Origin of the sequence: Pseudomonas sp. SWRI50 (assembly GCF_014269095.1) — a bacterium.
GTDB classification, from domain to species: domain Bacteria; phylum Pseudomonadota; class Gammaproteobacteria; order Pseudomonadales; family Pseudomonadaceae; genus Aquipseudomonas; species Aquipseudomonas kermanshahensis.
The window spans coordinates 228223-281704 of sequence record NZ_JABWRW010000006.1 but is presented as its reverse complement, the minus strand read 5'-3'; the positions used below and the strand labels follow the sequence as shown (position 1 = coordinate 281704).

Annotated in this window: 50 protein-coding genes and 4 tRNA genes (1 of these 54 cut by a window edge); 38 read left to right on the top strand and 16 right to left on the bottom strand. The window is 62.0% G+C overall.

Annotated elements, in window-relative coordinates:
- Positions 1–81, top strand: an 81-nt coding sequence (locus HU750_RS09710) for an IS3 family transposase (RefSeq protein WP_186679064.1), incomplete at its 5' end; no start/stop codon positions are given.
- A gap of 139 nt (positions 82–220) precedes the next feature.
- On the opposite strand, the gene folD is transcribed toward HU750_RS09710, so the two are convergent.
- Positions 221–1075, bottom strand: coding sequence for a bifunctional methylenetetrahydrofolate dehydrogenase/methenyltetrahydrofolate cyclohydrolase FolD (gene folD, locus HU750_RS09705; RefSeq protein ID WP_027593957.1), 855 nt, complete (start codon positions 1073–1075; stop codon positions 221–223).
- Between the two features lie 270 nt (positions 1076–1345).
- Here folD and HU750_RS09700 point away from each other — a divergent pair.
- From HU750_RS09700 to HU750_RS09650, 11 genes are all read left to right on the top strand, one after another.
- Positions 1346–1422 (top strand) — tRNA-Arg (locus HU750_RS09700).
- Between the two features lie 40 nt (positions 1423–1462).
- Positions 1463–1538: transfer RNA gene (locus HU750_RS09695), tRNA-His, on the top strand.
- Positions 1539–1590: 52 nt separating this feature from the next.
- Positions 1591–1675: transfer RNA gene (locus tag HU750_RS09690), tRNA-Leu, on the top strand.
- A 36-nt stretch (positions 1676–1711) separates the two neighbouring features.
- A tRNA-His gene (locus HU750_RS09685) sits at positions 1712–1787 on the top strand.
- A gap of 206 nt (positions 1788–1993) precedes the next feature.
- The gene (locus HU750_RS09680; RefSeq protein WP_099453469.1) at positions 1994–2293 is read left to right on the top strand and encodes a DUF6388 family protein; all 300 of its coding nucleotides are present in this window, start codon (positions 1994–1996) and stop codon (positions 2291–2293) included.
- Between the two features lie 247 nt (positions 2294–2540).
- Positions 2541–3854: a trigger factor gene (gene tig / locus HU750_RS09675; RefSeq protein WP_085273229.1), complete on the top strand. Its 1314-nt coding sequence runs from the start codon at positions 2541–2543 to the stop codon at positions 3852–3854.
- Positions 3855–3945: 91 nt separating this feature from the next.
- The gene (clpP, locus tag HU750_RS09670; protein WP_027593952.1) at positions 3946–4587 is read left to right on the top strand and encodes an ATP-dependent Clp endopeptidase proteolytic subunit ClpP; all 642 of its coding nucleotides are present in this window, start codon (positions 3946–3948) and stop codon (positions 4585–4587) included.
- A 108-nt stretch (positions 4588–4695) separates the two neighbouring features.
- Complete coding sequence (gene clpX / locus HU750_RS09665) at positions 4696–5979, top strand: ATP-dependent Clp protease ATP-binding subunit ClpX (protein WP_033699106.1); 1284 nt, start codon at positions 4696–4698, stop codon at positions 5977–5979.
- A 166-nt stretch (positions 5980–6145) separates the two neighbouring features.
- A complete protein-coding gene (gene lon, locus HU750_RS09660; RefSeq protein ID WP_186679027.1) occupies positions 6146–8542 on the top strand; it encodes an endopeptidase La in 2397 nt (798 codons plus the stop codon).
- Between the two features lie 152 nt (positions 8543–8694).
- On the top strand, positions 8695–8967 hold the full coding sequence (gene hbs, locus HU750_RS09655; protein ID WP_027593949.1) for a non-specific DNA-binding protein Hbs: 273 nt from the start codon (positions 8695–8697) through the stop codon (positions 8965–8967).
- Positions 8968–9149: 182 nt separating this feature from the next.
- Positions 9150–11021, top strand: coding sequence for a SurA N-terminal domain-containing protein (locus HU750_RS09650; RefSeq protein WP_186679025.1), 1872 nt, complete (start codon positions 9150–9152; stop codon positions 11019–11021).
- Positions 11022–11094: 73 nt separating this feature from the next.
- Here the strand turns inward: HU750_RS09650 and HU750_RS09645 are convergent, their stop codons facing one another.
- Positions 11095–12135 (bottom strand): patatin-like phospholipase family protein, encoded by a 1041-nt coding sequence (locus HU750_RS09645; protein WP_099453473.1) that lies wholly within the window; start codon positions 12133–12135, stop codon positions 11095–11097.
- Between the two features lie 162 nt (positions 12136–12297).
- On the opposite strand from HU750_RS09645, the gene HU750_RS09640 reads away from it, so the two are divergent.
- From HU750_RS09640 to HU750_RS09630, 3 genes are all read left to right on the top strand, one after another.
- The gene (locus HU750_RS09640) at positions 12298–12576 is read left to right on the top strand and encodes a hypothetical protein (protein ID WP_027593946.1); all 279 of its coding nucleotides are present in this window, start codon (positions 12298–12300) and stop codon (positions 12574–12576) included.
- A 14-nt stretch (positions 12577–12590) separates the two neighbouring features.
- On the top strand, positions 12591–13358 hold the full coding sequence (locus tag HU750_RS09635; RefSeq protein ID WP_186679023.1) for a CHAD domain-containing protein: 768 nt from the start codon (positions 12591–12593) through the stop codon (positions 13356–13358).
- Positions 13359–13475: 117 nt separating this feature from the next.
- Positions 13476–14273 (top strand): acyl-CoA thioesterase, encoded by a 798-nt coding sequence (locus HU750_RS09630; protein ID WP_186679021.1) that lies wholly within the window; start codon positions 13476–13478, stop codon positions 14271–14273.
- 16 nt (positions 14274–14289) lie between these two features.
- On the opposite strand, the gene HU750_RS09625 is transcribed toward HU750_RS09630, so the two are convergent.
- The 3 genes from HU750_RS09625 to HU750_RS09615 all read right to left on the bottom strand — a co-directional run bounded on the left by HU750_RS09625 (position 14290) and on the right by HU750_RS09615 (position 17324).
- Positions 14290–14658, bottom strand: coding sequence for an Mpo1-like protein (locus HU750_RS09625; RefSeq protein ID WP_099453475.1), 369 nt, complete (start codon positions 14656–14658; stop codon positions 14290–14292).
- Positions 14659–14746: 88 nt separating this feature from the next.
- On the bottom strand, positions 14747–16225 hold the full coding sequence (locus tag HU750_RS09620; protein ID WP_186679019.1) for a methyl-accepting chemotaxis protein: 1479 nt from the start codon (positions 16223–16225) through the stop codon (positions 14747–14749).
- Between the two features lie 301 nt (positions 16226–16526).
- A complete protein-coding gene (locus HU750_RS09615; RefSeq protein WP_186679015.1) occupies positions 16527–17324 on the bottom strand; it encodes a TatD family hydrolase in 798 nt (265 codons plus the stop codon).
- A gap of 158 nt (positions 17325–17482) precedes the next feature.
- On the opposite strand from HU750_RS09615, the gene HU750_RS09610 reads away from it, so the two are divergent.
- From HU750_RS09610 to greB, 4 genes are all read left to right on the top strand, one after another.
- Positions 17483–18889, top strand: coding sequence for an MltF family protein (locus HU750_RS09610; RefSeq protein ID WP_186679000.1), 1407 nt, complete (start codon positions 17483–17485; stop codon positions 18887–18889).
- A gap of 112 nt (positions 18890–19001) precedes the next feature.
- Positions 19002–19439 (top strand): DoxX family protein, encoded by a 438-nt coding sequence (locus HU750_RS09605; protein WP_027593939.1) that lies wholly within the window; start codon positions 19002–19004, stop codon positions 19437–19439.
- 208 nt (positions 19440–19647) lie between these two features.
- Positions 19648–19965, top strand: coding sequence for a hypothetical protein (locus HU750_RS09600; protein ID WP_027593938.1), 318 nt, complete (start codon positions 19648–19650; stop codon positions 19963–19965).
- A gap of 11 nt (positions 19966–19976) precedes the next feature.
- The gene (gene greB, locus HU750_RS09595) at positions 19977–20447 is read left to right on the top strand and encodes a transcription elongation factor GreB (RefSeq protein ID WP_099429931.1); all 471 of its coding nucleotides are present in this window, start codon (positions 19977–19979) and stop codon (positions 20445–20447) included.
- Positions 20448–20562: 115 nt separating this feature from the next.
- Here greB and HU750_RS09590 read toward each other — a convergent pair whose 3' ends face one another.
- Both HU750_RS09590 and HU750_RS09585 read right to left on the bottom strand, forming a co-directional pair.
- Positions 20563–23070, bottom strand: a complete 2508-nt coding sequence (locus HU750_RS09590) for an ABC transporter permease (RefSeq protein WP_186678989.1) — start codon at positions 23068–23070, stop codon at positions 20563–20565.
- 4 nt (positions 23071–23074) lie between these two features.
- Entirely contained in the window at positions 23075–23758 is a 684-nt protein-coding gene (locus HU750_RS09585; protein ID WP_027593935.1) for an ABC transporter ATP-binding protein, read from the bottom strand.
- 10 nt (positions 23759–23768) lie between these two features.
- Between HU750_RS09585 and HU750_RS09580 the strand changes: the two genes are divergently transcribed.
- The 3 genes from HU750_RS09580 (at position 23769) to HU750_RS09570 (ending at position 25811) form a co-directional block, all read left to right on the top strand.
- Positions 23769–24374, top strand: a complete 606-nt coding sequence (locus HU750_RS09580) for an arylesterase (RefSeq protein ID WP_027593934.1) — start codon at positions 23769–23771, stop codon at positions 24372–24374.
- Between the two features lie 58 nt (positions 24375–24432).
- Positions 24433–24714 carry a hypothetical protein gene (locus HU750_RS09575; RefSeq protein WP_186678979.1) on the top strand — a complete coding sequence of 94 codons (282 nt, stop codon included), beginning with the start codon at positions 24433–24435 and terminating at the stop codon, positions 24712–24714.
- A 119-nt stretch (positions 24715–24833) separates the two neighbouring features.
- Complete coding sequence (locus tag HU750_RS09570; RefSeq protein WP_186678978.1) at positions 24834–25811, top strand: L,D-transpeptidase family protein; 978 nt, start codon at positions 24834–24836, stop codon at positions 25809–25811.
- A 123-nt stretch (positions 25812–25934) separates the two neighbouring features.
- Here HU750_RS09570 and oprI read toward each other — a convergent pair whose 3' ends face one another.
- On the bottom strand, positions 25935–26186 hold the full coding sequence (gene oprI, locus HU750_RS09565) for an outer membrane lipoprotein OprI (RefSeq protein WP_003259780.1): 252 nt from the start codon (positions 26184–26186) through the stop codon (positions 25935–25937).
- Positions 26187–26691: 505 nt separating this feature from the next.
- Between oprI and HU750_RS09560 the strand changes: the two genes are divergently transcribed.
- Positions 26692–26973 carry a GNAT family N-acetyltransferase gene (locus tag HU750_RS09560; RefSeq protein WP_025338432.1) on the top strand — a complete coding sequence of 94 codons (282 nt, stop codon included), beginning with the start codon at positions 26692–26694 and terminating at the stop codon, positions 26971–26973.
- A gap of 38 nt (positions 26974–27011) precedes the next feature.
- Here HU750_RS09560 and HU750_RS09555 read toward each other — a convergent pair whose 3' ends face one another.
- Positions 27012–28088: a 3-deoxy-7-phosphoheptulonate synthase gene (locus HU750_RS09555; RefSeq protein WP_027593931.1), complete on the bottom strand. Its 1077-nt coding sequence runs from the start codon at positions 28086–28088 to the stop codon at positions 27012–27014.
- Positions 28089–28321: 233 nt separating this feature from the next.
- On the opposite strand from HU750_RS09555, the gene HU750_RS09550 reads away from it, so the two are divergent.
- From HU750_RS09550 to cysB, 3 genes are all read left to right on the top strand, one after another.
- On the top strand, positions 28322–29269 hold the full coding sequence (locus tag HU750_RS09550) for a putative 2-dehydropantoate 2-reductase (protein ID WP_186678968.1): 948 nt from the start codon (positions 28322–28324) through the stop codon (positions 29267–29269).
- A gap of 105 nt (positions 29270–29374) precedes the next feature.
- Positions 29375–29872 (top strand): universal stress protein, encoded by a 498-nt coding sequence (locus tag HU750_RS09545; protein ID WP_186678965.1) that lies wholly within the window; start codon positions 29375–29377, stop codon positions 29870–29872.
- A gap of 129 nt (positions 29873–30001) precedes the next feature.
- Positions 30002–30976, top strand: coding sequence for an HTH-type transcriptional regulator CysB (cysB, locus tag HU750_RS09540; protein ID WP_176507456.1), 975 nt, complete (start codon positions 30002–30004; stop codon positions 30974–30976).
- Between the two features lie 55 nt (positions 30977–31031).
- Here the strand turns inward: cysB and HU750_RS09535 are convergent, their stop codons facing one another.
- The 5 genes from HU750_RS09535 to rloA form a co-directional block, all read right to left on the bottom strand.
- On the bottom strand, positions 31032–31766 hold the full coding sequence (locus HU750_RS09535) for a phosphoadenylyl-sulfate reductase (RefSeq protein WP_186678962.1): 735 nt from the start codon (positions 31764–31766) through the stop codon (positions 31032–31034).
- A gap of 105 nt (positions 31767–31871) precedes the next feature.
- Positions 31872–33215: an aminodeoxychorismate synthase component I gene (pabB, locus tag HU750_RS09530; RefSeq protein WP_186678959.1), complete on the bottom strand. Its 1344-nt coding sequence runs from the start codon at positions 33213–33215 to the stop codon at positions 31872–31874.
- Positions 33216–33435: 220 nt separating this feature from the next.
- A complete protein-coding gene (locus tag HU750_RS09525; protein ID WP_099429926.1) occupies positions 33436–34416 on the bottom strand; it encodes an alpha-L-glutamate ligase-like protein in 981 nt (326 codons plus the stop codon).
- Complete coding sequence (gene rloB, locus HU750_RS09520; RefSeq protein WP_027593924.1) at positions 34416–35951, bottom strand: osmotic stress tolerance membrane protein RloB; 1536 nt, start codon at positions 35949–35951, stop codon at positions 34416–34418. The genes HU750_RS09525 and rloB overlap by 1 nt, the downstream gene beginning before the upstream one ends.
- A 5-nt stretch (positions 35952–35956) precedes the next feature.
- Positions 35957–36493: a retropepsin-like aspartic peptidase RloA gene (gene rloA, locus HU750_RS09515; RefSeq protein WP_027593923.1), complete on the bottom strand. Its 537-nt coding sequence runs from the start codon at positions 36491–36493 to the stop codon at positions 35957–35959.
- A 293-nt stretch (positions 36494–36786) separates the two neighbouring features.
- On the opposite strand from rloA, the gene HU750_RS09510 reads away from it, so the two are divergent.
- The 6 genes from HU750_RS09510 (at position 36787) to prpD (ending at position 45322) form a co-directional block, all read left to right on the top strand.
- Positions 36787–37503 carry a GntR family transcriptional regulator gene (locus HU750_RS09510; RefSeq protein WP_186678956.1) on the top strand — a complete coding sequence of 239 codons (717 nt, stop codon included), beginning with the start codon at positions 36787–36789 and terminating at the stop codon, positions 37501–37503.
- Positions 37500–38390: a methylisocitrate lyase gene (prpB, locus tag HU750_RS09505; protein ID WP_027593921.1), complete on the top strand. Its 891-nt coding sequence runs from the start codon at positions 37500–37502 to the stop codon at positions 38388–38390. The genes HU750_RS09510 and prpB overlap by 4 nt, the downstream gene beginning before the upstream one ends.
- Before the next feature lie 174 nt (positions 38391–38564).
- Positions 38565–39692 carry a bifunctional 2-methylcitrate synthase/citrate synthase gene (gene prpC / locus HU750_RS09500; protein ID WP_186678954.1) on the top strand — a complete coding sequence of 376 codons (1128 nt, stop codon included), beginning with the start codon at positions 38565–38567 and terminating at the stop codon, positions 39690–39692.
- 76 nt (positions 39693–39768) lie between these two features.
- Positions 39769–42357, top strand: a complete 2589-nt coding sequence (gene acnD, locus HU750_RS09495; RefSeq protein WP_186679063.1) for a Fe/S-dependent 2-methylisocitrate dehydratase AcnD — start codon at positions 39769–39771, stop codon at positions 42355–42357.
- Between the two features lie 149 nt (positions 42358–42506).
- Positions 42507–43697, top strand: coding sequence for a 2-methylaconitate cis-trans isomerase PrpF (gene prpF, locus HU750_RS09490; RefSeq protein ID WP_027593918.1), 1191 nt, complete (start codon positions 42507–42509; stop codon positions 43695–43697).
- Positions 43698–43837: 140 nt separating this feature from the next.
- The gene (gene prpD, locus HU750_RS09485) at positions 43838–45322 is read left to right on the top strand and encodes a 2-methylcitrate dehydratase (RefSeq protein ID WP_186678940.1); all 1485 of its coding nucleotides are present in this window, start codon (positions 43838–43840) and stop codon (positions 45320–45322) included.
- A gap of 208 nt (positions 45323–45530) precedes the next feature.
- On the opposite strand, the gene acnB is transcribed toward prpD, so the two are convergent.
- Positions 45531–48140, bottom strand: coding sequence for a bifunctional aconitate hydratase 2/2-methylisocitrate dehydratase (gene acnB, locus HU750_RS09480; RefSeq protein ID WP_186679057.1), 2610 nt, complete (start codon positions 48138–48140; stop codon positions 45531–45533).
- Positions 48141–48544: 404 nt separating this feature from the next.
- Here acnB and HU750_RS09475 point away from each other — a divergent pair, with 404 nt between their 5' ends.
- Positions 48545–49024 (top strand): DUF1289 domain-containing protein, encoded by a 480-nt coding sequence (locus HU750_RS09475; protein WP_172960418.1) that lies wholly within the window; start codon positions 48545–48547, stop codon positions 49022–49024.
- A 120-nt stretch (positions 49025–49144) separates the two neighbouring features.
- Here the strand turns inward: HU750_RS09475 and queD are convergent, their stop codons facing one another.
- The gene (gene queD / locus HU750_RS09470) at positions 49145–49501 is read right to left on the bottom strand and encodes a 6-carboxytetrahydropterin synthase QueD (RefSeq protein ID WP_033699061.1); all 357 of its coding nucleotides are present in this window, start codon (positions 49499–49501) and stop codon (positions 49145–49147) included.
- 134 nt (positions 49502–49635) lie between these two features.
- On the opposite strand from queD, the gene HU750_RS09465 reads away from it, so the two are divergent.
- The 5 genes from HU750_RS09465 to HU750_RS09445 all read left to right on the top strand — a co-directional run.
- Positions 49636–49944 (top strand): PepSY domain-containing protein, encoded by a 309-nt coding sequence (locus HU750_RS09465; RefSeq protein ID WP_099429918.1) that lies wholly within the window; start codon positions 49636–49638, stop codon positions 49942–49944.
- The gene (locus HU750_RS09460) at positions 49944–50258 is read left to right on the top strand and encodes a PepSY domain-containing protein (protein ID WP_186678922.1); all 315 of its coding nucleotides are present in this window, start codon (positions 49944–49946) and stop codon (positions 50256–50258) included. The genes HU750_RS09465 and HU750_RS09460 overlap by 1 nt, the downstream gene beginning before the upstream one ends.
- Complete coding sequence (locus tag HU750_RS09455; RefSeq protein WP_186678919.1) at positions 50259–50927, top strand: response regulator transcription factor; 669 nt, start codon at positions 50259–50261, stop codon at positions 50925–50927.
- Complete coding sequence (locus HU750_RS09450) at positions 50924–52243, top strand: ATP-binding protein (RefSeq protein WP_186678916.1); 1320 nt, start codon at positions 50924–50926, stop codon at positions 52241–52243. The genes HU750_RS09455 and HU750_RS09450 overlap by 4 nt, the downstream gene beginning before the upstream one ends.
- Positions 52244–52527: 284 nt before the next feature.
- A protein-coding gene (locus HU750_RS09445; RefSeq protein ID WP_186678909.1) for an HPP family protein crosses the window boundary here: on the top strand, positions 52528–53482 show its 5' portion. The gene runs 203 nt beyond the window's last position; the window shows 955 of its 1158 coding nt (coding positions 1–955); its start codon is at positions 52528–52530; its stop codon lies beyond the right edge, outside the window.

Genomic DNA, 53482 nt, shown 5'->3' with positions numbered 1-53482 from the left:
CATTACTACAACCATGACCGCATCAAGCTAAGGCTTAACGGCCTGAGCCCTGTTGATTACAGGGCTCAGGCTGCTAGCTGAAACTGTCCAACTTTCTGGGGGCAGTCCAAAACTTGTGGGAGCGGGCTTGCCCCGCGAAGAGGCCGGTGCAGCAAGCCGAAAACCTTCAGGCAAAAAAAAACGGCACCTGCAGAAGGTGCCGTTTTTATTTCACGCCTTGTTACTTATGCAGCTCTTCTGCCGCATACAGCGTGTTTTCCAGCAAGCACGCCCGGGTCATCGGCCCGACACCACCGGGCACCGGGGTGATCCAGCCCGCGCGCGGCAGGGCGGTCTCGTAGACCACATCGCCGACCAGCTTGCCGTCTTCCTGGCGGTTGATGCCCACGTCGATGACGATGGCGCCTTCCTTGACCCACTCACCCTTGACCAGCCCCGGCTTGCCGGCGGCCACGACCACCAAGTCGGCACGGCCAACGTGGCCGGCCAGGTCCTTGGTGAAGCGGTGGCAGACAGTGACGGTGCAGCCGGCCAGCAGCAGTTCCATGGCCATGGGGCGGCCGACGATGTTGGACGCGCCGACGATCACTGCGTTCATGCCGTACAGGTCCTGACCGGTGCTTTCGAGCAGGGTCATGATGCCTTTGGGCGTGCACGGGCGCAGCAGCGGGATGCGCTGGGCCAGGCGACCGATGTTGTAAGGGTGGAAGCCATCGACATCCTTGTCCGGACGAATACGCTCGAGCAGCAGCGAGGCGTCCAGGTGCGCGGGCAGCGGCAGCTGCAGCAGGATACCGTCGACAGCCGGGTCATCATTGAGGCGGTCGATCAGGTCGGTCAGGGTTTGCTGCGTGGTTTCGCTGGGCAGGTCGAACGCCTGGGAAATGAAGCCGACCTCTTCACAGTCCTTGCGTTTGTGCGAGACATAGACTTGGGAGGCGGGGTCGGTGCCGACCAGGATCACAGCCAGGCCTGGGGTGCGCAGGCCTTGCTGGCGACGCTCCACGACACGTTGAGCGATCTGCTGGCGCAGGCTGGCGGCGATCGCCTTGCCATCGATTAGGTGTGCAGTCATAGACGCGTGATTAACCATCGAGAAGGAAACAATAAAGAGGGCACATTCTCGCACGACACGGCCCGAGGGCAAAGGCGGGTGGTCGGGCAAATCCCCTAACCCCTTAAATAATTTAAATTTTTTTGAGAAAGATGTTGACGACCCTGCGCCTCGACTATAACATTCGCCGCACTTGTCGGGCACTGCCTAGCACTGGTTGGCAAAGTCGGGCAGAATGAATGGTTTAGCGGTTCTCTGCTAAAGCATCGTTCGGTTAGGCTGATCGCTTATGCGCCCGTAGCTCAGCTGGATAGAGCATCCGCCTTCTAAGCGGATGGTCGCAGGTTCGAGTCCTGCCGGGTGCGCCATCAGGCAGCTTAGGCAAGCAAGTAGATGTACCGCAATATGGTGGGCGTAGCTCAGTTGGTAGAGCGCCGGATTGTGATTCCGGTTGTCGTGGGTTCGATTCCCATCGTCCACCCCATATTTTACAGAGGCGCCTTGATAGTATCTGGCGCCTTTGTTTTAAGCGTTACGCGGACGTGGTGAAATTGGTAGACACACTGGATTTAGGTTCCAGCGGCGCAAGCTGTAAGAGTTCGAGTCTCTTCGTCCGCACCATGCTTCTGTAAGGTTGTACCGCAACACCGCAATATGGTGGGCGTAGCTCAGTTGGTAGAGCGCCGGATTGTGATTCCGGTTGTCGTGGGTTCGATTCCCATCGTCCACCCCATATTTTTTCAAAGGCGCCTTGATCGTAAGATCGGGCGCCTTTGTTTTTTTGTGTTGCGAAAAAGCCGCTGATTGCGGCTTTTTTTGTGGGTTTTTGGGGTGAAGTGTTCAATTTGGGCCTTGCAATCCTCTGGTGACACCCCAATAAAAGCTGATAGATTTCAGCCGGTTGAAACACCGGCCAAGAGGTCGGCAGAGGATAACCCCATGATTGCAAAAGAAGCCCGTCAGGCCCTGGCGCTGCAGCGCTTCGCCGAAGCCAATCCGCAACTGCTCGAAGAAATCCGCGAGTTGGATGCGCGTGAGCAAGCTCAGCAGATCGAGTGGGCGTTCGAAGATGCGGCGCAGGAGCAGGGCATCGAGCCTTGGGAGCTGGCGCTGCAACTGATCGCCGAAAGCCCTGAGCAACTGCAGGCCATGCGCCTGGAGACCCATCGCGAGGTCGCTGAGGCGCTGGGCATGGCGTGGGAAGAGTACTGCCAGTTCAACGAGATCGACCCTCAATAAAGGAAGCGATTTCGTAGGCTGCAGTTGTTTGACAAGTTATTACGGTTGCGCGTCGCCAAAGGCGCTACGCAGCCTCAATTGAAAGGGGCTCGGCGGTAAGCCGTGCGGGCCTTGCAAGTTAATCGACCGGCGTGGTTTCCCGTCGTCCCGAGTGGGGTGACTTCTGCTGCGCGACTCACTAGAATGCTTGCCCTTGATTCTGGAGTCGGGCTAACGCCGGCTAACGTCTGTGCAACGAGGAATATCCATGCAAGTTTCTGTTGAAAACACTTCCGCTCTCGAGCGCCGCATGACCATCGCCGTCCCGGCCGAGCGCGTCGAGACCGAAGTCAACAAGCGTCTGCAACAGACTGCCCGTCGTGCCAAGGTTGCAGGCTTCCGTCCTGGCAAGGTACCGATGAGCGTGATCCGTCAGCGTTTCGAAGCTGACGCCCGTCAGGAAGTGTTCGGTGATCTGGTCCAGTCTTCGTTCTACGAAGCCGTGGTCGAGCAGAAGCTGAACCCGGCCGGCGCTCCAGCCGTCGAGCCGAAGTCCTTCGAAAAGGGCAAGGACCTGGAATTTGTCGCAATCTTCGAAGTGTTCCCAGAGTTCACCGTTGCTGGCCTGGAGTCGATCAACGTCGAGCGCCTGAGCGCCGAAGTGGCTGATGCCGACCTGGACAACATGCTGGAAGTCCTGCGCAAGCAGAACACCCGCTTCGAAGAAGTTGATCGCGCCGCGCAGAACGACGACCAGGTCAACATCGACTTCGTCGGCAAGGTCGACGGTGAAGTGTTCGCTGGCGGTTCGGCCAAGGGCACCCAACTGGTTCTGGGCTCCGGCCGCATGATCCCAGGCTTCGAAGAAGGCCTGGTTGGCGCCAAGGCTGGCGAAGAGCGCGTTGTCAACGTGACCTTCCCAGAGGACTATCAGAACCTGGACCTGGCCGGCAAGGCCGCTGAGTTCACCATCACTGTCAACAGCGTTTCGGCCCCTGCGCTGCCTGAGCTGAACGAAGCCTTCTTCGCTCAGTTCGGCATCAAGGAATCGACCCTGGAAGGCTTCCGCGCCGAAGTTCGCAAGAACATGGAGCGTGAACTGCGTCAGGCAATCAAGGCCAAGGTCAAGAACCAGGTCATGGACGGTCTGCTGGCTGCCAACCCGATCGAAGTGCCAAAAGCCCTGCTGGAAAACGAAGTCAACCGTCTGCGCGTGCAGGCTGTTCAGCAGTTCGGTGGCAACATCAAGCCTGAGCAACTGCCAGCTGAGCTGTTCGAAGAGCAAGCCAAGCGCCGTGTGGTCCTGGGCCTGATCGTCGCTGAAGTGGTCAAGCAGTTCGAACTGAAGCCAGACGAAGGCAAGGTTCGCGAAATGATCGAAGAAATGGCTTCGGCTTACCAAGAGCCTGAGCAGGTCATCTCCTGGTACTACAAGAACGACCAGCAACTGAACGAAGTCCGTTCGGTTGTGCTGGAAGAACAAGTTGTAGATACTGTTCTGCAGAAAGCGACTGTGACCGACAAGTCGGTCTCGTACGAAGAAGCCGTAAAACCAGCCCAGGCACCTGCCGAAGCCGAGTAATACGCTACTCTCGTAGGAAACCCCCACAAGCCAGCCTTCGCGCTGGCTTGTGCGTATTCAAGCCATGACTATTTGGGAGTGAGCGCAGGACATGTCCCGCAATTCTTATATTCAGCAGAGCTCTGACATCCAGGCCGCAGGCGGCCTGGTCCCGATGGTTATCGAGCAGTCCGCCCGTGGCGAACGCGCTTACGACATCTACTCGCGCCTGTTGAAGGAGCGTGTGATTTTCCTGGTTGGCCCGGTAGAGGATTACATGGCCAACCTCGTCGTTGCGCAGATGCTGTTCCTCGAAGCGGAAAACCCGGACAAGGATATCCATCTGTACATCAACTCGCCCGGTGGCTCGGTCACCGCTGGCATGTCGATCTACGACACCATGCAGTTCATCAAGCCGGATGTTTCGACCATCTGCATCGGCCAGGCCTGCAGCATGGGCGCGTTCCTGCTGACTGCCGGTGCCAAAGGCAAGCGTCACTGCCTGCCGAACTCGCGCGTTATGATTCACCAGCCGCTGGGCGGCTTCCAGGGCCAGGCTACCGATATCGAGATCCATGCCCAGGAAATCCTCAATATCAAGGCGCGTCTGAACGAGCTGCTGGCCTACCACACTGGCCAGGATCTGGAGACCATCAAGCGCGACACCGAGCGTGACAACTTCATGAGCGCCTCGCGCGCGGCCGAGTACGGCCTGATCGACTCGGTATACGACAAGCGGCAACTGGCCTCCTGATCCCAGGGGCCAGAGCAGGTGGGTGCCGAAAGCGCCTACCTGCGGACTTGAAAAAGCCCGCAATTGCCTTCATCTTGTGTTGCAAGCCTACCGGATTGGATCGATCGAATGACTGACACCCGTAACGGCGAGGACAGCGGCAAATTGCTCTATTGCTCCTTCTGCGGCAAAAGCCAGCACGAAGTGCGCAAATTGATTGCCGGGCCCTCGGTATTTATCTGCGACGAGTGCGTCGACCTGTGCAACGACATCATCCGTGAGGAGGTGCAGGAAGCCCAGGCCGAGAGCAGCGCGCACAAATTGCCTTCGCCGAAAGAAATCAGCGGCATCCTGGACCAGTACGTGATTGGTCAGGAGCGCGCTAAGAAGGTGCTGGCCGTAGCGGTATACAACCACTACAAGCGCCTTAACCAGCGTGACAAGAAGGGCGACGAAGTCGAACTCGGCAAGAGTAACATCCTGCTCATCGGGCCTACTGGCTCGGGCAAGACCCTGCTCGCCGAAACCCTTGCACGCCTGTTGAACGTACCGTTCACCATTGCCGATGCCACCACCCTGACCGAAGCCGGTTATGTGGGTGAGGACGTCGAGAACATCATTCAGAAACTGCTGCAGAAGTGCGACTACGACGTGGAAAAGGCCCAGATGGGCATTGTCTACATCGACGAAATCGACAAGATTTCGCGCAAGTCGGATAACCCGTCCATCACCCGTGACGTCTCGGGCGAAGGCGTGCAGCAGGCGCTGTTGAAGCTGATCGAAGGCACCGTTGCTTCGGTTCCACCGCAAGGTGGGCGCAAGCACCCGCAACAGGAATTCCTGCAGGTTGATACCCGCAACATCCTGTTCATTTGCGGTGGCGCGTTCTCTGGCCTGGAAAAGGTCATCCAGAACCGCTCCACCAAGGGTGGCATCGGCTTCAGTGCAGAAGTACGTAGCAAGGAAGAAGGCAAGAAAGTTGGCGAGTCCTTGCGTGAAGTCGAGCCGGACGATCTGGTCAAGTTTGGCCTGATCCCAGAGTTCGTTGGCCGTTTGCCAGTACTGGCGACGCTCGATGAGCTGGACGAGGCTGCGTTGATGCAGATCCTCACCGAGCCGAAAAACGCACTGACCAAGCAGTATGCCAAGCTGTTCGAGATGGAAAGCGTCGACCTCGAGTTCCGCAGCGATGCGCTCAAGGCCGTTGCTCGCAAGGCTCTGGAGCGCAAGACGGGCGCCCGTGGCCTGCGTTCCATCCTCGAAGGCGTGCTGCTCGACACCATGTACGAGATTCCTTCGCAGAAGGATGTCAGCAAGGTGGTGATCGATGAGAGCGTCATCGAAGGGACTTCGCAGCCGCTGATGATCTACGAGAACAGCGAGCCGCAAGCCAAGGCCGCACCCGACGCCTGATTCAGGTGATGCTTGGGTGATGGTTGCAAGCAAGAAAGGGGCCTACGGGCCCCTTTCTGCTTTTCCTGCGCAAGCGCTTGTAATTTCCCAAGCGTGCCCCCACATTAGGTCCAAGCATCATTTCCACCGGTTTCCGGCCATCAAGGCCGCTGTTAGAGGCGAAATCATGAAGACCACCCTCGACTTGCCTCTTTTGCCATTGCGCGATGTCGTTGTTTACCCGCACATGGTCATCCCGCTGTTTGTGGGGCGCGAAAAATCCATTGAAGCCCTAGAGGCCGCGATGACGGGCGAGAAGCAGATTCTGCTGCTGGCCCAGAAAAACCCAGCCGATGACGATCCAGGCGAAGATGCCTTGTACCGCGTCGGCACCGTTGCCACCGTACTGCAATTGCTGAAGCTGCCTGATGGCACCGTCAAGGTGCTGGTAGAGGGCGAGCAGCGTGGCGCGGTAGAGCGCTTCACGGAAGAGGAAGGGCACATCCGTGCCGAAGTCTCCCTGATCGACGAAGTCGACGCCGCCGAGCGCGAGTCGGAGGTCTTCGTGCGCACGTTGCTGTCGCAGTTCGAGCAGTACGTGCAGCTGGGCAAAAAAGTCCCTGCTGAAGTGCTGTCCTCGTTGAACAGCATCGAAGAGCCTGGGCGCCTGGTCGATACCATGGCCGCGCACATGGCGCTGAAAATCGAGCAGAAGCAGGAAATCCTCGAGATTGTCGACCTGGCGACCCGCGTCGAGCACGTGTTGGCGTTGCTGGATGCCGAGATCGACCTGTTGCAGGTCGAGAAGCGCATCCGTGGTCGGGTCAAGAAGCAGATGGAGCGCAGCCAGCGCGAGTACTACCTGAATGAGCAGATGAAGGCCATTCAGAAAGAGCTCGGCGATGGCGACGAAGGCCACAACGAAGTCGAAGAGCTGAAAAAGCGCATCGAAGCCGCTGGCCTGCCCAAAGATGCCCTGACCAAGGCCCAGGCCGAGCTGAACAAGCTCAAGCAGATGTCGCCGATGTCGGCCGAGGCTACGGTGGTTCGCTCCTACCTCGACTGGCTCGTGCAGGTGCCGTGGAAGGCCCAGAGCAAGGTGCGCCTGGACCTGACCAAGGCCGAGGAAATCCTCGATGCCGACCACTATGGCCTGGAAGAGGTCAAGGAACGCATTCTCGAATACCTTGCCGTGCAAAAGCGCGTCAAGAAAATCCGCGGCCCGGTGCTGTGCCTGGTCGGCCCGCCTGGCGTCGGTAAAACCTCGCTGGCCGAGTCGATTGCCGCTGCTACCAACCGCAAGTTCGTGCGCATGGCCCTCGGCGGTGTGCGTGACGAGGCCGAGATTCGTGGCCACCGTCGTACCTACATTGGCTCCATGCCAGGTCGTCTGATCCAGAAGATGACCAAGGTTGGCGTGCGTAACCCGCTGTTCCTGCTCGACGAAATCGACAAGATGGGCAGCGACATGCGCGGCGACCCTGCCTCGGCGCTGCTCGAAGTGCTCGACCCTGAGCAGAACCACAACTTCAACGACCACTACCTGGAAGTCGACTACGACCTCTCGGACGTGATGTTCCTGTGCACCTCCAACTCGATGAACATCCCCCCAGCGCTGCTGGACCGGATGGAAGTCATCCGTCTGCCGGGCTACACCGAAGACGAGAAGATCAACATCGCAGTCAAGTACCTGGTGCCCAAGCAGGTCAAAGCAAACGGCTTGAAAAAGGAAGAGCTCGAGGTCGACATCTCGGCGATCCGCGACATTATTCGCTACTACACCCGCGAAGCCGGTGTGCGGGGCCTGGAGCGGCAAATTGCCAAGGTCTGTCGCAAGGTGGTCAAGGAACATACCGGCCAGAAGCAGGTCAAGGTCAAGGTGTCCAGCGAGCAGCTCGAGCACTTGCTGGGCGTGCGCAAGTTCCGCTACGGCCTCGCCGAGCAGCAGGACCAGATCGGCCAGGTGACCGGCTTGGCATGGACCCAGGTGGGCGGCGAGTTGTTGACCATCGAGGCCGTGGTCATCCCTGGCAAGGGCCAACTGATCAAGACAGGGTCCCTGGGCGATGTCATGGTCGAGTCGATCACTGCCGCGCAGACCGTGGTACGCAGCCGCGCCCGCAGCCTGGGCATCGCAGCCGACTTCCACGAGAAGCACGATGTGCACATCCACATGCCTGAAGGCGCTACGCCGAAGGATGGCCCGAGTGCCGGTGTTGGCATGTGCACCGCGCTGGTGTCGGCGCTGACGCAGATTCCGGTGCGTGCCGATGTGGCCATGACCGGCGAGATCACCCTGCGTGGCCAGGTGCTGGCCATTGGTGGGCTGAAGGAAAAACTGCTGGCGGCACACCGTGGTGGTATCAAGACGGTGATCATTCCCGAGGAGAATGTTCGCGATTTGAAGGAGATTCCGGAAAATATCAAACAGGATCTTCAGATCAAACCGGTCAAATGGATTGACGAAGTCCTGCAAATTGCGCTGCAATACGCCCCGGAGCCCTTGCCAGATGTGGCTCCGGAGATTGTCGCGAAGGAAGAGAAGCGCGACAGCGACGCGAAGGAAAGAATCAGCACGCATTAGTAGTTTTTGGCTGGGGGGCTTTCCTTGACAGTTTTTTCGGGGCCTTGCTATAAAGCGGCACGCTATTGTTATCAGGCCACCCAGCACTCGTTTGATACGCTTTTCATTACATACTTAGAAACAAACTCAATAGAGAAATAAGGGGACTTAGAGTGAACAAGTCGGAACTGATTGACGCTATCGCTGCATCGGCTGACATTTCCAAAGCTACCGCAGGTAAGGCTCTGGACGCTGTGATCGACTCCGTAACGGGTGCCCTGAAAGCAGGCGACGACGTCGTTCTGGTTGGCTTCGGCACCTTCTCGGTCAAGGAGCGCGCCGAGCGCACCGGCCGCAACCCGCAAACCGGCAACGCCATCAAAATCGCTGCTGCCAAGGTTCCAGGTTTCAAGGCTGGCAAAGGCCTGAAAGACGCCGTCAACTAAGTCGTCTCTTTCAGGCGGGCCCGGCTTCGCCAGGTCCGAGCACGTTAAGGCGGGTCGCAAACGTTCCCGCCTGACACGTTTGCTAAGAAAAGGCGCATCCTCGGATGCGCCTTTCTTTTATCAGGATTCTACCCACGCTCCGCGGTTGTCGACGCAGTGGTACAGCCGTTTCTGGGGGACGCATGCTGCAAAATATCAGGGACAATTCACAAGGTTGGATTGCCAAGACCATCATCGGCCTAATCGTCGTGTTGATGGCGTTGACCGGCTTCGAGGCCATTTTCCAAGCTGCCAGCCATAGCCAGGACGCCGCCAAGGTGAACGGCCAGACCATCAGCCAGAACGAGCTGAGCCAAGCGGCCGACATGCAGCGCCGCCAGCTGATGCAACAGCTGGGCAAGGATTTCGACCCTGCACTGCTGGATGACAAGCTGCTGCGTGATGAGGCGCTCAAAGGCCTGATCACCCGCAAGCTGTTGTTGCAAGGTGCTGAAGATGCCAAGTTCGCCTTCTCCGAGGCCGCGCTGGATCAAGTGATCCTGCAAACCCCGGAATTCCAGGTTGACGGCAAGTTCAACGCCGATCGTTTCGACCAGGTCATTCGCCAGATGGGCTACGGCCGCCTGCAATTCCGCGACATGCTCGCCGAAGAAATGCTCATTGGCCAATTGCGTACCGGCCTTGCCGGCAGCAGTTTCGTCACTGACAAGCAGGTCGAGGCGTTTGCACGCCTTGAGAAGCAGACCCGTGATTTCGCCTCCCTGACCTTCAAGGCCGACCCGGCCGCGGTCAAGGTCAGCGAAGAAGAGGTCAAGGCGCACTACGAGAAGCACGCCAAGGAATTCATGTCGCCCGACCAGGTGGTCATCGATTACATCGAGCTGAAAAAGTCGGTGTTCTTCGACCAGGTCAAGGTCAGCGACGACGAACTCAAGGCCCAGTACGAGAAAGAAATCGCCAACCTCGCCGAGCAGCGCCATGCCGCGCACATTCTCATCGAGGTCAACGACAAGGTCACCGACGCCCAGGCCAAGGCCCGTGCCGAAGAGATCGAGCAGCGCCTGGCCAAGGGTGAAAACTTCGCCGCACTGGCCAAGGAGTTCTCCCAGGACCCAGGTTCGGCCAACAGCGGTGGTGACCTTGGCTTCGCCGGCCCGGGCGTGTACGACCCAGCCTTCGAAGATGCTTTGTACAAGCTGAAGGATGGCCAGGTATCGGCCCCGGTTCGCACCGAGTTCGGTTACCACCTGATCAAGCTGCTGGGTGTCGAGGCGCCGGAAGTACCGAGCTTTGCCAGCCTGAAAGACAAGCTCACCCGTGACCTGAAGATCCCGCTGGTGGAACAGCGCTACGTCGACGCCAGCAAGCAGTTGCAGGATGCCGCGTACGAGGCGTCTGACCTGGCTCAGCCGGCACAGGACCTGAACCTGAAGGTGCACACCTCCGCAGCCTTCGGCCGTGAGGGTGGCGAAGGTATCACCGCCAACCGTGCGGTAGTCCAGGCGGCGTTCTCGGAAGAAGTGCTGGAAGAGGGTGCCAACAGCACCGCCATCGAGCTCGATCCGGAAACCACCGTGGTGCTGCGCGTCAAGGAGCACCGCAAGCCAGAACAGCTGCCGCTCGAAGCCGTGGCCAAGAACATCAGCGAACACCTGGCCAAGGAGAAGGCGACGGCCGAGCTTAAGACCAAGGCGGACAAGCTGATTGCCGGCCTGCGTGATGGTTCTGTTGCCGCTGGCAGCGTCCATGAAGGGCAGGGCTGGAAAGCCTACGAGGCGGTGACCCGCGGTGAGGAGGGTATCGACCCGGCCGAACTGCAGGCCGTGTTCCGCCTTGGCAAGCCGCAAGCCAAGGACAAGCCGGTATACAGCAGCGTGGTCCTGGGCGATGGCAGCCTGGTTGTCTTGCAGCTCAAAGGTGTCAACGAAGGCGCCGCCGCCACCGACGAAGAGAAACAGCAGATTCGCCGCTACCTCGCGTCACGTGCCGGCCAGCAAGACTTTGCGGCTTACCGCAAGCAGCTCGAAGCCAATGCTGATATCACCCGTTACTGAGTGATCACTGCATGAAAAGACAGGCCGCGTAATGCGGCCTGTCTTGTTTCTGGCCTTTTGTAGGGGCGGCCTTCTAGCGCTTTACCCCTTCGTAGTTGTCCAGCGTGTCCCGCGCAATCTCCCGCCCCAGGGCGATCAGCTCGGGTGCCTTGTAGAACTCGAAGAACCGGCACACCCGTTTCGGTACGTTGATCAACACATCTGGCGGGTAACCGGCGATCTTGTACTGCGCCAACGACGTCTGCATCACCTCGAAGCTCTGGTTGATCAGGTCCAGCAGCGAAGCCGGCCCCACGTTGTCGATGATGAACGAGCCGGTGGCCGACTTGGGTGCGCCTTCGTGCTCGGGCGCGGCCGCGGGCTGCTGGCCTTCCGGGTCGGCGACATCCGCCAGCCATGGGCTGGGTGGCGCCAGGCCTTCGGCAACGATTTCCTGTTCGATACGTATCAGTTCTTCCGCCGGCTTGCGCCGGAACGGCAGGCGCGAACCCAGTGAGCTAAGCAGCGAATCGAAGCGCATCTTGAAGGCTGCCGGGCGTTCGATCACCGGCAACTGGTACTGCTTCTGGTTGGTGGCGTTGAGGTTGACCGCAATGATCAGGTCGCAGTGGCTGGACACCACCGGCACGATCGGCAGCGGGTTGAGAATGCCGCCATCGACCAGCATGCGGTTGCCCTGCATCACGGGGGTGAACAGGCTGGGGATCGCCGCCGAAGCGCGCATGGCCTGGTGCAGGCAACCTTCCTGAAACCAGATCTCCTGCTGGTGGGTGAGATCGGTGGCCACGGCGGTGTAGGGAATGCGCAACTGTTCGATGTTGATGTCGCCGACGATTTTGCGGATTTGTCCGAAAACCTTGTCACCGCGGATCGCACCGAGGCGAAAGCTGACGTCGACCAGGCGCAGTACATCCAGATAGTCGAGGCTTTCGATCCAGTTGCGATACTCATCGAGTTTGCCGGCGGCGTAGATGCCGCCAATTACCGCCCCCATGGAGCAGCCGGCAACGCAGGCAATGTCGTAGCCACGCCGCTCTATTTCTTCGATCACTCCGATGTGTGCATACCCTCGTGCACCCCCCGACCCCAACACCAGCGCCACGCGTTTACTCATGATTTTCCCTCAGCCTGTGCAACCATGGTTTAACAATGCACCCATTGCTGCCTGTGCTTCAATGTAGACCGCGCTGATCTACGCTAAGCAAAGCCCACCCGCGGGCACTTTTTGCTTGCCCATGCGTCGAACAGCCACTCTTTTGACTTTGAGGAATTACCGATGAAAGCCTGGATCTGCCTTCCACTGATTGCCCTGGCCCTTGCTGGCTGTGCGGGCAAGACGGCCTACCGTGACAGCTGCGCGACCCAGCTGGATGCCGCCTGGAAGGAGCTCGACCTGGCCAAGGCCGAAGGGTTTGCCGGTACTGTCAGTTATTCGAAGGCGTTGTCGCTGCTGACGGGGGCCAAGACCCAGCAGCAGTTCGAAGGTTTTGAAGGGTGCACCAAGAAGGCCGAGAAGGCGCGTTTCTACATTCGTGAGTCGCGCGCTGGCCGCTGACCGAGGAGCGTCCCATGTCTGCCATGCTCGATCATGTCGTTTCACAAATCCTGGCCTTGCAAGTGCGCCTGCTGGCCTGCCGCGAGCGGCTTGCCGCGGATACCGACAGCGAGGCACTGCACGACCTGCGCATCGCTGTACGGCGCTTGCGCAGCCTGCTGCGGCCGCTGCGGGGGTTGCCGGGTGTCGAACAGCTGGAGGCCGCTGCCAAGTCCCTGGGCACATTGACGACGCCGTTGCGTGACCGTGAGGTGCTGGCGGCCGAGCTGGTCGGGCGAGGCTTGGTCGAGGTCGGGCAGCGGCGGCTGGCAGGGCGGGGCAAGGCCTTTGCCAGTGTCGCTGGCAGCCCGCAACTGACCCGTCTGCTGGCGATCGTGGATGCGTTTCCGTTGTTCCTGCGTGCGGCGGATCGCGAGGGCCTGGCGGATGCGCTGGAAAAACGCGTCGACAAACGCTTGGTTCAGCAATGGCGCAAGCTGCGCAAGGCACTGGCAGACCCGGCCCACGATCGGCATCGGCTGCGGCTGTTGATCAAGCGTGCACGCTACGGTGATGAGGCCTATCCGCAACTCGAGCATGCCGGAAAAAAACTGCAGCGCCTGCTGAAAAAGGCCCAGGGTGACCTGGGCACTTGGCATGACCGCCTGCAATGGTTGCTGCAAGCGCGCGAGCACGCTGACCTGGCGCCGTGCAAGATCGACTGGGAGCAAGAGCTGCATGAGGCGGAGCGTCAATCCGACCTCACGTTGGAGGCTTTGCAGGTGGCGTTGAAGCAGCGATAGCCCGGCATATGACCGATTTAGGGCCTGATCGGTGCAGGCGGGCTGGTTAGTATGTTTCGATGCAGGGCGCGTGCACTACGTGCCCACGGATCGATACGCTGCAGGAGCCTACGTGCGATGAACTTCACTGAACTGCTCGACGCCGTGCGAGCGAATGCTGAATCGGTAACCGTCCCCCCGACCTGGGCCCAGGGCCGCGCGGCCTTCGGCGGGTTGATGGCCGCCATGGTCTATGAAGCAATGCGCCTGAAGCTGACCGATGACCGCCCTGTGCGCTCCTTGGCCATCAGCTTCGTGGCGCCCGCGGCGGCGGATGTACCGATTCGTTTCGAGGTCGACGTGCTGCGTGAAGGCAAGGCTGTCACTACCTTGCTGGGCCGAGCGGTGCAGGAAGGGCAGGTGGTGACGCTGGTACAGGGTAATTTCGGTGCAGGCCGCCCCTCGGTGGTCGACATCCCGGCGCAACCGGCGTTTGCCATGAAACCGCTGGAGCAAGCCGCCCCAGAACTCCCTTACATCAAAGGCGTGACCCCGGAATTCATGCGCCATGTAGCCCTTCGCTGGGCGGTGGGCGGGCTGCCATTCAGTGGCAACGATTCGCGGCAGATGGGCGGCTGGGTACGCTTGCGCGACATCGCCGACGAAGCGTTGAACGTGTCTCACCTGCTGGCTTTGGTAGATGCTTGGCCACCGAGCCTGTTGCCGCACCTGAAACAGCCGGCAGCCGGCAGTACGCTGACCTGGACCATCGAATTCATCCAGCCCACGCCGACGCTGTCGACACTGGACTGGTGCCGCTATTGCGTCGAGACCGAGTACGCGCGTGATGGTTATGGGCATGCCGCCGCCGCGCTCTGGTCGGAAAAGGGCGAGTTACTGGTGCTAAGCCGCCAAACGGTTACAGTTTTCGCCTAGAGGTCCTCTACAGCCTTCAGTGGCGATGCTTGTGCCGTTCGCGCCAGGCCCGCCACCAGGCACCGCTCAGTACAAAGCGCGGAAAGGTGATGAACTGTTCCGTCAGCAGGCGCTGTACGGCGTCCTTGCGGTTGGCAAACGGCTCGGGTTGTTGAGCTTCCAGTCGATGCCCGTGTCGTTGCAGGCCCAGGCCAGCGATCAGAGAAATGATGCCAACGGCAATCTGACCCAGGTCCAGGGCAAACAGGCCGGACAACACCAGCAGCACGCCGAGAATGAACAGAGGTACGGCAATCAGGTGCAGCGCCAGGTTGGTCGGGTGGCGATGATTGTGGTGATAGCCACGCCATTGCCAGGCGGGCAGATTGGGCAGGCGTTTGCTCATGGGTATTTCCTCTCGGTCATGCCCAAAGCTTAGTGCGGCCCCCGGGAGGGGGCCAATCGAGCCTGGCTATCGTGACACGCTAAGGTGACTATAGCTTGAGCTGGCCTATGGCCTTGTTCAGCTCGCCAGCAAGGGTCGCTAATTCGTTGCTGGTGGTGGCCGAGCCGACGGTCTGTTGCACGGTGTGTTCAGTGACATCACGGATGCTCACCACCGCCCGGTTCATTTCTTCGGCCACCTGGCTTTGCTCTTCGGCAGCTACGGCGATTTGCGTATTGCTTTCGCGCATCTGCGCCACTGCACCGGTAATCTCGGCCAGCGCTTCACCGGCTGCCTGGGCCTGTTTAACGCAATCGTCGGCCTTGTACGAGCTTTCCTGCATGAACTCCACCGCATCGCGGGTGCCGGACTGAAGCGCGGAGACCATGGTGGTGATCTCGTCGGTCGAGGTCTGCACGCGTTTGGCCAGGTTGCGTACTTCATCGGCGACCACCGCGAAGCCGCGGCCCAGGTCACCCGCGCGTGCTGCTTCGATGGCGGCGTTCAGTGCCAGCAGGTTGGTTTGCTCGGCAATGCTATGGATCACCCCCACCACGCCGTTGATCTTCTGGCTGTCCTCGGCCAGTTGGCGGATCATCTCGGCGGTCTGCTGCACGCCGCTGGACAGCCCGGCAATCGAATCCTGTACGCGGCTGACCACTTCCTGGCCACTGCCGGCGAGCGTATCGGCCGTCTGCGACAGGTCGCGGGTAGCGCCGGCATGCTGGGCAATGTGGTGCACCGTGGCCGACATCTCGTTGATGGCCGTGGCGGCCTGGTCGGTTTCGCTTTGCTGGCCGAGCATGCCGTGGCGCACGTCGTTCATGCTAGACGCCAGGCGCGCTGCACCGGCGTCGAGTTGCGCGGCGGTGAGGGCCACGGTGCTGACCACACGGTGGTAGGTCGACTGCATGGCATTGAAAGCCCCCGCCATCTGGCCGACTTCGTCGCCACATGCCAGCGGCACCCGTGCCGACAGGTCGCCGGTCTTCTCCACGTGCAGCATGACGTCTTTGAGGGTGTTGAGTTGGCTGAGCAGGAAGCGGATCAGCAACTGCGAAGCACCGAGCATAGCCAGCATCAGGATCAGTACGCACACGGCGTAGTTGGTGAAGCGTTCGAAGAACACCTGGCGCACGCTTGGCGACTGGGCCAGTACGGCAACCTGCTGGTCGCCGTGTTGCAGCACCTGGGCGCCGCGCAGCGGGTTGTCGCCCAGTAGCCACGCGGCGGGCAGGTCGACCCAGCCCTGGGCGTTGCGCAGGGCTTCGATCGGTTCGCCCGCAAAACTTGGCGTCTGGCCCGGCAACCAGCTGATGACATTGGCTTGCCGGGGCAGCGCTTGCCCGGCAGGCCAGGCGGACAACAGCTGGGCTTGTGCCGCAGCTTGCGCCTGGGCCGCGTCGGCGCGGGCGCGTTGCTCCAGGTGCACGGCGTAGAGCACCAGCAACAAGGTCGTGACAAAGGCCACCGCGTTGACGGCCCAGAACTTGTACTTCAGGGAAACATTGCTAAGCCAGGCACCCATGGGCAGGTCTTCTCTGAGTTGAGCGAAAACAATATTGGCAAGGTGCCATCATTGTGCCTCCGCCCGACAGAGGCATTCTTGATATGTATCAAGAAAAAACAGGGTAGGGGTTAATGCCAGTCAGTTAAGCTTCATCCGCCTTAATTGGGGCTGCTGTGCAGCTCATCGCAGGCAAGCCAGCTCTTACAGGTGAGCGAGATTCTCAAGAAATACGCTACATCTGTAGGAGCTGGCTTGCCTGCGATGGGCCGCGCAGCGGCCCCCTAGGCCCTAATTGACTGGCATTAGGGCTGGGGCCAGCTTAGGCTAGCCGAAAGAATGCCCGTGCAGCCGCCGTCGTATGGGCTGCCGTGTGCTCCACGGGCTCGCCCCGGTGCAACGCCACTTCCCTCAGCACCTCCGGTAGAAACGCCGGTTCGTTACGGCCGTTTTTAGGCTTGGGCTTCAGGCTGCGCGGCAGCAGGTAGGGCGCATCGCTCTCGAGCATCAGGCGGCCTTCCGGGATGTTGCCGACCAGGGGATGCAGGTGCGTTCCGCGGCGTTCATCGCAGATCCACCCAGTTATGCCGATGTGCAGGTCCATGTCCAGATAGGCGAACAATGCTTCACGCTCGCCGGTAAAACAGTGCACCACGGCACCGCTCAGGTGGTCGCGGTAGCCCGTGAGGATGGCCAGTAAGCGCTCGCTGGCATCACGTTCGTGCAGAAACACCGGCAAGCCCAGTTCGGCAGCCAGCGCCAGTTGAGCTTCCAAGGCCTTTTCCTGCAGCGGGCGAGGGGAGAAGTCGCGGTTGAAGTCCAAGCCGCATTCGCCCACTGCCCGTACCCGCTGCTCATTCAGCAATTGGCGCAGCTGACGCTCGCTGTTGGCATCCCAGGATTTGGCATCGTGAGGGTGCACGCCAGCGGTGGCGAACAGGTGTTCAGCGCTTGCATCCAGCTGCTGGCACAGCTCCAGCGCCTGCTCGCTGACCGCCAGGCTGGTGCCCGTCAGGACCATCTGCGCCACGCCAGCTTCGATGGCGCGCTCAACGATGGCCGCCTGTTGGTCGTGGAAACTGCTGTTGGTCAGGTTGACGCCGATATCGATCAGTTGCATGGTGCTCTCTCGTGCCGCGGGGCGGCCAGCATAGCAAAATCCGCGTTTCTCGGAAAAAACCAAGAACTTCATGCTGTTGCCGTGGTCTTCTGCCGTCATTTATCACGAAGCGGCGATGCCACATGAACGCCGCCCACCGACCTCGGACACGCTTTCGCATGCTGCGATACCTGCTGACCTTCTTGCTGATGCTTGGGCTGACCACTGCCGGTGCTGCCCACGCACGCCTGCCAGGGCCGCAGCAAAATATCCCGCCCAGCAAGCTGCGTGACCTGCAGCAGATCCGTAGCAGCAAGGTGCTGCGGGTGTTGGTCAATCAAAGCCGCAACAGCTCTGGCGAGGTCAAGGGCGAGCCGGTCGGCATCGAATACTATCGCCTGCGCGCGCTTGAGCATTACCTGAATGCCCGGGCTGGCGATGGGCAGCAGATTCAGTTGAAACTCATCCCCCGCGCCAAAGAGCAGTTGCTGGGCGCCCTGCAGCGCGGCGAAGGGGACCTGGCTGCCCCGGGCGAACTGCTCGACCCGGTGGTGGTACGGGGCGTCAGCAGTAGCGCGCCGGTGCTCGACCAAGTGCCGCTGTTGCTGGTCGGGCGCAAAGGCGAGCGCAGTTTCAGCCATGTCGAACAGTTGTCGGGGCGTACGGTCGCCTTGACCAGTGCCAGTGCCGCTGGGCCTTTGATCCAGCAGGTAAACCAGCAATTGGCCTTGCGCAAGCGTGCGCCGATCAAGGTGGAGTGGGTCGACTCGACCCTGGCGGTGGAAGACGTGCTGGAAATGGTCCAGGCCGGTATCTATCACCTGACGGTGGTCGAACGCCCGATTGCCCTGCGTTGGGCCAGGGTGATGCCGCGTCTGCGCCTGGACAGCCGTGTGCACCTGGGGGCGCCGCAAGCCATGCGCTGGTACGTGGGGCGCGACGCGCCACAGCTACTGGCCAGCGTCGATCGCTTTCTGCAGGGTTACCGCGCACCGGATAACCAGGATGCCGCGTTCGAGCGCATCTACCGTCGCCAGTACCGCGTACACAACCCCTTGGCGAGCAAGGATCGGCAGCGGCTGAGTGCAGTGCGTGCGGTGCTGCAGAAGCATGGCGAGGCGCAGCAGATCGACTGGCTCAACCTGGCCGCCCTGGCCTTCAAGGAATCGACACTCAACCCATCGGCCCGCGGCACGGGCGGCGCCCATGGCCTGATGCAGATTACCCCGTCGGCCGCGCAACGGGTCGGGGTGAGCAATACCGCCACGGTCGATGGCAACGTCCAAGCCAGTGCCCGCTACCTGGCGCTGATCCGGCGCAAGTTCTTTGCCAGTGCCCAGATCAACGAGCGAGAGCGCATGGCGTTTGTGCTGGCGGCCTATAACCTGGGGCCTGAACGGGTCCAGGCGATGCGTGCCGAAGCCCGCCGTCGCGGGCTCAACGGCAACCAGTGGTTCTTCCAGACCGAGCGCATTGCAATGGAGCAGGTGGGCATGGGGCCAGTCAACTTCGTCAACAGTGTCAACAAGTACTTCCTGGCGTTCAACCGTGAGCGTGCTGTTCTGGAGCGAGTAGCCAAGCGCTGACAAATCGATTTTGTCGATTGTTATGTTGGGGTTTTTGCGATTTTCATATTCATTGAATTGATTATGATGGCGCCATTCCAACACAACTTCCCGGATTCAAGGACGCCACAACATGAACACCACCTCCCTCAACGCAGTGATCGCAACCCGTGCAGGCGCTGGCCTCAGTGTGATCCGAATCCTGGTCGGCATCATCTTCATGGCGCATGGCGCGCAGAAGCTGTTCGGCCTGTTTGGCGGCTATGGCCTGGAGGGCACCGGCCAGTGGATGGAAAGCATCGGGCTGGCACCGGGTTACCTGATGGCCTTGCTGTCTGGCAGCGCCGAGTTCTTCGGCGGCCTGGCCCTGGTGATCGGCTTGTTGGCGCGGCCAGCGGCCCTGGCGCTGACGGTGACCCTGGTGGTGGCGATCTTCTCGGTGCACATCGGCAACGGCCTGTTCATGTCCAACAATGGTTATGAATTCGCCCTGGCGCTGCTGGCCGGCACCTTGGCGGTGATGATTGAAGGTGCAGGTCGCTTCTCCCTCGACCGCCTGATCGCCCGCTGACAGGCCCCGGGCCTCAAGCTGCATCGTGCAGCTTGAGGCTTGAATCTTTGCGCTTCTAGCTCTAGCATACCGCCTGCGCCGATTTAAACAGCTACTTGCGGGGCGCAGGAGAGGCCCCCTCCGGGTCGTCCGAAATACCGCTAAAGCGCTGGTTCGGTGACGCCTCCCACCGCTGCCCAGCGGGATTCGCGAGGCGGAGAGAAGCACCATGAGTTGCCCACGTAGCCCACGTACCAGTGTCTGTTTGAGCCCGTTGCCTGCAAACGAGGCCTCCCGCACACCGCGCATTCTGCTCGGTGGCCAGCATCAGCCTACCCTTTTGCGTCATCTCGAAGGCCTTTCACGTCGCAAGGGCCAGGCGCGTGCCTTTCTTATCCAGTTCACCGAAACCTGCTGCCATCTCGCGCAGTACGGCAACGACCGTTTCGACTTGGCGGTCATTCAGGCCCCGGCCTCTGCCGAGGCCGCCGAAGTCATTGGCCATCTCACCCGCATCGCTCGTCAAGGCCTGATCACCCGCCGTTGAGGAGAACGCTGTTGAGCACCAACATCATCACCACCGAAGGCCATGAGGCCCTGAAAAAAGAGCTGGATCACCTGTGGCGTGTCTACCGCCCCGAGATCACCCAGAAGGTGACCTGGGCGGCATCGCTGGGTGATCGCAGCGAGAATGCCGATTACCAGTACAACAAGAAGCTGTTGCGCGAGATCGATCGCCGGGTCCGATACCTGCGCAAGCGCCTTGAAGATGTAAAGGTTGTGGCGTATTCGCCAGAGCAGGAAGGGAAGGTGTTTTTCGGTGCCTGGGTCGAGATCGAGAACGACGAGGGCGAGACCAAGAAGTTTCGCATTGTCGGGTATGACGAGATCTATGGGCGTAACGACTACATCTCGATCGACTCACCCATGGCCCGTGCCTTGCTCAAAAAGGAGGAGGGCGACGAGGTGGTGGTGCAGACCCCGACCGGCGACGCGGCCTGGTACGTCAACAGCATCAGCTACGTGTAGGAACGGCCCTAGGGGTATAACGCGGTCGGTGTGGTAGCGGCCTTGTGCCGCGATGGGGCGCAGAGCGGCCCCAGCATTCTTGAGTGAACAGCATTACGCGCCTGTAGCGGTTTTTTCACCCCTCCCGCAACACCGTCAACGGGCTGGCATTGAGCGCCCGCCGCGTGCCGAGCACCCCAGCACCCCCCACCAGCACTGCCCCCGCCAGGGGTAACACGAGCAGCCACGGGTGCGGGTTCCATTGCAGGTCGAAGGCATAGCGGTACAGCACCAGCGTGATCAACTCGCAACCCAGTGCAGCCAGCAACCCGCTGGCTGCGCCCAGCAGGCCAAACTCGATACGTCTTGCCTTGACCAGCAATGGCCGTGCCGCGCCCAGTGCCCGCAGCAGGGCGCCTTGGCGAATGCGTTCGTCCAGTGTTGCCTGCAAGCCGGCGAACAGCACCGCCAAGCCTGCCGCCAAGACGAACAGCAGCACGTACTCGACCGCCAGGGTGACCTGGGCAAGGATACTGCGCAGCTGATCCAGCAGCGCGTCAACCTGCAGGATGGTCACCGCCGGGAAAGCCCGTGACAGCGCGACCACATCCAGGTCATGGCCTGGGGCCAGATAGAAGCTGGTGAGGTAAGTCGTGGGCAACCCCTGCAGCGTGCCAGGCTGGAAGATCATGTAGAAGTTCGGCTGGAAGCTGTCCCAGTGCACGCTACGCAGGCTGCTGACCCGGGCCTGGCGTTGCTGGCCCCCGATGTCGAAGGTCAGCAGGTCACCCAGTTGCAGCTTCAGGCTCGTGGCCAGTTCGGCCTCCACCGATACGCCCGGTATCTCATCGCCCGACGGCAGTGCCTGCCACCATTCGCCTGCCGTCAGTGCATTGCCATTGGGCAATTCGGCGGCCCACGTCAGGCTGAGGTCGCGTTGCACGGCGCGCTCGCCTGCGGAGTCCTTGCTGACGATCTGCTGCACCGGTTGCTGGTTGATCTGGATCAGACGGCCGGGCGTTACCGGGTACAGCGGTGCCGAGGCTGCATTGACCTGCTGCAGCTGTTGAGCGAAGGGCTCACGATCATCCGGCAGGATGTTCAGGGCAAAGTGGTTGGGGGCATCCTTGGGCAATTGTGCCTGCCAGGTGTCGAGCAGCTCGGCACGCAGCAATGCGACCAGTGCCATGGCCAGTAGAATCAGGCCAAAAGCCAGGGCCTGGCCAGCGGCAGCCAACGGATGGCGCAACAATTGTCCGAGCCCAAGGCGCCAGGCCAGCGGGGCACCGACCAACAGTTGGCGCAAGCTGCGCAGGCCCAGTAGCAGCAGGCCGCCGAGCACCACCGCCGCGACCAGGCCACCGCCCAGCAGTGCGAAGGTCAGCAGCAGGTCTAGGCTCAGGCGCCACATGATCAGGCCTAGGGCCAATAAGGCGGCGCCATACACCAGCCAACTGCTGGGTGGCACTGGCAGCAGGTCACGGCGCAGCACGCGCAGCGGGGGGACCTGGCCGAGGGCGGCGATGGGCGGCAGGGCGAAGCCAGCCAGGGCGACCAGCCCGGTGCCGATGCCGGCCAGCGCGGGTACGACACCGCCAGGCGGAACCACGCTCGGCAGCAGGCCGTGCAGCAGCCGGAACAGGCCCAGTTGTGCCAGCCAGCCGAGCAGGGCGCCTGCCACGGCAGCTACCAGGCCAAGCATGGCCAGCTGCACACAGTACAGGCCCAGGGCCTGCCGACGGGAAAGGCCCAGGCAGCGAAGCAGCGCACTGGCATCCAGGCGCCGGGCGGCGTAGCGGCTGGCCGACATGGCCACGGCGACGCCGGCCAGCAATACCGCCACCAGGCTTGCCATGTTCAAGTAGCGCTCCGCTTTGCTCAGGGCGCCCCCGATCTGGCGGTTGCCATCGCGGGTGTCGAGCAGGCGCTGGTTGGCCGCGAGGTCTTTCTCCACGGCCTGGCGGTACTGGGCCAGCGCTTCGACGTCGCCGCGCCACAGGTCGCGGTAGGACACCCGGCTGCCCGGCTGGATCACCCCGGTCGCGGCCAGGTCCGCCAGGTTCATCATTACCCGCGGGGTCAGGCTATAGAAGTTGTTGGCGCGGTCCGGCTCGTAGGTCAGTACGCGGCTCATGCGCAGGGTTTTCATGCCCACGTCGATGCTGTCACCGATCGCGAGCCCCAGCGCGGCCAGCAGCCTTGGTTCGACCCATGCCTCCCCAGGCGCCGGGCCACCCCCGGGGGTTTCCTCGGCATAGGGGGCGGCGGCACTGCGGACTTGCCCGCGCAGGGGGTAGGCGTCGTCGGCGGCCTTGACGCTAGACAGCTGGATGCCGCTGTCGCCGCCCACCACGCTGGTGAACTCGACCACTTGGGCGTGGCGCAAGCCGAGGGCCTTGCCTGCGCTGATCTGTTCGTCCCGGGCAGGTGCGCTGCCTTGCAGCACCAGGTCGGCACCGAGGAATTCGCTGGCACGTAATTGCATGGCGCCGTTGAGGCGGGCACCGAAGTAACCAATCGCCGTACTGGCCGCAACGGCCACCAGCAGGGCAAAGAACAGCACGCGCACTTCGCTGGCGCGGATGTCGCGTAGCAACTGGCGCAACGCCAGGCCGCACAATCGGGAGAAGGGCATGCTGGTCATGGGCTCAGACCTCCACCGGGGCCACCAGGCGGCCGGCGTCCAGGCGGATAAGGCGCCGGCAGCGTCTGGCCAGGCGTTCGTCATGGGTGACCAGTACCAAGGTAGTGCCGCGCTCCTTGTTCAATTCGAACAGCAGGTCGCTGATGCGCTCGCCGGTGTGGCTGTCGAGGTTGCCGGTGGGCTCGTCGGCGAACAGCACGGCAGGTTGTGCCGCGAAAGCGCGGGCAATTGCTACCCGTTGTTGCTCGCCACCGGACAGCTGGCGCGGCGTGTGGCTCAGGCGCTTGCCCAGGCCAACCCGTTCGAGCAAGGTGCGCGCGTGTTCGCGGGCATCACGGCGGCCGTCCAACTCCAGGGGTAGCATGACGTTCTCCAAGGCGTTGAGGCTGTCCAGCAACTGGAATGACTGGAATACGAAGCCGACATGCTCGGCGCGCACACGGGCGCGCTGGTCTTCGTCCAGTGGGCCCAGGTCATGGCCGGCGAGGATGACCTTGCCGGCGCTGGGCTGGTCGAGGCCGGCGAGCAAGCCGAGCAACGTCGATTTGCCAGAGCCCGAAGCACCGACGATGGCCAGGCTGTCGCCTTGGGCGAGATCGAGGGAGAGGGCGTGGAGGATGGTCAGATCGCCTTCCGCGCTGGGGACCACTTTGCTAAGGTTCTGCGCAACGAGAATGCTGGGGCCCATGGAGAATCCAATGCGAATGTGGTGGTTGAGTGCCGGTCTGGCCTTGTGTTGCCTTGCCCAGAGCGCCACGGCGGGAACGGTGCTGGTGGTTGGCGATAGTATCAGCGCCGGTTTTGGCCTGGATAGCCGCCAGGGGTGGGTCTCTTTGTTGCAGACCCGGCTCAAGGACGAAGGTTTCGATGATCAGGTGGTCAACGCGTCGATCAGCGGCGACACCAGTGCAGGAGGCCAGGCGCGGCTGCCGGCGCTGCTTGCAGCGCACAAGCCGGCGGTGGTGGTGCTGGAGCTGGGCGGCAATGACGGGCTGCGCGGGCAGCCGCCGCAGCAATTGCAACAAAATCTTGCTTCGATGATCGAGAGCGCTCGGCAAGCGGGTGCCAAGGTGCTGCTGCTGGGGATGCGCCTGCCGCCCAACTATGGTGTGCGTTACACCACGGCGTTTGCCCAGGTGTATGAACAGTTGGCTGCGGAAAAACAGGTGCCGTTGGTGCCGTTTTTCCTAGAGGGTGTGGGCGGTGTGCCGGCGCTGATGCAAGCTGATGGCATCCATCCTGCGCAAGGTGCCCAGCAGCGCCTGCTGGAAAATGCCTGGCCGGCGATAAAACCCTTGCTGTGACGCTTTAAACGGGGCCGGCTTTCGGCTAAGGTTGCGCCCCCCGTTTCGAGAGCCCCCGATGCCGCGCCCTGCCTGGTCCCTTTATGCCTACCAACTGATCGAGCCTGACGAACAGCTCGACCTGTTTGCCTGCCAGGAAATCCGCGTCCACTTGGCGGCCCGCCAGCTTGAGCTGGGCGTGCCGGTCGACCGTACCTTGTGCGGCAGTTTGCTGCCCGCGCAGCCGCGCTGGTCCGGCGTGCAACGGTCGATCTACCGCGATGACCGCCTGTGCGCACTCTGCCGCGCCATTCTCGACGCCCAGCGGCGCGGCATGCGCCCGGTGTGGCCGCAGCTTTGATGCCAAACCTGACACACCTTTCATCATCTGAAACGCTTGCGTGACGCCAATGCCTCCCGCTTGCATCGGTGCGGGTGTACAATCGATTCTCTTGACCCACCTTTCGAAGGATTTACCGGATGTTGCCGCGCTTTCCTGCCGTCACCCGTAGCCTGTCCCTGGCCGCCCTGCTGGTAGCGGGCCCCGCTGCTGCGCTGGAGCTGCCATTGCCACCCCCCGGTGAAGACATTGTCGGCCAGGTGCAGGTGATCAAGGCAAAGTACGAAGACACCTTCGCCGACATCGGCACTGCCAACGACCTTGGCTACCTGGAAATGATCGCCGCCAACCCGGGCGTCGACCCTTGGTTGCCGGGTGCCGGTACCGAAATTATCCTGCCGACCCGCTATGTGCTGCCGCCGGGGCCGCGCGAAGGCGTCGTCATCAACCTGGCCGAGTACCGTCTGTACTACTACCCGAAAGGGCAGAGCGTGGTGTACACCTTCCCGCTGGGCATTGGTCGTGAAGGTTGGGGGTCGCCGATCGCCAACACCAAGATCACCGCCAAGACCCCGAACCCGACCTGGACCCCGCCCGCTTCGATTCGCGCCGAGCACGCCGCCGACGGCGACATCCTGCCGACCGTGGTGCCTGCCGGGCCGGACAATCCGCTGGGCCCGTTCAAGTTCACCCTGGGTGTACCGGGTTACCTGATTCATGGTTCGAACAAGAAGTTTGGCATCGGCATGCGCACCAGCCACGGTTGCTTCCGCATGCTCAACAACAACGTGGTCGAGCTGTCGAAGATGGTGCCGGTAGGTACTCCGGTGCGCATCATCAACGAGCCTTACAAGTTCGGTATCAGTGCTGGCAAGGTCTACCTCGAAGCGCACACTCCGCTGGACGATCAAGGTAATCCGTCGGTGGTGGATAAGCACACTGCGGTTATCAATGCATTGCTCAAGCGTGAAGACCTGGCGAACAACCTGCGCATGAACTGGGACATGGTGCGTGACGTGGTTGCCGCTGAAGATGGCATGCCCGTCGAAATTGCCGTGCCGGTCGATAATCAGGGCGCGGCGCCGATGGTTTCGAGCATCCCGCCTGAACTGCAGTAAGCGTTCGCGACCTGCCCAGGGCCTGCCTTAGTGCAGGCCTTTTCGTTTGTGCGCTGCGTGTTGCGCGGCAATAAAAAAGCCGACCCACAAGTGGGTCGGCTTCATAACAATCCGTGAGGACTATTACTTGCGGCTGGCTTTGTCCAGCATACGCAGAGCGCGCTCATTGGCTTCGTCAGCGGTTTGCTGAGCCTTCTGAGCGGCTGCCAGTGCGTCGTCAGCCTTACGGTAGGCTTCGTCTGCACGAGCTTGAGCGCGAGCTGCTGCGTCTTCAGTCGCAGTCAGACGAGCTTCGGTTTCTTTGGATACGCTGCTGCAACCGGTAGCCAGAACTGCGGCCAGAGCCAGAGCAGAGAATTTCAGAACGTTGTTCATCGTGTTCCCCTTCAAGGACTTTCTATTAAAGAGCCATCTCTCGGAAAAGAGAAACTGGCCGGCGTACATAGTACCCATTACTTGTAGTAAGTAAACTGACAGAGCGCAAGAACTGCAAAAAAAATGTTGCTCCAGGTCACGCCGACAAGATTTGCGACGCGTTTGTGAAAAAAACGTACAGGGGCCGCAACCGTCTGTACTACGGGAACTTTTTTGTTGAACTAACGGTGACTTTGTCTGTCGTTCAGCGTCTTAAGCCCTACAACATCCGGCTGCTGTTGGCGTAACGGGAAGAGTCCATTAGCGACGTTTTTTGCCGTTTTTAACCATTGCCACCTTGAGCAATCCTGCTTGCCGCGCCTACTATCTTGTGAATGCCCGAGGGTAGAACGATTGCAATCGTCCTGTGGTCCAAGGGGCAACAGGTGGCGTAGAGGATTCTGTGCCGGATAAACCACCATCGGTTAAGGTATGGGTCTGCCGAGAAGACCTGCGAGGAGTAGTGATGAGCGAAGCGCTGACCATCCACCATGACCAGGCCGGTCATCAGTTCGAGACCAACGTGGACGGTCATCGTGCCTATCTGACGTACATGGATCTGGGCAAGCAGACGCTGGACATCTATCGCACCTTCGTGCCTAACGCCCTGCGCGGGCGTGGCATTGCCGCAGCGCTGACCGAGCGGGCCCTGGAGTATGCCGAGCAGATGGGGTACACGGTGATTCCGTCGTGCTCTTATGTAGAGCGCTACATGGAACGCCAGCAGCGTCACTCGAGCAAAGTCTGAACCTATAAAAAAAGGGCCGCTTAGCGGCCCTTTTTTTGTCAGCCGCGCTGGCGCTGCGGCAGTACATCCTTGAGTTTGGCGTGCATGCTGCGCAAGGTCTTCTCAGTCGCAGCCCAGTCAATGCAGGCGTCGGTCACCGAAACACCGTATTGCAGTTCGTTCAGGTCTTTCGGAATCGACTGGCAGCCCCAGTTCAGGTGGCTCTCGACCATCAGGCCGATGATCGACTGGTTACCTTCGAGGATTTGGTTGGCGACGTTTTCCATCACCAGTGGCTGCAGGGCCGGGTCCTTGTTGGAGTTGGCGTGGCTGCAGTCGACCATGATGTTGGCCTTGATCTTGGCCTTGGCCAGGTCCTGTTCGCACAAGGCGACGCTGACCGAGTCATAATTGGGCTTGCCATTGCCGCCGCGCAGCACCACGTGACCGTAAGGGTTGCCCTTGGTGGTGACGATGGAGACGCCGCCTTCCTGGTTGATGCCAAGGAAGCGGTGCGGTTTGGACACTGACTGCAGGGCGTTGATCGCAACGGTCAGGCCGCCATCGGTGCCATTCTTGAAACCGACCGCCGAGGACAGTCCCGAGGCCATTTCGCGGTGGGTCTGGGATTCGGTGGTGCGGGCGCCGATGGCCGACCAACTGATCAGGTCCTGCAGGTACTGCGGGGAGATCGGGTCGAGCGCTTCGGTAGCGGTCGGCAGGCCCATTTCAGCCAGGTCCAGCAGCAGTTGGCGGCCGATGTGCAGGCCGTCCTGGATCTTGAACGAGTCATCCAGGTACGGATCGTTGATCAGGCCTTTCCAGCCTACGGTGGTGCGCGGCTTCTCGAAGTACACGCGCATGACCAGATAGAGGGTGTCGGACACTTCCGCAGCCAATACCTTCAGGCGTTCGGCGTACTCGTGGGCAGCCTTGATGTCGTGGATGGAGCAGGGGCCGACCACGACGAACAGGCGATGGTCCTTGCCGTCGAGAATATCGCGCACCACTTGGCGGCCGGCAGTCACGGTCTGCAGGGCCGTGGCGCTGAGGGGGATTTCCTTCTTGAGCTGATCGGGCGTGATCAGGGTCTCGTTGGAGGCAACGTTTAAGTCGTCGATCGGTAAATCAGCCATCGTGTTACTCGTCAGGTCACGGGTGCCGGCCGCCAGCAATCCCCGTGCGGCCCAGCAGCAAGAATGTTCGCAGCGGGGAGCCGAACCTTAGCGCGTTACAGGTGGCGCGACAATGGGCTTTGGCCCGTCAGGGCAGGGATTTTCCCGTGCTGGCGGCGCTGTTGTGCGATTGGGATGCCCAGCGGGCCGGAACGGGTGTAAAAAAGCGCACTGACATTTACCTGGAGATCGGCATGCATCCGCGCAAACCACGTATTGGGATCATCGGCAGTGGTGCCATTGGCGGCTTTTATGGGTTGATGCTGGCGCGGGCCGGTTTCGACGTGCACTTCCTGCTGCGCAGCGAATACGAGGTGGTGCGCGACCAGGGGCTGGTGCTTGAAAGTGCCGTGCATGGCCCGTTGCAGATGCAGGTTCAGGCGTATGCCAATGTTGCCGACATGCCGCAATGCGACTGGCTGCTGGTGGGCGCCAAGGCCACCAGCAATCACCAGCTGGCGCCGCTGATCGTGCAGGCCGCTGCACCTGACGCACGCGTGGTGCTGCTGCAGAATGGCCTGGGTGTGGAGGAGCAACTGCGCCCGGCATTGCGCGACGACATGCACCTGCTCGGCGGCCTGTGCTTCATTTGCGTCAATCGCCAGGCCCCGGGTGTGATCCGCCATCAGGCGCTGGGTGCGGTCAACCTGGGCTATCACAGTGGGCCGGCAAGCGAGGGTGGTGCTGCGCTGGTCAAGGAGGGGGCAGGGCTGTTCCAGACGGCGGGTATCGATTCGCAGGCCATGGACAACCTGAGCCAGGCCCGTTGGCAGAAGCTGGTGTGGAACGTGCCGTATAACGGGCTTTCGGTGTTGCTCGGCGCCAGCACCACGCCGCTGATGGCCGACCCGCATAGCCGGGCGCTGATCCAGGCGTTGATGGACGAGGTGGTGCAAGGCGCTGCAGCGTGTGGCCATGAGCTGCCCGAGGGGTATGCCGAGCATCTGTTCCAGGTCACCGAACGGATGCCCGACTACTGGCCAAGCATGTACCACGACCATGCCCAGCAGCGCCCGCTGGAGCTTCAGGCCATTTATGGCGAGCCGCTGGCGCGCGCGCGGGCGGCGGGCTGCAGCTTGCCGCGCATGGAGATGCTGTACCAGGCGCTGTCATTCATCAGCCGCGATACACGCCCCATCTGACGCCTCCCGCGGCCCGCGCCAGCAGCACGCCGGACGGCAAAGCGTGCGTGCGGCGCGCTGCTAAGCTGAAGCTTGCTCTGCCGCAGCGGCAGTCGAGGAGGTCGAATGATCCGCTCCATGCTGTACGCCACCGACCTCGGTGTCTACGCCCCTTTTGTCATGCAGCACGCCCTGGCATTGGCGCGCACGTTCAATGCGGAGTTGTATGTGATTCACGCCGTGGAGCCCATGGGCCAGTTCGCCGAGTCGCTGCTGCAAAGCTATCTCGATGAGCAGACGCTCGACCAGTTGCACAGCCAGGGCGTCAACACGGTCATGGCCAATATCGAACAGCGCGTGCTGGAAAATTTTCGCGATGAACTGGGCGAGGAGGCGGACCTTGCGGTCATCAAGGCAGTGCGTGTGCGCCAGGGTGACCCTGCCCAGGTCATACTCGACCAGGCGCAGCGCTTGAGCGTCGATTTGCTGATTTTCGGAAGCCACAGTGCCGGTGCGGGCGTTGATGTGCCGCTGGGGCGAACGGCGGTGCGGTTGCTGCAGTTGTCGCCTGTGCCGGTGTATATGGTGCCGCTTGCACAGCACCTGGGACGTAGGAAAATGTGAAGCTGGCTGTAGGCTATTACTGGGGCGCGTGTAACAAAATAGTTCTAGATTTATTTCCAGAACCACTAATATAGTTATATATCGTCGCTGCCTGCTGCCGCTGACTCACCGCTGAACCGAGGGAAACCTATGAAGCTTCAACAACTGCGCTACATCTGGGAAGTGGCGCACCACGACCTCAACGTCTCCGCGACGGCGCAGAGCCTGTATACCTCCCAGCCAGGTATCAGCAAGCAGATCCGTTTGCTCGAAGATGAGCTGGGCGTTGAAGTCTTTGCCCGCAGCGGCAAGCACCTGACCCGCGTCACGCCGGCAGGTGAGCGCATCATCAATACCGCTGGCGAAATCCTGCGCAAGGTCGAGAGCATCAAGCAGATCGCCCAGGAATTCTCCAACGAGAAGAAGGGCACCCTGTCCATCGCCACCACCCACACCCAGGCCCGCTACGCGCTGCCGCCGGTGATCAGCAGCTTCATCAAGCAGTACCCGGAAGTGGCCCTGCACATGCACCAGGGCTCGCCGATGCAAATTGCCGAGATGGCCGCTGATGGCACTGTCGACTTCGCCATCGCCACCGAGGCGCTGGAGTTGTTCGGCGACCTGATCATGATGCCGTGCTACAAGTGGAACCGCTGCGTGGTGGTTCCGCAGGGGCACCCGCTGGCCAAGCTGCCGAAGCTGACCCTGGAAGCCGTTGCCGAATACCCGATCGTCACTTACGTCTTCGGGTTTACCGGCCGTTCCAAGCTGGACGAAGCCTTTAACCATCGCGGCCTGACGCCGAAAGTGGTGTTCACCGCCGCCGACGCCGACGTGATCAAGACATACGTGCGCCTTGGGCTGGGTGTGGGCATCGTGGCCAAGATGGCCGTTGACACCAAGCTCGACAGCGACCTGGTGGCCCTGGATGCCAGCGAACTGTTCGAGGCCAGCATCACCAAGATCGGCTTCCGCCGTGGCACTTTCCTGCGCGGCTTCATGTGCGACTTCATCGAGAAGTTCGCCCCGCACCTGACCCGCGAAGTGATGGCCAAAGCCATCCAGTGCCATAACAAGCAAGAGCTTGAAGAGCTGTTCGAAGGCGTCGAGCTGCCGGTGCACTAAGCCGTTCGAGCATGAAAAAACCGGCCCAGTGGGCCGGTTTTTCTTTACCTGTCGATTAGCCCTTGCTGATCAGGTTGCCGGCGTGCAGGCCGCATTCCTTCTGGGTCGACTCTTCCCACCACCAGCGGCCCTCGCGCTCGTGCTGGTTCGGCAGCACCGGGCGTGTGCACGGTTCGCAGCCAATGCTGATGAAGCCGCGCTCGTGCAGGCTGTTGTAGGGCAGCTCGAGCATGCGGATGTAGCCCCACACTTCTTCGCTGCTCATCTGTGCCAGCGGGTTGAACTTGTACAGGGTGCGCTCGGGGGTAGAGAAGGCGCTGTCGATCTCCAGTGCCGCCACCTGGCTACGCGTGCCAGGGCTCTGGTCGCGTCGCTGGCCGGTGGCCCAGGCGCTTACCGTGGCCAGTTTGCGGCGCAGGGGTTCGATCTTGCGGATGCCGCAGCACTCGCCGTGGCCGTCCTTGTAGAAGCTGAACAGGCCCTTTTCCTTGACGAACGGATCGAGCTTGCTGCGATCCGGGCTGAGGATTTCGATCGGCAAGTCATAGTGCTCACGGACCTGGTCGATGAAGCGGTAGGTCTCCGGGTGCAGGCGGCCAGTGTCGAGGCTGAAGACCTTGACCTGTTTGTTCAGCTTCCAGGCCATGTCGACCAGCACCACATCCTCGGCGCCGCTGAAGGAGATCCACAAGTCGTCGCCGAAATGCTCGAAGGCGAGTTTCAGGATGTCTTGTGGTGACTTGTTGGCATAGGTCGCGGCGAGGGCGGCGACGTCGAAGGGTTGGCTCATCAGGCGGTTTCCATCTTGGCTGTGGCGCTGTGCGCTCGTAATGAGGTGATGGTAACAAAAAAATGCTGGGTTAGACGCCTGGCATAAAGGCCTTGTGGCACCGAATCAGAGCTGTTGCAAGGTCTCCATCAGCACCCGCACCTTGGCAATCGATTCTTCGTATTCCGACGCCCAGTCGGAGTCCGCCACCACTGCGCCGCCGCCCCAGCAACTGGCTTGGCCGTCCTTGATCAGCACACTGCGGATGGCGATGGAGCTGTCCATCTCGCCGCGCACATCCACGTACAGCAACGAGCCGCAATACAGTGCACGGCGGCTGGGCTCCAGTTCGTCGATGATCTGCATGGCGCGGATCTTCGGCGCCCCGGTGATCGAGCCGCCGGGGAAGCTGTCGCCGATCAGGTCGAGTGGGTCCTTGTCGGTGGCCAATCGCCCGGTGATGCTGCTGACCAGGTGGTGAACGTTGGGGTAGCTTTCCAGGCTGAACAACTCGGGCACCTTGACCGAGCCGATCTGGCAGGTACGGCCCAGGTCGTTGCGCAGCAGGTCGACGATCATCAGGTTTTCCGAGCGGTCTTTGGGGCTGTTCAGCAGCTCTTCGGCGTTGCGGGTGTCCTGGTCGGGGTTGCTAGAGCGTGGCCGGGTACCCTTGATCGGGCGAGTCTCGACCAGCCCTTGGCTGACGCAAATGAACCGCTCCGGCGAGAAGCTCAGCAGTGCGCTGCCATCGGCCAGTTGCTGGTAACCGGAGAATGGCGTCGGGCACGCTTTGCGCAGCGCCTGATAGGCGCGCCACGGGTCGCCCTGGCACGGTGCGCGGAAGCGTTGTGTCAGGTTGATCTGGTAGCAATCGCCGGCCTGAATGTAGCGTTGCACCTGGTCGAACGCTGCTTGGTAGTGCTCGGGCTTCAAGTCGCCGGTCATATTGGCCAGCAGGTGGAAATCGCCAGTTGCAGCACAATCGGGGGCTTCGAACAGGGCAATCAGGCGCTCGCGCTCAGCGCTTGCCAGGCTCGGGTGGAACACCAGCTGGCTGGTTGCCAGCGTGTGGTCGGTCACCAATGCCCAGCGGTAAAGGCCAAGTTGTGCATCGGGCAGGCCGAGATCATCGACGGCCAGGCTGGGCAGGTTTTCCAGGCGCCGGCCGAAGTCGTAGCTGAGGTAGCCGATCAGGCCGCCGGCAAACGGCAGTTCCACCCCAACCGGCAAGTCGGCGTGGCCCAGTTGCGCCAGCCCTGCGCGCAGCCGTTGCAGGAAGGCGCGGCCGTCCTCGTCTGCGTGGGCTTGCAGGTGTTGCATGGGCCAGGCGCTGAGCAGGTCGAAGCGGCCGCGTTCGGCACCGGGGCGGGCACTGTCGAGCAGAATCGCGCCGGGCGCCTGGCGCAGGCGGGCGAAATAGGCGGCAGGGTCAGGCTGGTAGGGCAGGGGGTGGAGCGTACAGGTCGGCATCAGTGTGGACGGCGATGTAAAAGCGAGGAGGGCGATTGTAGACCTGTGTAGGAAATGCGCCTAGCGCTGGAACGACATTCAAACGTTGTGTTGAAGCCGAGGGCTGCTTTGCAGCCCATTCGCGGGTCAAGCCCGCTCCCACAATACGGTGTTGCGCTCAAGCTGTGGGAGCGGGCTTGCCCCGCGAATGGCTCGCGAAGCGGGCCCCGTCGTTACTGACTCAGCGCGGATGCACGTGCCCGAACAGCCCTTGCGAGACACGAACGCGCTGTTCGGCATCCTCGGTCACACCGTCCTTGGCCAGCGCCTCGATGTGCGCCTCGATGGCGTGGGTGCGCTGGGTCAGCCCGCAGTCGTTGGCAATCTGGATGTTCAGGCCAGGGCGGGCGTTGAGTTCCAGAATCAGTGGGCCCTTTTCCTGGTCCAGCACCATGTCCACACCGATGTAGCCCAGGCCGCACAGCTCGTAGCAGCCAGCCGCAAGCTTCATGAAACCGTCCCAGTTCGGCAGTTGCACGCCGTCCACGGCGTTGGTGGTGTCCGGGTGCTTGCTGATGATGTTGTTCAGCCAGGTGCCGCGCAGGGTCACCCCTGTGGCCAGGTCGACACCCACGCCGATGGCGCCCTGGTGCAGGTTGGCCTTGCCGCCGGACTGGCGGGTCGGCAGGCGCAGCATGGCCATGACCGGGTAGCCCATCAGCACGATGATGCGGATGTCCGGTACGCCTTCGTAGCTGATGCTCTTGAAGATCTGGTCCGGCGTGACCCGGTACTCGATCAGCGCCCGGTCGCGGTGGCCACCCAGCGAGTACAGGCCGGTAAGGATGCTCGAGATCTGGTGCTCGATTTCCTCGTGGCTGATGATCTTGCCCGACACCGTGCGGTAGCGGTCCTCGAAGCGGTCGGCGATCACCAGGATGCCGTCACCGCCGGCGCCTTGCGCCGGTTTGATGACGAAGTCACTGCGCCCGCCGATAATCTGGTCGAGCTTCTCGATCTCTTTCTCGGTCTCGATGACGCCGTACATTTCCGGCACATGGATGCCGGCCGCGAGCGCGCGCTCTTTGGTGATGATTTTGTCGTCGACGATCGGGTACAGGTGGCGCTTGTTGTACTTCAGGACATAGTCCGCGTTGCGCCGGTTGATGCCCATGATGCCCCGGGCCTCCAGGGCTTTCCAGGTCTTGATCAGTCCGAACATCAGGCATCAGCCTTCTTCAGGAATGCCTTGAAGCGAACGAGCTCGGTCAGGCGGTAGCCGCGGTAGCGACCCATCGCCAGCATGAAGCCCACCAGAATCAGCAGCACCGCCGGGAAGGTGAAGACGAAGTACACCAGCTCCGGCACCATCATCAGCAGGTGCGCGACGGACGCTGCGAACAGGGTGCCGATGGCCACTTTCATGGCATGGCCACCGCCGCGCTCTTCCCAGGTGATCGACAGGCGTTCGATGGTCATGGTCAGGATCACCATCGGGAACAGCGCCACCGACAACCCGCGCTCCAGGCCCAGCTTGTGGCTGAACAGGCTGATGGCGGCGATCAGCACCACCACGAAGGTCAGCACCACCGACAGGCGTGGCAGCATCTGCAGCTTGAGGTGTTCGAGGTACGAGCGCAGTGACAGGCCCAGCGCCGTGATCACCGTGAACAACACGATCCCGAAGCCCAGTTGGGTTTCGCGGAAGGCCAGGGCGATCAGGACCGGGGTGAAGGTACCCAGGGTCTGCAGGCCGATCAGGTTGCGCAGCACCAGGATCACCAGCACGCCGATTGGGATCATCACCATGATCATGAAGGTCTGCTGGGTCTGCAGCGGCAGGCCGTACAGCGAGTACTCGAGGAAGTCGGCGTCGGTGTTCTCGTCGGTCAGCTTGGCCAGGCGGATGGCATTCATCTCGCTGTTGTTCATGCTGAAGGTGACGTTGGCTTTCTTGCCGCCATCGACGGTGATCAGGTTGTCATCACCGGTCCACCACAGCAGGCGGTCGTTGGGCAGGCCCTGCTCGCCGGTGTCCGGGTTAAAGTACAGCCAGTCGTTGCCGTTGAAGCTGCGCAGCCACAGCTCTGGGGTCTGCGGGGTGTCGGCGACCAGGCGGATGGTGTGGACCTTTTCCATCGGCACGTGGGCGATGGACAACAGCAGGTCGATGACCTGGGCCTTCTTCATGGCCGAGGTGTCGCCGGCCAGCAGCAGCTTGACGTTGTCGTCGTTGAGGTTGTTGACCCGCTTGATGGTCTCGCTGACGAAGGTTTCGACGTCGGCCGAATGCTGGCGGATAGGCGCCATCAGGGCTTCGGCAGCGATCTTCTCGGGGCCGTCGACTGCCAGGCTGTCACGGAAGGTCGGGCCCTTGATGGTGGTCTTTTCGTTGCTGTAGCGCTTGGTCAGCACCAGGCGGTAGTAGAGCGTCTGGTTGCCGCTGGCGCGGCGTGCCGACCAGGTCACCTTGCGGTTGCCGTCGGCACGGTTGACGCTCACCCCATAGTTGTTGGAGATGAAGCTCTCGTTGAGGCTGACGTAGTCGCGGTTCAGTGGCGGCACGAACATCTGCACCTTGACCGGGTCCTTGGTGCTGGCCACGAACTCGACCTTGGCGTCGATATTCCACAGGTCGTCGGTTTCGTCTTCGGTCACCGGGATGCCGAGGAAGAAGATCTGATAAGCGGTGACCGCCACGCCCAGCAGCACCAGGACGGTGATCAGGACTTTCAGATGGAGGGTAAGAGAGCGCATCGGGATTACTCTGCTTTAGGAGCGTCGGTGGCACAGGCAGGTTTGCCGGCCGCGTATTTAAGGCTTGGGTCGACCAGCGCGTCGAAGTGCTTGAGCGCCTCGGAGCCGATCAGCAGCGGGAACTGGAACGCGCTGCGGTCGGTGAGGTTGACTTCGATGGTGCGCAGGGCCTGGCCCATGCAGATTTCGAGTTCGATGACCGGGCGCGCGGTGTAGGCCTTGCCCGATTCGGCATCGTAGTCGCCTGCCCGTCGCTTGATCTTGCTGACGCGCGCGAGGGGGCGTTCGATCGGGTGCGAGTGGGCGGCATCGATGGCCAGGTAGAAACGCACCCAGCTCTCGCCGTTGCGCTTGAAGCGCTTGATGTCGCGGGCGCTGAGCGAGGCGGTCTTGGCACCGGTGTCGAGCTTGGCGGCCACTTCCAGGTCCAGGTCGCCCAGCTTTGCGTATTCGTTGAGACCGTACACGGTCTTGCCCGCCGCTTGGCCGATGGCCGGCAGCAGGGTGAGGCATAGCAGCAATAAAACGGGTGTAAGTCTCATAATCCTGGCGCGGTACTGTGCAGGGTTCGGGGCAAGGCGACTGGCAACGACTGCGCAAGCTTCCTCGTTCATCTGTCAACAACATGAATAGATGACAGACACGCTATCCATACTCCGTCGGAGGCGCGGCATTCTATCACGCCGACGTCTTGACGCCAGCGCGTCGCGATCTGACAGCAGCGGGGCAGGGTTAGTTCGTTATTAGACGATTGTCGACAATGTTCATTTTGTCTTTGACTGATCGCGCTGAATTAGCTAATTTCTGGCCATGTGATTATCAGGGTGTCGACAATATGCTGGACCTATCCACTCCCAGCCCAGCGTTGGCGGACGAAACGGAAACCTTGTCCGAAAACGTCTTTCGGCGCATCCAAGCGGCCATCGTCAAGGGCGACATCGCCCCGGGCAGCAAAATTTCCGAGCCGGAGCTGGCGCGGACCTACGGCATCAGCCGCGGGCCGCTGCGCGAGGCCATCCACCGCCTCGAAGGCCAGCGCCTGCTGGTGCGCGTGCCGCATGTCGGGGCGCGGGTGGTGTCGCTCAACCATGCCGAGCTGATCGAGCTGTACGAAATCCGCGAATCGCTCGAAGGCATGGCCTGCCGCCTGGCCACCGAGCGCATGAGCCAGGCCGATATCGACGAACTGCGCCGGGTGCTCGACACCCATGAGCGCGATGCGGCGTTCCAGGCGGGTGTCGGCTACTACCAGCAGGAAGGTGACTACGACTTCCACTACCGGATCATCCAGGGCAGCGGCAACCAGACCCTGGTCAAGATGCTGTGTGGCGAGCTGTACCAGCTGGTGCGCATGTACCGCATCCAATTCTCCGCCACGCCCAATCGGCCACGCCAGGCGTTTGCCGAACACCACCGGATTCTCGATGCCATCGCCGACCGTGACGGTGAACTGGCCGAACTCCTGATGCGCCGCCACATCGGCGCGTCCAAACGCAACATCGAGCGTCACTACCTGGACGCCAACGACAATAGCCCACGAGGTGATTCATGACTGTGAAGAGCACGCCCGGCCAACGTTTCCGCGACGCGGTTGCCGCCGAACATCCCTTGCAGGTAGTCGGCGCCATCAACGCCAACCATGCCCTGCTGGCCAAGCGCGCCGGCTTCAAGGCCATCTACCTGTCCGGTGGCGGCGTGGCCGCAGGCTCGCTGGGCCTGCCGGACCTGGGTATCAGCGGCCTGGACGATGTGCTCACCGATGTGCGCCGCATCACCGACGTCTGCGACGTGCCGCTGCTGGTGGATGTCGACACCGGCTTCGGTGCCTCGGCGTTCAACGTGGCGCGTACCGTGCGCTCGATGAGCAAGTTCGGCGCAGCGGCGATCCACATCGAAGACCAGGTTGGCGCCAAGCGTTGTGGCCACCGCCCGAACAAGGAAATCGTCACCCAGCAGGAAATGGTCGACCGTATCAAGGCCGCCGTCGATGCCCGTACCGATGACAGCTTCGTGATCATGGCGCGCACCGATGCCCTGGCCGTCGAAGGCTTGAATGCTGCATTGGACCGTGCCGCAGCGTGCGTCGAGGCCGGCGCCGACATGATCTTCCCGGAGGCCATTACCGAGCTTTCGATGTACAAGACCTTCGCTGACCGTGTGCAAGCGCCGATCCTGGCCAACATCACTGAATTCGGCGCCACCCCGCTGTACACCACCGAAGAGCTGGCGTCGGTCGACGTGTCGCTGGTGCTGTACCCGCTGTCGGCGTTCCGCGCCATGAACAAGGCGGCCGAGAATGTCTACACGGCGCTGCGTCGTGACGGCACCCAGAAGAATGTGGTCGACACCATGCAGACCCGCATGGAGCTCTACGATGCCATTGGTTACCACGCCTTCGAGCAGAGCCTCGATGCGTTGTTTGCCCAGAAGAAAGGATAAGTGACTGCCTGTGCTGGCCCTTTCGCGGGACAAGCCCGCTCCCACAGGTCCAGCACAAGTTTCAAAAGCTGTGATGGACCTGTGGGAGTGGGTTTGTCCCGCGAAGAGGCCGGTACAGGCAAACCAAATTAGCCAGCAAGAAATCCATAACAAATTCAAGAAAGGAGAAACACCATGGCCGAAGCAAAAGTACTCAGTGGCGCAGGCCTGCGTGGCCAGGTGGCCGGCCAGACCGCACTGTCGACCGTTGGCCAGGCCGGTGCCGGCCTGACCTACCGGGGCTACGACGTCCGTGACTTGGCGGCCGGTGCTGAATTCGAAGAAGTGGCCTACCTGTTGCTGTACGGCGAGCTGCCGACCCAGGCCGAGCTGGCTGACTACAAGCACAAGCTGAAGGGCCTGCGTGACCTGCCGCAAGCCCTCAAGGAAGTGCTCGAACGCATCCCGCGCGACGCCCACCCGATGGACGTGATGCGCACCGGCTGCTCAGTGTTGGGCACCCTAGAGCCCGAACTCACCTTCGAAGCCCAGCACGACAAGACCGACCGCCTGCTGGCGCTGTTCCCGGCCGTGATGTGCTACTGGTACCGCTTCACCCACCATGGCGTGCGCATCGACTGCACCAGCGATGAAGACACCCTCGGCGGGCATTTCCTGCACCTGCTGCACGGCAAGAAGCCGAGCGAGTTGCATGTCAAGGTGATGAACGTGTCGCTGATCCTCTACGCGGAGCACGAATTCAACGCCTCGACCTTCACCGCACGCGTCTGCGCTTCGACCCTGTCCGACTTGTACTCCTGCGTCACCGCCGCCATCGGCTCGCTGCGTGGCCCGCTGCACGGCGGTGCCAACGAAGCGGCGATGGAGCTGATCGAACGCTTCCAGAGCCCGCAGGACGCCACGGCCGAGCTGCTCAAGATGCTGGAGCGCAAGGACAAGATCATGGGCTTTGGCCATGCCATCTACAAAGAGTCCGACCCACGCAACGAGGTGATCAAGGGCTGGTCGAAGCAACTGGCTGACGAGGTCGGTGACAAGGTCCTGTACCCAGTGTCCGAAGCCATCGACAAGACCATGTGGGAGCAGAAACGCCTGTTCCCTAACGCCGACTTCTACCATGCGTCGGCGTACCACTTCATGGGCATTCCGACCAAGCTGTTCACCCCGATCTTCGTCTGCTCGCGCCTGACCGGCTGGGCGGCGCACGTGTTCGAACAGCGTGCCAACAACCGCATCATCCGCCCGAGCGCCGAGTATGTCGGCGTCGAACAGCGCCAGTTCGTGCCGATCGAGCAGCGCTGAATAGATCTAGAGAGGCAACCCGCTCCCACAGGGACGGAGCAACCTTCCGAATCCTGTGACCGAGCCTGATTCCATGATGAACACCGCATTCCGCAAGCACCTGCCAGGCACCGACCTGGACTACTTCGATGCCCGCGCGGCAGTCGAGGCTATCAAGCCCGGCGCCTACGACGGGTTGCCCTACACCTCGCGCGTGCTCGCCGAAAACCTGGTGCGCCGCTGCGACCCCGCCACCCTCGACGCCTCGCTCAGCCAACTGATCGAGCGCAAGCGCGACCTCGACTTCCCGTGGTTCCCGGCGCGCGTGGTGTGCCACGACATCCTCGGCCAAACCGCTCTGGTCGACCTGGCCGGCCTGCGTGACGCCATTGCCGACAAGGGCGGCGACCCGGCCCAGGTCAACCCGGTGGTGCCGGTGCAGTTGATCGTCGACCACTCCCTGGCGGTCGAATGCGGTGGTTTCGACCCACAGGCGTTCGAGAAAAACCGTGCCATCGAAGACCGCCGTAACGAAGACCGTTTCCACTTCATCAACTGGACCAAGAAGGCGTTCAAGAACGTCGACGTGATCCAGCCGGGCAACGGCATCATGCACCAGATCAACCTGGAGAAGATGTCGCCGGTGATCCACAGCGACCGCGGCGTGGCCTACCCGGACACCTGCGTTGGCACCGACAGCCACACCCCGCATGTCGACGCCCTGGGCGTGATCGCCATTGGTGTCGGCGGCCTGGAAGCCGAGAACGTGATGCTTGGCCGTGCCTCGTGGATGCGCCTGCCGGAAATCGTCGGCGTCGAGCTGACCGGCAAGCTGGCGCCGAACATCACCGCCACCGACCTGGTGCTGGCCCTGACCGAGTTCCTGCGTAAACAGAAAGTCGTCGGCGCCTACCTGGAGTTCCATGGCGAGGGTGCCCGTGCCCTGACCCTGGGCGACCGCGCGACCATCTCCAACATGGCACCTGAATACGGCGCCACTGCGGCGATGTTCGCCATCGACCAGCAGACCATCGACTACCTCAAGCTGACCGGCCGCGAAGAGCAGCAGGTCAAGCTGGTGGAAACCTACGCCAAGGCCACCGGCCTGTGGGCCGACAGCCTGGCCGGCGCCGTCTACGAGCGTACCCTGAGCTTCGACCTGTCGAGCGTGGTGCGCAACATGGCCGGCCCGTCCAACCCGCATGCCCGCGTGGCCACCAGCGACCTGGCGGCCAAGGGCATCGCCGGGGCTTGGGAAGACGTCCCGGGGCAAATGCCGGACGGCGCGGTCATCATCGCCGCCATCACCAGTTGCACCAACACCAGCAACCCGCGAAACGTGATCGCTGCGGGCCTTTTGGCGCGCAATGCCAACAAGCTGGGCCTGGCGCGCAAGCCCTGGGTCAAATCCTCGCTGGCGCCAGGCTCCAAGGCTGTGCAGCTGTACCTGGAAGAAGCGGGGCTTGAGAAAGAGCTGGAGCACCTGGGCTTTGGCATCGTCGCTTTCGCCTGCACCACCTGCAACGGCATGTCCGGTGCGTTGGACCCGGTGATCCAGCAAGAGATCGTCGAGCGTGACCTGTATGCCACTGCGGTGTTGTCGGGTAACCGCAACTTTGACGGGCGCATCCACCCTTACGCCAAGCAGGCGTTCCTGGCCTCGCCGCCGCTGGTGGTGGCCTACGCCATCGCCGGGACCATCCGGTTCGACATCGAGAAGGACGTGCTGGGCGTGGTTGACGGCAAGGAAATCCGCCTCAAGGATATCTGGCCGAGCGATGAAGAAATCGACGCCGTGGTGCGTGCCTCGGTCAAGCCGGAGCAGTTCCGCAAGGTCTACATCCCCATGTTCGCCATCGAGGAAGACCGTGGGCCGAAGGTGGCGCCGCTGTACGCGTGGCGCCCGATGAGCACCTATATCCGCCGTCCGCCGTACTGGGAAGGCGCCCTGGCCGGTGAGCGCACCCTGCGTGGCATGCGCCCGCTGGCGGTGCTGCCGGACAACATCACCACCGATCACCTGTCACCGTCCAACGCCATCATGATGGACAGCGCGGCGGGGGAATACCTGGCGAAAATGGGCCTGCCGGAGGAGGACTTCAACTCCTACGCCACCCACCGTGGCGACCACCTGACCGCCCAGCGCGCCACGTTCGCCAACCCCAAGCTGTTCAACGAAATGGTGCGCCAGGACGACGGCAGCGTGAAACAGGGCTCGTTGGCGCGCATCGAGCCGGAAGGCAAGGTGACCCGCATGTGGGAGGCGATCGAGACCTACATGGAGCGCAAGCAGCCGCTGATCATCGTCGCTGGTGCCGACTACGGCCAGGGCTCGTCCCGTGACTGGGCGGCCAAGGGGGTGCGCCTGGCGGGTGTCGAGGCGATCGTCGCCGAAGGCTTCGAACGCATTCACCGCACCAACCTGGTGGGCATGGGCGTGCTGCCGCTGGAGTTCAAGCCGGGTACGGACCGCAACACCCTGGGTCTGGATGGCAGTGAGACCTATGATGTGCTCGGTGAGCGCAAGCCGCGTGCAACGCTGACGCTGGTGGTTACCCGTCGCAATGGCGAGCGGGTCGAGGTGCCGGTGACCTGCCGCCTGGATACCGCCGAGGAAGTGTCGATCTACGAGGCGGGCGGGGTGCTGCAGCGCTTTGCCCAAGACTTCCTCGAAGCTTCTGCTTGAGTGTTTGGGGCTGCTTTGCAGCCCATCGCCGGCAAGCCGGCTCCTACAGGGATAGCGCTTTGCGCCGTAGCTGTAGGAGCTGGCTTGCCGGCGATGGGCCGCGCAGCGGACCTAAGGGTTATTGCATTTTCAGACAGGACAGCACAGCAATGGCACACGCACCACAAATCAAGATCCCCGCCACCTACATCCGTGGCGGTACCAGCAAAGGCGTATTCTTCCGCCTGGACGACCTCCCCGAGCAGGCGCAGATCCCAGGCCCAGCCCGCGATGCGCTGCTGTTGCGGGTCATCGGCAGCCCCGACCCCTACGGCAAGCAGATCGATGGCATGGGCGGCGCCACCTCGAGCACCAGTAAAACGGTGATCCTCTCGCGCAGCATCAAGCCCGAACACGACGTCGACTATCTGTTTGGCCAGGTCAGCATCGACAAGGCCTTCGTCGACTGGAGCGGTAACTGCGGCAATCTGTCTGCCGCAGTCGGTTCCTTCGCCATCAGCAGCGGCCTGGTCGACCCGGCGCGGGTGCCGCGTGACGGCATCGCGACCGTGCGCATCTGGCAGGCCAATATCGGCAAGACCATCATCGCCCACGTGCCAATCACCGAAGGTGAAGTGCAGGAAACCGGGGATTTCGAACTCGATGGCGTGACCTTCCCGGCGGCCGAGGTTCAGCTGGAGTTCCTGGACCCAGCTGCCGACGAAGAGGGCGCAGGTGGGTCGATGTTCCCAACCGGCAACCTGGTAGATGACCTGGAAGTGCCAGGGGTTGGCACGTTCAAGGCAACCCTGATCAATGCGGGTATCCCGACCATCTTCGTCAATGCCAGCGATATCGGCTACACCGGCGCCGAGCTGCAAGACGCGATCAACGGTGACCCGCAAGCGCTGCTGCGCTTCGAGACAATCCGTGCCTATGGCGCCGTGCGCATGGGGCTGATCGAGCATGTCGACCAGGCGGCCGGGCGTCAGCACACGCCGAAAGTGGCCTTCGTCGCGCCACCGAGCACCTACACTGCGTCCAGTGGCAAGGTGGTTGCGGCGGCTGACATCGACCTGCTGGTGCGTGCGTTGTCCATGGGCAAGCTGCACCACGCGATGATGGGCACTGCTGCGGTCGCCATCGGTACCGCTGCCGCCATCCCAGGCACGCTGGTCAACCTCGCCGCCGGCGGGCGCGAGCGCAGTGCCGTACGGTTCGGTCACCCTTCCGGCACCCTGCGGGTTGGCGCCGAAGCGCGTCAGGTGAAGGGCGAATGGACGGTGACCAAGGCAATCATGAGCCGCAGTGCTCGCGTGCTGATGGAAGGCTGGGTGAGGGTGCCTGGCGATAGCTTCTGACGCACCACTGGCGCTCGGCGTTCGATGACTGGGGCCGCTTCGCGGCCCATCGCCGGCAAGCCGGCTCCCACTCCGAACCTGTGGGAGCCGGCTTGCCGGCGATGGGCTGCCAGGCAGCCCCACAATCACAGGAGCTGCAAATGAGCGCCAACGTGGACCTTAACCAGCGCCCCGACTACGACCGGGTGCTGCAGACCCTCGCCGATTACGTCCTCACCTACCGGGTCGAATCCCTGGAGGCACTGGACACCGCGCGCAACTGCCTGATGGACACCCTGGGCTGCGGCCTGCTGGCCCTGCGCTTCCCCGAGTGCACCAAACACCTCGGCCCGCTGGTGGAAGGCACGGTGGTGCCGAATGGCGCCCGTGTGCCCGGCACCGCCTACCGCCTCGATCCGGTCAAAGCCGCCTGGGACATTGGCTGCATCGTGCGCTGGCTGGACTACAACGACACCTGGCTGGCCGCCGAGTGGGCGCACCCTTCGGACAACCTCGGCGGCATTTTGGCCGTGGCCGATCACCTGTCGCAAAAACACGTAGCAAAGGGTGAAAGCCCACTGCTGATGCGCGAAGTGCTCGAAGCCATGGTCATGGCGCACGAGATCCAGGGCGTGTTGGCGCTGGAGAATTCGTTCAATCGTGTGGGCCTAGACCACGTGATCCTGGTCAAAGTGGCCTCCACGGCCGTGTGCGCCAAGCTGATGGGGGCCAACCGCGAGCAACTGCTGTCGGCGTTGTCGCATGCCTTTGTCGATGGCCAGGCGCTGCGTACCTACCGCCATGCACCCAACGCAGGCTCGCGCAAGTCCTGGGCTGCCGGCGATGCGTCCAGCCGGGGCGTGCGCCTGGCCGATATCGCGCTGCGTGGCGAGATGGGTGTGCCTGGCGTGCTCACGGCGCCGCAATGGGGTTTCTATGACGTCTCATTCAGTCATACCAACAAGGACCTGGCGCTCAAGCCCTCTGCCCAGCAGGAGTTGCGCCTTCCGCAGCCCTTGGCCAGCTATGTGATGGAGAACGTGCTGTTCAAAGTCAGTTTTCCGGCCGAGTTCCACGCCCAGACGGCCTGTGAAGCCGCCGTGCTGCTGCACCCGCAGGTGCGCAATCGCCTGCATGAGGTGGACCGTATTGTCATTACCACGCAGGAGTCGGCCATTCGCATCATCTCCAAGGTCGGCTCACTGGCCAATGCCGCTGACCGTGATCACTGCCTGCAGTACATGGTGGCGGTGCCGCTGATTTTTGGGCATCTGGTGGCCGAGCATTACGAGGATGTCTTCCACGCCGCCCACCCGAGTATCGACCGCCTGCGCGACAAGATGGAGGTGGTCGAGGACCCGCGCTTCACCCGTGAATACCTGGAGGCTGACAAGCGCTCGATCGCCAACGGCTTGCAGGTGTTTTTCAAGGATGGCAGCAGCACCGAGCAGGTCGTGGTGGAGTACCCGGTCGGGCACAGGCGTCGGCGCGGGGAGGGCATACCGTTGCTGGAGTCGAAGTTCAGGGAGAACCTGGCGACGCGGTTTGCGCGGCAGCGGTGTGAGGCGATTTTCGAGCTGTGCGAGGATCAGCAAAAGCTGGAGGCGACGGCGGTGCACAGGTTTGTGGATTTGTTCGTGATGTGAGGTTGCCAGTGCGCTCCTCTTCGCGGGGCAAGCCCGCTCCTACAGGGGCCGAGCAAACCTTGACTGCCCCCAGAAAATTGGATGGGTGTCCAACTTCTTGGGGACAGTCCAAACCCGTGGGAGCGGGCTTGCCCCGGGGAGAGGCCTGAAAGGGCAATAAAAAACCCCAGCATTTCTGCTGGGGTTTTTTCTTACAGCTTACTGCTGATTACGCCTGAACAACCGGGATTTTGGCGTTGGCCGCAGCCTCGCGGAACTCGGCGATCTGGTCGAAGCTCAGGTAGCGGTAGACGTCGGCAGCCATGCTGTCGATGTCTTTCGCGTACTGCATGTACTCTTCGACGGTCGGCAGTTTGCCGATGATCGAAGCGACAGCAGCCAGCTCGGCCGATGCCAGGTACACGTTGGTCGCGTCGCCCAGACGGTTCGGGAAGTTACGGGTCGAGGTGGAAACCACGGTCGAACCGGTCTGCACACGTGCCTGGTTACCCATGCACAGCGAGCAGCCTGGCATTTCCATGCGCGCACCGGCCTTGCCGTAGATGCCGTAGTAGCCTTCTTCGGTCAGCTGGTGAGCGTCCATCTTGGTTGGCGGGGCCAGCCACAGACGGGTCGGAATGCCACCCTTGACCTTCTCCAGCAGCTTGCCGGCTGCGCGGAAGTGGCCGATGTTGGTCATGCACGAACCGATGAACACTTCGTCGATCTTCTCGCCTTGTACCGAAGACAGCAGGCGGGCATCGTCCGGGTCGTTCGGCGCGCAGAGCACAGGCTCTTTGACGTCGGCCAGGTCGATTTCGATGATTTCGGCGTATTCGGCATCGGCGTCGGCCGACAGCAGCTCAGGCTTGGCCAGCCAGGCTTCCATGGCCTGGGCGCGACGCTCCAGGGTGCGGGCATCGCCGTAGCCTTCGCCGATCATCCAGCGCAGCAGGGTGATGTTGGAAGTCAGGTACTCGGCGATGGCCTTTTCTGGCAGCTTGATGGTGCAACCGGCAGCCGAACGTTCAGCCGAGGCGTCGGACAGTTCGAACGCTTGCTCGACGGTCAGTTCGTCCAGGCCTTCGATTTCCAGGATGCGGCCGGAGAAGGCGTTTTTCTTGCCCTTCTTCTCGACGGTCAGCAGGCCCTTCTGGATGGCGTAGTAAGGGATGGCGTGAACCAGGTCACGCAGGGTGATGCCAGGTTGCAGCTTGCCCTTGAAACGCACCAGGATCGACTCTGGCATGTCCAGCGGCATGACGCCGGTGGCGGCAGCGAAGGCCACCAGGCCGGAACCGGCCGGGAACGAGATGCCGATCGGGAAGCGGGTGTGCGAGTCACCACCGGTGCCGACGGTGTCAGGCATCAGCATGCGGTTCAGCCAGCTGTGGATGATGCCGTCGCCTGGGCGCAGCGACACGCCGCCACGGGTGCGGATGAAGTCTGGCAGGGTGTGGTGGGTGGTGACGTCGATCGGCTTCGGATAGGCCGCAGTGTGGCAGAACGACTGCATGACCAGGTCAGCGGAGAAGCCCAGGCACGCCAGGTCTTTCAGCTCGTCGCGGGTCATCGGGCCAGTGGTGTCCTGGGAACCGACGGTGGTCATCTTCGGCTCGCAGTAGGCACCTGGGCGCACGCCCTGGCCTTCTGGCAGGCCGCATGCACGGCCGACCATCTTCTGCGCCAGGGTGAAGCCCTTGGTCGAAGCGGCAGGCTGCTCCGGTTTCTTGAACAGGTCGACAGGGCCCAGGCCCAGCTCGGCGCGGGCTTTATCGGTCAGGCCACGGCCAACGATCAGCGGGATACGACCACCTGCGCGGACTTCGTCCAGCAGCACTTCGGTTTTCAGCTCGAAGTTGGTGACCAGTTCGTCGCTGCCGTGACGGCGCACTTCACCTTTGAACGGGTAGACGTCGATGACGTCGCCCATGGCCAGGTTGGTGCAGTCGAACTCGATTGGCAGGGCGCCGGCGTCTTCCATGGTGTTGTAGAAGATCGGGGCGATCTTGGTGCCGAAGCAGAAGCCACCGGCGCGCTTGTTCGGCACGTACGGAATGTCGTCACCGAAGAACCACAGCACCGAGTTGGTGGCGGATTTACGCGACGAACCGGTACCGACCACGTCACCCACGTAGGCAACTGGGAAGCCTTTGGCCTTGACCGCTTCGATCTGGGCCAGAGGGCCGACCGACCCTGGCTGCTGTGGCTCAATGCCGTCACGGGCCATTTTCAGCATGGCCAGGGCGTGCAGCGGGATGTCAGGGCGCGACCAGGCGTCCGGGGCAGGGGACAGGTCGTCGGTGTTGGTTTCGCCAGGCACCTTGAACACGGTCAGGGTGTACTTGTCGGCGATGGCCGGACGCGAGGTGAACCACTCGCCGGCAGCCCAGGACTCGAGCACGGCCTTGGCGTGGACGTTGCCCGCCTTGGCTTTTTCGGCCACGTCGTGGAAGGCATCGAACATCAGCAGGGTGTGCTTGAGCTTTTCGGCCGCGACGGCGCCCAGTTCGGCGTCATCCAGCAGCGCGACCAGCGTTTCGATGTTGTAGCCGCCCTGCATGGTGCCCAACAGCTCGGTCGCGAGCTTGCGGTCGACCAGCGGGGATTTTGCTTCGCCCTTGGCCACGGCGGACAGGAAAGCAGCCTTGACGTAGGCAGCTTCGTCTACCCCTGGCGGTACACGGTTGGTGAGCAGGTCTACGAGGAAGGCTTCTTCGCCGGCCGGCGGGTTTTTCAGCAGCTCGACCAGGCCTGCAGTTTGTTCGGCGTTCAGCGGCTGGGGCACGATACCCAGGGCGGCACGCTCTTCGATGTGTTTGCGGTAGGCTTCAAGCACAGTTATTACCCTCATCAGTGGTCCCTAAAGGGAGTCCGGGACGCTCATCCAGCATTCCCTGCACCCATGCGCAATGACGGCTTCTTGGGCCGCCCAGCCAGGGTCGCAGAGAATCCTTACAGAAGCTGCTTTCAAAGTTTTACGCCTGCAGAACGGGGAGCTGATGAGGGCTGGCACGGGCATGCGAGGGTGCATGGCCCGGGCCAACGCCGTTCTACCGGATTAACTGTGCTCGTGACGCTTTGAAAACAGCTTCCAACGGACATTGTTGCCTTGAAAAGGCCGGGTGATTCTACGGCAAAAAAAGCCTGAAGGTAAGGCGGCGAAGATGACTTTAACGAGTGACCCTGGTTAGACAAAGGGCTAACATGGGCCCGTGTTCCACCGCCAAGCCGTTGTTTTTCATGTCCAACAAGTCCATCAAGACCCCTTGCGTCGGCCTGTGCTCCACGGTGTACGGAGACACCGTATGCCGTGGCTGCAAGCGTTTTCACCATGAAGTGATCAACTGGAACGGCTACGACGACGCGCAGAAGCGCGCCGTGTGGCTGCGTCTGGAGCAATTGCTGGTGCAGGTGATGATGGCCAAGCTGGAAGTCTTCGACAAAAGCCTGCTGCGCCTGCAATTGGAGCAGCGCTCCATCCGCTTTGTGGAGCAACAGTCGGAATACTGCTGGGCCTACCAGTTGATCGCCCGTGGGGCACGGATGATCCGCGACCTGGAGGCTTACGGCATGGTATTGCTGCCGGAGTTTCGAGGCTGGGAACTGCCGCAGTTGCGCGACGCCATCGACCGCGAGTTCTTTCTGCTGTCCGAGGCGCATTACCAGCGCTATATCGCACCGAGCTTCTTGCGCGATGCCCTGGAGAATGGGCAGGGCTGAAATTTCACTGGCCTCTTCGCGGGGCAAGCCCGCTCCCACAAGTGCCCTACAGTATTCAGAGTTTGCGGGGCACGTGTGGGAGCGGGCTTGCCCCGCGAAGAGGCCGGAATATTTCTCGGCTCAGTCGCCGGTATATTCACACCCGCTGGTGCAGGTCTCGTGAATGCGCACCTTCGACAGTTCTGGCAGCAATGGTTTGACCTGCTCCCAGATCCACTTGGCGATCACTTCGCTGGTGGGATTTTCAAGGCCTGGAATGTCATTCAGGTAGTTGTGGTCCAGCTGTTCGTAGATCGGCTTGAAGATCGCCTTGATCTCGGAAAAATCACGAATCCACCCGGTGTGCGGGTCAAGCGGGCCGGTCAGGTGCAGGCCGACCTTGAACGAGTGACCATGCAGGCGACCACACTTGTGCCCGGCAGGGACGTGCGGCAGGCGGTGGGCCGATTCGAATGTGAACTCTTTGAAAATTTCCACGCTGTCAGAACTCTGTATGAATCAAGAATGCGCGCAGTTTATCATGGCGCCAGCTGTTTTCAGGTTGAATTAAGGACCGCTGGGTAATCTTAACCCCGTAGACAACTTGAACATCTCTCAGGAGAGAAGACACGATGAAAACCTTGACTGCCCTGTTCACCGCCGCCGCCCTTACCCTGGGCGCCAATGCCGCTTTCGCCAAGGACGTTCAGCCTGACGAAGTGGTCAAACTGGTCAACGCCAAGACCATCAAGTCGCTGGATGAGCTGAAAGCCACCGCCATGGCCAAGCACCCAGGCGCCACGGTCAAAGACTCGGAACTTGAAGACGAATACGGCCGCTACATCTACAAGGTCGAGCTGCGCGACGCACAGAACGTCGAGTGGGACGTCGACCTGGATGCCAAGACCGGTGAAGTACTCAAGGACGCACGAGACAACTGATGATCCCCTTACCGCGGCCGGCGCGATACCTGGCGCTTTCGCTGCTGGCTGTCTGCTCCCTGGCGGCTGCCCGTGACCTGGATCAGGACGAGGCCCTGGCACTGCGCCAGAAGGGCGTCATCCTGCCGCTCGAGCAGCTGCTGGAAACCGCCCTGGGGCGTCACCCCGGGGCGCGTTTGCTGGAGGCCGAGCTGGAAGAAGACGACGATCGCTACGAATACGAAGTCGAGTTGCTGACTGCCGAAGGTGTGGTCCGCGAAATCAAGCTAGACGCCAGTACCGGTGCCCTGCTCAAAGACGAGGAAGACGACTGAATGCGCCTGTTGCTTGTCGAGGACAATGTCCCGCTGGCCGATGAACTGATCGCCGGCCTGCAGCGCCAGGGCTACGCCGTGGACTGGCTGGCCGATGGCCGCGATGCGGTGTACCAGGGCCAGAGCGAACCCTACGACCTGATTATCCTGGACCTCGGCTTGTCAGGCTTGCCGGGGCTCGACGTGCTCGCCCAGTGGCGTGCCGCTGGCCTGGCCACGCCAGTGCTGGTGCTGACCGCCCGCGGCTCCTGGGCCGAGCGCATCGAAGGCCTCAAGGCCGGTGCCGACGACTACCTGAGCAAACCCTTCCACCCCGAAGAGTTGCAGTTGCGCATCCAGGCGTTACTGCGCCGTGCCCGTGGCCTGGCCAACCAGCCCACCTTGGAAGCCGCCGGCCTGCACCTGGATGAAAGCCGGCAGTGCGTGAGCCGTGACGGTGTCGATATCCAGCTGACCGCTGCCGAGTTTCGGCTGCTGCGTTATTTCATGCTGCATCCGCAGCAGATCCTGTCCAAGAGCCATCTGGCCGAGCACCTTTACGATGGCGAGACGGAGCGCGATTCCAACGTCCTTGAAGTGCACGTCAACCACCTGCGCCGCAAGTTGGGCCGCAGTGTGATCGAGACGCGCCGCGGGCAAGGCTATATCTACGCCGGGAGCGTTGCGTGAAGTCGATTCAGGCGCGGTTGAGCCTGGGTTTGGTGGCCGTGCTGGTGGTGGTGGGTGTGGTGCTGGCGCAACTCACCCTGTGGCTGTTCGAGGCGGGCCTGCAGCGCTACCTGGAAAACGGCTTGCGCAAGGAAAGCGAGAACCTGCTGGTGGCCCTGGTGCGGGGGCCTTCAGGTTTGCAGTTGGATGAGCGGCGCATTTCTGCGGCCTATCAGCGGCCGTTTTCCGGGTATTACTTTCGCATCGATTTTGACAACGGTACCTGGCGCTCGCGTTCGCTGTGGGACCTGGACATGCCCAAGCCCGCCGCTCTTGGGCTTTCCGATAGCCACGAGCTGGGCCCAGAGGGGCAGCAATTGCTGGCGCTGCGTGCTGACTATCGCCGCCTAGGCCAGGACATCTCGATCAGTGTGGCGCAGGATTACTCACCGGTGCGTGAAGGCTTCCGGCGCATGCAGCAGATCGGCCTGGGCATGGGGCTGGTGGCGTTGATACTGGTGCTGGTGCTCCAGCGCGTCACGGTTAAGCGCTCATTGCGCCCGCTGGAGCGTGCCCGCCAGCAGATCGCCCAGTTGCAACAAGGGCAGCGCTCGCAACTGGATGCCGAAGTGCCTGTCGAGCTGGCGCCGCTGGTGGGGCAGATCAACCACTTGCTGAGCCACACCGAAGACAGCCTGCGGCGCTCGCGCAATGCCTTGGGCAACCTTGGCCATGCGCTGAAGACGCCGTTGGCGGTCTTGCTGAGCCTGGCGTCCAGCGCGCGTTTGGAGGGCCTGCCGGACGTGCGCGAGCAAATGCGCGCGCAGCTTGAGCACATTCAGCAGCGCCTGGCACGCGAACTCAACCGCGCTCGCCTGGCGGGTGACGCCTTGCCCGGTGCCCAGTTCGATTGCGATGCCGAATTGCCGGGGTTGTTGAGCACCTTGGGCATGATCCACGGTGAAGGCCTGTTGCTTGAGCGGGACGTACCGCCTGGGCTGCTGTTGCCGTGGGACCGCGAGGACGTTCTAGAGTTATTAGGCAACCTGCTGGACAACGCTTGCAAATGGGCAGACTGCGAAGTACGCCTGGGCATTGCACCGAGCGACGGCGGTTACCGGCTGTGGGTCGACGATGATGGCCCAGGTATTCCAGAAAGCCAGCGCCTGCAGGTGCTGGAGCGGGGCTCGCGGCTGGATGAGCAGGTCGATGGGCATGGCCTTGGGCTGGGCATCGTGCGCGATATCGTCGAGGCTTGGGGCGGGCAACTGGCGTTGCTTCAGAGCCCGTTGGGCGGGTTGCGGGTGAGCATCGACTTGCCGCGCAGGGCTAGATAATGCCGGGGCCGCTTCGCGCCCCTTTCGCGACGCAAGGCCGCGCCCACAGAACTGTCGCAGCGGGCCTGTGAGCAGATCACCACTGCAAAAAAATTGCAGTACAGGCGCATTTTTTTGAATTGGCCCTCGCCAATCCCACCCGGCACAATCCCCGCACGAAACTTCCCAGTTTCCATCTCTCCACGGACGGAGCCCCTTGCGCTATTGCTCTGGCAATACAGGGCCCAGGCCAGCGCGGCTGGGCTTTCTTTTTAACCAGAAAAACTACGATTTCGATTATTCACATGCCTGCTTCGCGTTCTGAAAGTCGTCTGCAGCGGCTGTTGCCCGCACCCCTGAATATCCCCCCCAAAGAATGGCTGCGCGCTGGTATCGGCGCCTTGCTTGGCTTGTTCTTGGCCGGCTGGCTGACCAGCATGGCCTATGGCCATGGTATCGCTTTGCACCTTCTGGGCCCTTTGGCCGCTTCGGCAGTGTTGGTATTTGCCGTGCATTCCGGCCCTTTGGCCCAGCCCTGGCCCGTGCTGGGCAGTTACGCCCTGGCGGGCGCCGTCGGCCTGGCCATGCGCCAGGGTTTCGGGCCTGAGCTTTGGGTGGCTGCTACTGCCCTGGCGCTCTCGGTACTGGTGATGTGCCTGTTGCGCTGCCTGCACCCACCGGGCGGCGGTGTGGCGGTCAGTGCGGTGCTGGCCGACCCGGGCCTGACCGCGTTAGGGGATCACCTGCTGGAGCCGGTGCTGCTCAATGCGCTGATTCTGGTGGCAGTGGCGGTGGTCTACAACCGCCTGACTGGCGTGCGTTACCCCAAAGGCACGGCCCCACGCAAAGAGCTGCATCACACCCACGACCCGCTGCCCAGCGAGCGTGTCGGGGTCAGCGGCGCCGACCTGGACCAGGCCCTTGAAGAGCTGGGCGAGTTCGTCGATGTCACCCGGGACGAACTGGAGCGCATCATCCTCGCCACCGAACAGCATGCCTTGCAGCGCAGCCTGGGCGGTATCACAGCAGCCTCCGTGATGTCGCGTGATGTGCAGTTCGCGTCACCGGACACCACCCTGGAGCAGGCGTGGAAGCTGCTGGCCAGCCACCACCTGAAAACCCTGCCGGTGCTCCAGCATGGCAAGCTGGTCGGCATCGTCAGCTTAAGTGACCTGGTAGGGCCGGCCATGCAGCATGGGCGGTTCCGCTGGCGCGGCCTGTTCGGGCGCAAGGCAGTGCGCATGGAGCAGGTGATGAGCC

Bases quoted from the DNA above. Each gene is read 5' to 3' on its own strand.
- HU750_RS09585 (WP_027593935.1), bottom strand. From the start codon at position 23,758: ATGGGCCCCAGCATTCTCGTTGCGCAGAACCTTAGCAAAGTGGTCCCC.
- HU750_RS09455 (WP_186678919.1), top strand. From the start codon at position 50,259: ATGCGCCTGTTGCTTGTCGAGGACAATGTCCCGCTGGCCGATGAACTG.
- rloB (WP_027593924.1), bottom strand. From the start codon at position 35,951: ATGCGCTCTCTTACCCTCCATCTGAAAGTCCTGATCACCGTCCTGGTG.
- prpD (WP_186678940.1), top strand. From the start codon at position 43,838: ATGAGCGCCAACGTGGACCTTAACCAGCGCCCCGACTACGACCGGGTG.
- HU750_RS09615 (WP_186679015.1), bottom strand. From the start codon at position 17,324: ATGCAACTGATCGATATCGGCGTCAACCTGACCAACAGCAGTTTCCAC.
- HU750_RS09570 (WP_186678978.1), top strand. From the start codon at position 24,834: ATGTTGCCGCGCTTTCCTGCCGTCACCCGTAGCCTGTCCCTGGCCGCC.
- clpX (WP_033699106.1), top strand. From the start codon at position 4,696: ATGACTGACACCCGTAACGGCGAGGACAGCGGCAAATTGCTCTATTGC.
- cysB (WP_176507456.1), top strand. From the start codon at position 30,002: ATGAAGCTTCAACAACTGCGCTACATCTGGGAAGTGGCGCACCACGAC.
- prpF (WP_027593918.1), top strand. From the start codon at position 42,507: ATGGCACACGCACCACAAATCAAGATCCCCGCCACCTACATCCGTGGC.
- HU750_RS09600 (WP_027593938.1), top strand. From the start codon at position 19,648: ATGAGTTGCCCACGTAGCCCACGTACCAGTGTCTGTTTGAGCCCGTTG.
- HU750_RS09620 (WP_186679019.1), bottom strand. From the start codon at position 16,225: ATGGGTGCCTGGCTTAGCAATGTTTCCCTGAAGTACAAGTTCTGGGCC.
- HU750_RS09645 (WP_099453473.1), bottom strand. From the start codon at position 12,135: ATGAGTAAACGCGTGGCGCTGGTGTTGGGGTCGGGGGGTGCACGAGGG.
- HU750_RS09460 (WP_186678922.1), top strand. From the start codon at position 49,944: ATGATCCCCTTACCGCGGCCGGCGCGATACCTGGCGCTTTCGCTGCTG.
- tig (WP_085273229.1), top strand. From the start codon at position 2,541: ATGCAAGTTTCTGTTGAAAACACTTCCGCTCTCGAGCGCCGCATGACC.
- lon (WP_186679027.1), top strand. From the start codon at position 6,146: ATGAAGACCACCCTCGACTTGCCTCTTTTGCCATTGCGCGATGTCGTT.
- HU750_RS09555 (WP_027593931.1), bottom strand. From the start codon at position 28,088: ATGGCTGATTTACCGATCGACGACTTAAACGTTGCCTCCAACGAGACC.
- prpC (WP_186678954.1), top strand. From the start codon at position 38,565: ATGGCCGAAGCAAAAGTACTCAGTGGCGCAGGCCTGCGTGGCCAGGTG.
- pabB (WP_186678959.1), bottom strand. From the start codon at position 33,215: ATGCCGACCTGTACGCTCCACCCCCTGCCCTACCAGCCTGACCCTGCC.
- HU750_RS09525 (WP_099429926.1), bottom strand. From the start codon at position 34,416: ATGTTCGGACTGATCAAGACCTGGAAAGCCCTGGAGGCCCGGGGCATC.
- HU750_RS09650 (WP_186679025.1), top strand. From the start codon at position 9,150: ATGCTGCAAAATATCAGGGACAATTCACAAGGTTGGATTGCCAAGACC.
- clpP (WP_027593952.1), top strand. From the start codon at position 3,946: ATGTCCCGCAATTCTTATATTCAGCAGAGCTCTGACATCCAGGCCGCA.
- HU750_RS09475 (WP_172960418.1), top strand. From the start codon at position 48,545: ATGTCCAACAAGTCCATCAAGACCCCTTGCGTCGGCCTGTGCTCCACG.
- HU750_RS09630 (WP_186679021.1), top strand. From the start codon at position 13,476: ATGAACTTCACTGAACTGCTCGACGCCGTGCGAGCGAATGCTGAATCG.
- HU750_RS09545 (WP_186678965.1), top strand. From the start codon at position 29,375: ATGATCCGCTCCATGCTGTACGCCACCGACCTCGGTGTCTACGCCCCT.
- HU750_RS09560 (WP_025338432.1), top strand. From the start codon at position 26,692: ATGAGCGAAGCGCTGACCATCCACCATGACCAGGCCGGTCATCAGTTC.
- acnD (WP_186679063.1), top strand. From the start codon at position 39,769: ATGAACACCGCATTCCGCAAGCACCTGCCAGGCACCGACCTGGACTAC.
- folD (WP_027593957.1), bottom strand. From the start codon at position 1,075: ATGACTGCACACCTAATCGATGGCAAGGCGATCGCCGCCAGCCTGCGC.
- HU750_RS09635 (WP_186679023.1), top strand. From the start codon at position 12,591: ATGTCTGCCATGCTCGATCATGTCGTTTCACAAATCCTGGCCTTGCAA.
- HU750_RS09605 (WP_027593939.1), top strand. From the start codon at position 19,002: ATGAACACCACCTCCCTCAACGCAGTGATCGCAACCCGTGCAGGCGCT.
- HU750_RS09510 (WP_186678956.1), top strand. From the start codon at position 36,787: ATGCTGGACCTATCCACTCCCAGCCCAGCGTTGGCGGACGAAACGGAA.
- HU750_RS09590 (WP_186678989.1), bottom strand. From the start codon at position 23,070: ATGACCAGCATGCCCTTCTCCCGATTGTGCGGCCTGGCGTTGCGCCAG.
- rloA (WP_027593923.1), bottom strand. From the start codon at position 36,493: ATGAGACTTACACCCGTTTTATTGCTGCTATGCCTCACCCTGCTGCCG.
- HU750_RS09625 (WP_099453475.1), bottom strand. From the start codon at position 14,658: ATGAGCAAACGCCTGCCCAATCTGCCCGCCTGGCAATGGCGTGGCTAT.
- HU750_RS09465 (WP_099429918.1), top strand. From the start codon at position 49,636: ATGAAAACCTTGACTGCCCTGTTCACCGCCGCCGCCCTTACCCTGGGC.
- HU750_RS09550 (WP_186678968.1), top strand. From the start codon at position 28,322: ATGCATCCGCGCAAACCACGTATTGGGATCATCGGCAGTGGTGCCATT.
- oprI (WP_003259780.1), bottom strand. From the start codon at position 26,186: ATGAACAACGTTCTGAAATTCTCTGCTCTGGCTCTGGCCGCAGTTCTG.
- HU750_RS09535 (WP_186678962.1), bottom strand. From the start codon at position 31,766: ATGAGCCAACCCTTCGACGTCGCCGCCCTCGCCGCGACCTATGCCAAC.
- HU750_RS09580 (WP_027593934.1), top strand. From the start codon at position 23,769: ATGCGAATGTGGTGGTTGAGTGCCGGTCTGGCCTTGTGTTGCCTTGCC.
- prpB (WP_027593921.1), top strand. From the start codon at position 37,500: ATGACTGTGAAGAGCACGCCCGGCCAACGTTTCCGCGACGCGGTTGCC.
- HU750_RS09575 (WP_186678979.1), top strand. From the start codon at position 24,433: ATGCCGCGCCCTGCCTGGTCCCTTTATGCCTACCAACTGATCGAGCCT.
- HU750_RS09640 (WP_027593946.1), top strand. From the start codon at position 12,298: ATGAAAGCCTGGATCTGCCTTCCACTGATTGCCCTGGCCCTTGCTGGC.
- HU750_RS09610 (WP_186679000.1), top strand. From the start codon at position 17,483: ATGCTGCGATACCTGCTGACCTTCTTGCTGATGCTTGGGCTGACCACT.
- HU750_RS09680 (WP_099453469.1), top strand. From the start codon at position 1,994: ATGATTGCAAAAGAAGCCCGTCAGGCCCTGGCGCTGCAGCGCTTCGCC.